Origin of the sequence: Chitinophaga oryzae (assembly GCF_012516375.2) — a bacterium.
Taxonomy (GTDB): domain Bacteria; phylum Bacteroidota; class Bacteroidia; order Chitinophagales; family Chitinophagaceae; genus Chitinophaga; species Chitinophaga oryzae.
Genome location: NZ_CP051204.2, coordinates 1037863 through 1095533, shown reverse-complemented (window position 1 = coordinate 1095533; position 57671 = coordinate 1037863). Strand labels below are relative to the sequence as shown.

General features: G+C 52.4%; 45 protein-coding genes (2 of these 45 only partly in view). 12 read left to right on the top strand and 33 right to left on the bottom strand.

What is annotated here, in order from left to right:
* On the bottom strand, positions 1–422 hold the 5' portion of the coding sequence (locus tag HF324_RS04625; RefSeq protein WP_168809979.1) for an AraC family transcriptional regulator. Its footprint begins 352 nt before the window's first position; 422 of the gene's 774 nt are visible here — the first part of the coding sequence; the start codon lies at positions 420–422; the stop codon falls past the left edge of the window.
* 95 nt (positions 423–517) lie between these two features.
* Here HF324_RS04625 and HF324_RS04620 point away from each other — a divergent pair, with 95 nt between their 5' ends.
* Both HF324_RS04620 and HF324_RS04615 read left to right on the top strand, forming a co-directional pair.
* Complete coding sequence (locus HF324_RS04620) at positions 518–1615, top strand: calcium:cation antiporter (RefSeq protein WP_168862008.1); 1098 nt, start codon at positions 518–520, stop codon at positions 1613–1615.
* A gap of 84 nt (positions 1616–1699) precedes the next feature.
* Positions 1700–2224, top strand: coding sequence for a macro domain-containing protein (locus HF324_RS04615; protein WP_258539421.1), 525 nt, complete (start codon positions 1700–1702; stop codon positions 2222–2224).
* A gap of 51 nt (positions 2225–2275) precedes the next feature.
* Here HF324_RS04615 and HF324_RS04610 read toward each other — a convergent pair whose 3' ends face one another.
* Positions 2276–2554, bottom strand: a complete 279-nt coding sequence (locus HF324_RS04610; RefSeq protein WP_168862007.1) for a hypothetical protein — start codon at positions 2552–2554, stop codon at positions 2276–2278.
* Positions 2555–2807: 253 nt separating this feature from the next.
* On the opposite strand from HF324_RS04610, the gene HF324_RS04605 reads away from it, so the two are divergent.
* Together HF324_RS04605 and HF324_RS04600 are read left to right on the top strand one after the other, a co-directional pair.
* Positions 2808–3872: an alpha/beta hydrolase family protein gene (locus HF324_RS04605; protein WP_168862006.1), complete on the top strand. Its 1065-nt coding sequence runs from the start codon at positions 2808–2810 to the stop codon at positions 3870–3872.
* Positions 3873–3892: 20 nt separating this feature from the next.
* Positions 3893–4687, top strand: coding sequence for a YXWGXW repeat-containing protein (locus HF324_RS04600; RefSeq protein WP_168862005.1), 795 nt, complete (start codon positions 3893–3895; stop codon positions 4685–4687).
* Positions 4688–4789: 102 nt separating this feature from the next.
* Here HF324_RS04600 and HF324_RS04595 read toward each other — a convergent pair whose 3' ends face one another.
* From HF324_RS04595 to HF324_RS04515, 17 genes are all read right to left on the bottom strand, one after another.
* Positions 4790–4987, bottom strand: coding sequence for a hypothetical protein (locus HF324_RS04595; RefSeq protein WP_168862004.1), 198 nt, complete (start codon positions 4985–4987; stop codon positions 4790–4792).
* Between the two features lie 74 nt (positions 4988–5061).
* Positions 5062–5697 (bottom strand): hypothetical protein, encoded by a 636-nt coding sequence (locus HF324_RS04590; protein WP_168862003.1) that lies wholly within the window; start codon positions 5695–5697, stop codon positions 5062–5064.
* An 18-nt stretch (positions 5698–5715) separates the two neighbouring features.
* The gene (locus HF324_RS04585; protein WP_168862002.1) at positions 5716–7761 is read right to left on the bottom strand and encodes a TonB-dependent receptor plug domain-containing protein; all 2046 of its coding nucleotides are present in this window, start codon (positions 7759–7761) and stop codon (positions 5716–5718) included.
* A gap of 106 nt (positions 7762–7867) precedes the next feature.
* Positions 7868–8575, bottom strand: a complete 708-nt coding sequence (locus HF324_RS04580) for a LytR/AlgR family response regulator transcription factor (protein WP_168862001.1) — start codon at positions 8573–8575, stop codon at positions 7868–7870.
* A complete protein-coding gene (locus tag HF324_RS04575) occupies positions 8572–9591 on the bottom strand; it encodes a sensor histidine kinase (protein ID WP_168862000.1) in 1020 nt (339 codons plus the stop codon). The genes HF324_RS04580 and HF324_RS04575 overlap by 4 nt, the downstream gene beginning before the upstream one ends.
* A gap of 93 nt (positions 9592–9684) precedes the next feature.
* On the bottom strand, positions 9685–10515 hold the full coding sequence (locus HF324_RS04570; RefSeq protein ID WP_168809958.1) for a hypothetical protein: 831 nt from the start codon (positions 10513–10515) through the stop codon (positions 9685–9687).
* Positions 10516–10560: 45 nt separating this feature from the next.
* Positions 10561–11394 carry a rhomboid family protein gene (locus HF324_RS04565; protein ID WP_168861999.1) on the bottom strand — a complete coding sequence of 278 codons (834 nt, stop codon included), beginning with the start codon at positions 11392–11394 and terminating at the stop codon, positions 10561–10563.
* An 87-nt stretch (positions 11395–11481) separates the two neighbouring features.
* Positions 11482–12798 (bottom strand): RagB/SusD family nutrient uptake outer membrane protein, encoded by a 1317-nt coding sequence (locus HF324_RS04560; RefSeq protein ID WP_168861998.1) that lies wholly within the window; start codon positions 12796–12798, stop codon positions 11482–11484.
* 17 nt (positions 12799–12815) lie between these two features.
* Entirely contained in the window at positions 12816–15947 is a 3132-nt protein-coding gene (locus tag HF324_RS04555) for a SusC/RagA family TonB-linked outer membrane protein (RefSeq protein WP_192023233.1), read from the bottom strand.
* Between the two features lie 255 nt (positions 15948–16202).
* Positions 16203–16949: a DeoR/GlpR family DNA-binding transcription regulator gene (locus HF324_RS04550; RefSeq protein ID WP_168809951.1), complete on the bottom strand. Its 747-nt coding sequence runs from the start codon at positions 16947–16949 to the stop codon at positions 16203–16205.
* A gap of 250 nt (positions 16950–17199) precedes the next feature.
* Positions 17200–19188, bottom strand: coding sequence for an FAD-dependent oxidoreductase (locus HF324_RS04545; protein WP_168861997.1), 1989 nt, complete (start codon positions 19186–19188; stop codon positions 17200–17202).
* Between the two features lie 10 nt (positions 19189–19198).
* Positions 19199–20647: a RagB/SusD family nutrient uptake outer membrane protein gene (locus tag HF324_RS04540; RefSeq protein ID WP_168861996.1), complete on the bottom strand. Its 1449-nt coding sequence runs from the start codon at positions 20645–20647 to the stop codon at positions 19199–19201.
* A gap of 23 nt (positions 20648–20670) precedes the next feature.
* Positions 20671–23937, bottom strand: a complete 3267-nt coding sequence (locus tag HF324_RS04535; protein WP_168812116.1) for a TonB-dependent receptor — start codon at positions 23935–23937, stop codon at positions 20671–20673.
* Between the two features lie 241 nt (positions 23938–24178).
* Positions 24179–25345, bottom strand: coding sequence for a FecR family protein (locus tag HF324_RS04530; RefSeq protein WP_168861995.1), 1167 nt, complete (start codon positions 25343–25345; stop codon positions 24179–24181).
* 74 nt (positions 25346–25419) lie between these two features.
* The gene (locus HF324_RS04525) at positions 25420–26016 is read right to left on the bottom strand and encodes an RNA polymerase sigma factor (protein ID WP_168861994.1); all 597 of its coding nucleotides are present in this window, start codon (positions 26014–26016) and stop codon (positions 25420–25422) included.
* A 55-nt stretch (positions 26017–26071) separates the two neighbouring features.
* Positions 26072–27022, bottom strand: coding sequence for a nitrilase family protein (locus tag HF324_RS04520; protein WP_168861993.1), 951 nt, complete (start codon positions 27020–27022; stop codon positions 26072–26074).
* A gap of 14 nt (positions 27023–27036) precedes the next feature.
* Positions 27037–27624 (bottom strand): YdeI/OmpD-associated family protein, encoded by a 588-nt coding sequence (locus tag HF324_RS04515; RefSeq protein WP_168861992.1) that lies wholly within the window; start codon positions 27622–27624, stop codon positions 27037–27039.
* Between the two features lie 222 nt (positions 27625–27846).
* On the opposite strand from HF324_RS04515, the gene HF324_RS04510 reads away from it, so the two are divergent.
* Positions 27847–28230 (top strand): SRPBCC domain-containing protein, encoded by a 384-nt coding sequence (locus HF324_RS04510; RefSeq protein WP_168809940.1) that lies wholly within the window; start codon positions 27847–27849, stop codon positions 28228–28230.
* 36 nt (positions 28231–28266) lie between these two features.
* Here the strand turns inward: HF324_RS04510 and HF324_RS04505 are convergent, their stop codons facing one another.
* A complete protein-coding gene (locus HF324_RS04505; RefSeq protein WP_168809938.1) occupies positions 28267–28911 on the bottom strand; it encodes an SMI1/KNR4 family protein in 645 nt (214 codons plus the stop codon).
* A 34-nt stretch (positions 28912–28945) separates the two neighbouring features.
* Positions 28946–29782 carry a metallophosphoesterase family protein gene (locus HF324_RS04500; RefSeq protein ID WP_168861991.1) on the bottom strand — a complete coding sequence of 279 codons (837 nt, stop codon included), beginning with the start codon at positions 29780–29782 and terminating at the stop codon, positions 28946–28948.
* Between the two features lie 472 nt (positions 29783–30254).
* Between HF324_RS04500 and HF324_RS04495 the strand changes: the two genes are divergently transcribed.
* Positions 30255–31778, top strand: a complete 1524-nt coding sequence (locus HF324_RS04495; protein ID WP_168809934.1) for a malate:quinone oxidoreductase — start codon at positions 30255–30257, stop codon at positions 31776–31778.
* A 79-nt stretch (positions 31779–31857) separates the two neighbouring features.
* Here HF324_RS04495 and HF324_RS04490 read toward each other — a convergent pair whose 3' ends face one another.
* Complete coding sequence (locus HF324_RS04490) at positions 31858–35004, bottom strand: PQQ-dependent sugar dehydrogenase (RefSeq protein WP_168809932.1); 3147 nt, start codon at positions 35002–35004, stop codon at positions 31858–31860.
* Positions 35005–35364: 360 nt separating this feature from the next.
* Between HF324_RS04490 and HF324_RS04485 the strand changes: the two genes are divergently transcribed.
* The 5 genes from HF324_RS04485 to HF324_RS04465 all read left to right on the top strand — a co-directional run bounded on the left by HF324_RS04485 (position 35365) and on the right by HF324_RS04465 (position 45383).
* Positions 35365–35874 carry a nucleotidyl transferase AbiEii/AbiGii toxin family protein gene (locus HF324_RS04485; RefSeq protein WP_168809930.1) on the top strand — a complete coding sequence of 170 codons (510 nt, stop codon included), beginning with the start codon at positions 35365–35367 and terminating at the stop codon, positions 35872–35874.
* A 248-nt stretch (positions 35875–36122) separates the two neighbouring features.
* Positions 36123–37493 (top strand): alpha-L-fucosidase, encoded by a 1371-nt coding sequence (locus HF324_RS04480; protein ID WP_168861990.1) that lies wholly within the window; start codon positions 36123–36125, stop codon positions 37491–37493.
* 18 nt (positions 37494–37511) lie between these two features.
* Complete coding sequence (locus tag HF324_RS04475) at positions 37512–40514, top strand: DUF4955 domain-containing protein (RefSeq protein WP_168861989.1); 3003 nt, start codon at positions 37512–37514, stop codon at positions 40512–40514.
* A gap of 35 nt (positions 40515–40549) precedes the next feature.
* Complete coding sequence (locus HF324_RS04470) at positions 40550–43654, top strand: SusC/RagA family TonB-linked outer membrane protein (RefSeq protein WP_168809924.1); 3105 nt, start codon at positions 40550–40552, stop codon at positions 43652–43654.
* A gap of 19 nt (positions 43655–43673) precedes the next feature.
* Positions 43674–45383, top strand: coding sequence for a RagB/SusD family nutrient uptake outer membrane protein (locus HF324_RS04465; RefSeq protein WP_168861988.1), 1710 nt, complete (start codon positions 43674–43676; stop codon positions 45381–45383).
* A gap of 77 nt (positions 45384–45460) precedes the next feature.
* Here the strand turns inward: HF324_RS04465 and HF324_RS04460 are convergent, their stop codons facing one another.
* Positions 45461–45862, bottom strand: coding sequence for a DUF1634 domain-containing protein (locus HF324_RS04460; protein ID WP_168809919.1), 402 nt, complete (start codon positions 45860–45862; stop codon positions 45461–45463).
* 3 nt (positions 45863–45865) lie between these two features.
* Entirely contained in the window at positions 45866–46702 is an 837-nt protein-coding gene (locus tag HF324_RS04455; RefSeq protein WP_168861987.1) for a sulfite exporter TauE/SafE family protein, read from the bottom strand.
* A 141-nt stretch (positions 46703–46843) separates the two neighbouring features.
* Here HF324_RS04455 and HF324_RS04450 point away from each other — a divergent pair, with 141 nt between their 5' ends.
* A complete protein-coding gene (locus HF324_RS04450; protein ID WP_168809915.1) occupies positions 46844–47680 on the top strand; it encodes a CvfB family protein in 837 nt (278 codons plus the stop codon).
* On the opposite strand, the gene HF324_RS04445 is transcribed toward HF324_RS04450, so the two are convergent.
* The 9 genes from HF324_RS04445 to HF324_RS04405 form a co-directional block, all read right to left on the bottom strand.
* On the bottom strand, positions 47670–49094 hold the full coding sequence (locus HF324_RS04445; RefSeq protein WP_168809913.1) for a hybrid sensor histidine kinase/response regulator: 1425 nt from the start codon (positions 49092–49094) through the stop codon (positions 47670–47672). The two genes, HF324_RS04450 and HF324_RS04445, sit on opposite strands and share 11 nt — an antisense overlap.
* Before the next feature lie 82 nt (positions 49095–49176).
* Complete coding sequence (locus HF324_RS04440) at positions 49177–50598, bottom strand: DHA2 family efflux MFS transporter permease subunit (RefSeq protein WP_168809911.1); 1422 nt, start codon at positions 50596–50598, stop codon at positions 49177–49179.
* Positions 50595–50945, bottom strand: coding sequence for a damage-inducible protein D (locus HF324_RS04435; protein WP_168809910.1), 351 nt, complete (start codon positions 50943–50945; stop codon positions 50595–50597). The genes HF324_RS04440 and HF324_RS04435 overlap by 4 nt, the downstream gene beginning before the upstream one ends.
* Entirely contained in the window at positions 50938–51876 is a 939-nt protein-coding gene (locus HF324_RS04430; protein ID WP_168809908.1) for a DnaJ C-terminal domain-containing protein, read from the bottom strand. The genes HF324_RS04435 and HF324_RS04430 overlap by 8 nt, the downstream gene beginning before the upstream one ends.
* A gap of 168 nt (positions 51877–52044) precedes the next feature.
* Entirely contained in the window at positions 52045–53088 is a 1044-nt protein-coding gene (gene glsA, locus HF324_RS04425; RefSeq protein WP_220100672.1) for a glutaminase A, read from the bottom strand.
* Between the two features lie 183 nt (positions 53089–53271).
* Positions 53272–53613: a DUF6686 family protein gene (locus HF324_RS04420; RefSeq protein WP_168861986.1), complete on the bottom strand. Its 342-nt coding sequence runs from the start codon at positions 53611–53613 to the stop codon at positions 53272–53274.
* Between the two features lie 380 nt (positions 53614–53993).
* Positions 53994–54845, bottom strand: a complete 852-nt coding sequence (locus HF324_RS04415) for a DUF4249 domain-containing protein (protein WP_168861985.1) — start codon at positions 54843–54845, stop codon at positions 53994–53996.
* Between the two features lie 11 nt (positions 54846–54856).
* Positions 54857–57409 carry a TonB-dependent receptor gene (locus HF324_RS04410; protein ID WP_168809902.1) on the bottom strand — a complete coding sequence of 851 codons (2553 nt, stop codon included), beginning with the start codon at positions 57407–57409 and terminating at the stop codon, positions 54857–54859.
* Between the two features lie 228 nt (positions 57410–57637).
* Positions 57638–57671 carry the 3' portion of a FecR domain-containing protein gene (locus tag HF324_RS04405; RefSeq protein WP_168861984.1) on the bottom strand. It continues 962 nt past the right edge of the window, so only the last 34 of its 996 coding nucleotides appear in the window; its start codon lies off the right edge, out of view — the gene reads right to left on this strand; the stop codon is at positions 57638–57640.

Below are 57671 nucleotides of genomic sequence, written 5' to 3'. Positions count from 1 at the left end.
GTCAACCGCAACAGATAATCGTTCATAAGTGTCAGCCGCTGCTCCAGCGACGGTGCATTCAGTAGCTGCTCCCTGAGGCGCATCCCCCGCGCCGGTTCAGACAGGCTGAGGTCCACACTCAGGTCTGTCAGTTCCCGGGCGCTCCAGCCAAATAACGTTTTCAGGGTATGCGGATGCAGGAAATAAGCGATAATTGTCACCGATGCCGACACCGGCAGCAACACGGGACGTATGTTCTGTCCGTATAAGACAAGATGATCGGTGTTAAGATGGCTGGCCGTCAGCTGAAAAACGATACTGGGAGAACCTTTTGCGATCAATGGCAGAAAAGTATCGACAGACAGCCGCCCGCTCTCCAGTACCATGATATGGCTTACATAATTCGCCAGCGAAGGAAGCGGTGTGATCAGTTGCGTTCTCATTTTACAGCGTCTGTTCTGTAAGTTAAACTTTCTCCGCCACCTGCGGAAGGTCATTTTTTAATGAACTAATTAAATATTTTTTTGTAATTACGTATATGCCATACAAACACATTCTATACAAACGCTGGAATATCGCTTTACCCCTCTGGACCCTCTTAAGCCCGCTGATCGGATTGTTTATCCTGATGCTGGCCGGCAGCACCGACAGCACCGTTTTTTCCCTGGTGATGGCGGTATCGCTGATCAGTATCGTACTGTCTGCGGTGCATCATGCAGAAGTGGTGGCCCACCGGGTAGGTGAACCTTATGGTACGCTGATCCTGGCGTTGGCCATCACGGTCATAGAGGTATCGCTGATTGTTTCCCTGATGCTGAGTGAGGGCGCCGAAGGCTCCACGCTGGCCCGGGACACCGTGTTTGCGGCTATCATGATCCTGTTGACCGGTATTATCGGCCTTTGCCTGCTGGTAGGCGGCTATCGGTACAAGGAGCAGGTTTTTATCAAACAAGGCACCAACGCGGCCCTGACCACTCTAACGGCCATCACTGTACTCACTTTGGTATTGCCCAACTACACCACCACCGCGCCGGGACCGGTATACTCCAACAGTCAGCTGCTGTTTGTGGCGCTTATCTCTCTCGTGTTGTATGGCGGCTTTGTCTCCGTACAAACCGGCCGTCACCGCGATTATTTCCTGCCGGAAGACGAAGCAGAAGTGCATTCCGCCCCTCCCGGCAACCTGACCACTACTTTCAGCATGTTGTTTCTGCTGGTGTCCCTTGCACTGGTGGTACTGTTGTCCAAGAAATTATCACCTGCCATTGAATCGATGGTCGTCAGCATGGGCGCTCCCAAAAGCCTGGTAGGTATTATCATTGCAGCCGTCATCCTTTTACCGGAGGGGCTGGCAGCCATACGGGCGGCGCGGCGCAACAGGTTGCAGACAAGCCTGAACCTGGCGCTGGGCTCTGCACTGGCCAGCATCGGCCTCACTATCCCTGCGGTAGCGATTGTGACCGTCTTCGCCGGTTTCAGCGTCACCCTCGGCATTGACACCAAATCCACCTTGTTGCTGATATTATCCCTGTTCACCATCAGCATCTCTTTTAACGCCGGCCGCACCAATATCCTGCAGGGAATTGTGCTGCTGGTGATCATGGCGACTTACCTGTTTACGACAATTGTACCGTAATTTTATACTACGAAATATATACTTGCCGACACTAACCCCAGGCTCATCAACGCCTGGCGGGAATTCTTCGCCGAAATACCGGAAGTGAGCATTACAGAAGGAGATATTACCCGCCTGAAAGTGGATGCCATTGTAAGTCCCGCCAACTCGTTTGGTTTTATGGACGGATCATTGGACCATGCCTTATCGGAAAGACTGGGCTGGGACCTGGAAAAGCGCCTTCAGCAACAGATCAGAGAGTTGCCGGAAGGCGAGCTGCTAATCGGTACGGCACTCACACTGGAAACCGGCGATCCGGACATTCCATGGCTGATTTCCGCGCCTACCATGCGGGTTCCGACCAACTTCAATATCGATACGTCTATCAACGCTTATCTTGCCATGAAGGCTATCCTGCTGCATGCCCACAGGCACCCGGAAATTAATTCCGTCGCCATCCCCGGGCTATGTACCGGCGTTGGCCGCATGCAGCCCATCATCTGTGCCCGGCAGATGTTCACCGCCTTTGAAGAAATTATCCTGGGGAAAAAACAGGACTTTAAAAACTTTGCAGAAGCCCAGAAGTACCACTGGAACATCAATCCCCAGGGCATGATCTGGACACACTAAATCGCGTACAACCACCGGCGCAATCATACGGCGCCGGCCATACGCAAATCTTCAGACCCGTTGACTTAACAGCAGTTTACGGAATCGCGTAAAAGCAAGGGGTAAACCGAAGGAACTGACCATAACAAAAAACAGCATTGTCTCTTCGCGCCCGAAAATCGTCAAATAAAAACTAACCGCCAGGAGCAGCGGCGCCAGGAAAAGGGTATCAGGGACAAGATAATGTTCCTCCGTTTCGAACCATAATAGTAAAATCCCGCCACTACTGATCATTGCTGAAATCCCGCACTTAAAACCATGCTTCTTAAACGATAAGCTTCCATGTAACATGGCAGATTAAAAGGTTTAAATATAATCAACCAAGATTTTCCTGATTGCGCATTATTTTTTCCCGATTCCATAAATACCGGGCAAAAGCGCGCGTTACCTTCATGCCCGGGAGATACACCACATCTCTCTTGCTTACAACGAGCAATAAATTTTCGTACGAGTAAAGGCCGGCCATTTCTGGCTGGCCCCATTCATGGCAGCGGATATTGCATTATATTGTTATCCAAAAGTATTTTCATTCTTATCCAGCTCCATGGCCCGCTACATCCGATATCTGCTGATCTGTTGCCTGGTCTCCGTTTCAGGGGCCATGCTGTATGCGCAGTCGCCGCTGCCGGACGTTTACGGCTACCGCCACCTGCAAACCATCTTCAAAGGAGATACCGTAGACATCCTCATCAAATCAAAAAAAGGAGAAGAGCACCTCAAAAAGCCGTTATTCCTGTTCTGTCAGGGCAGCTTACCGCAGCCACTTCTCACCCGGTACGAACAAAACGGGCAAACGGCAGTCACCAATGCTTTTGTATTCAACCCCGACAGCCTCACCCGGCACTATCACGTAGCGGTTATCAGTAAAGCATATGTGCCGCTGGTGGCAGACCAACGCGATCTCAACCCGGATTTTACCTATAAAGACAGCACCGGCCGGTTTCCCCGGAAGTACCTGGAGCGGTATTACCTCGATTACTACGTGGAACGCAACCTCGCTGTAATCTCCTTTCTGCTGCAACAACCATGGATCAGCCCAAGTCCCCTGGTGGTAGCCGGCCATTCAGAAGGCAGCACCATCGCTGCCAAAATGGCCAGCCGCAGCACCCGCATCTCCCACCTGATATACTCCGGCGGTAACCCACAAGGACGCATGCTTACACTGATATCACGGGAACGGGCACACGAAACGGATACAACCAGCGGCGCCGGCGCACTTTTCTCGCAATGGGAAAAAATAACGGCACAACCACAGAACATGGACTTCTCAGACGGCGATACCTATAAAGTGACCCATGACTTTTCCCAGCCTCCGGCGAACTATCTCCGAAGATTGAAAATACCGGTACTCATCACCTTCGGCACCCGCGACGCCGGCGTACCTTACCTGGACCTGTTCCGTACAGAAATGATCCGGCTGCGCAAGAAGAACTTCTACTACCGCGAATACCCCGGCACAGAACACAACTATTTCCCGCTAAAACCCAATGGCAAACCGGACTACGACGTCTTCAACTGGGACAGGGTGGCGGAAGACTGGCGCCGGTGGCTGCTCACCCAACCACCGCTGCCCGCATTAAACTTACCGGCCCCTCCGCCGTCCAAGTGAGTGAACCTAACAGACAGGTCATGAAAAAATTTGTCGTGATAACAGGCATCCTCCTGGCCATGGCAGCAGCCACGCCGCAGGCATACGCACAGATAAGCATCGGCGTATCCGTAGGCATAGCGCCACCACCGATACCGGTTTATACCCAACCGCCCTGCCCTGGCGACGGATACATGTGGGTACCCGGCTACTGGGCCTATAACACCCGCTATTACTGGGTACCGGGCATATGGGTAAGGGCCCCTTATGTGGGCGCACTCTGGACACCAGGCTACTGGGGCTTCATCGGAGGGGTATACCGCTGGCATCCCGGCTCCTGGGGGCCACACATCGGCTACTACGGCGGCATTAACTACGGCTGCGGTTATTATGGCACAGGCTTTACCGGCGGCATGTGGAGAGGTAATTCCTTCCACTACAATACAGCCATCACCCGTGTCAATACGACCGTAGTGCACAACACCTATATCAACAGAAGTGTTGTCAATAACAATGTAAACCGTACCAGCTACACCCGGAATGTGATCAACAATAACCATGAAAACATCTCCCGGACAGCGCGCAATAACAACCGCAGCAACAACTTCACGAACAACAACTCCATCCGTCCTTCCCGTGGCGCCTGGGGCGGCAACCACCAGGCAGGTATGAACAGGCCGGTGGCCATGACCCGATCACAAGGCAGCTTTATGCGCCCGTCTGCCGGACCCGGAGGCAACTTTCATCATAGCGGCGGCGGAGGACACTTCGGAGGAGGTGGACACTTTAGCGGCGGTGGAGGACACTTCGGCGGCGGCGGACATGGCCGGCACTAACGCTAACGAATATATGACATAAAAAACAGGTCTCAGCGCTTACAGGCATTTCCCGTCAGGGAGATGCCTGTACTATAAACAAAAACAAGGCTGACCAACCGGTCAGCCCTGTTTTTCGGTCTTCACCTGTTCACAACCCCGCCATCCAACGTGCCCGTCACGATGAAAAGCAGCCCGCATCAACAGGATGTTTACACCGATAAAGAGTACAACAGCAAGTATGGCAGCCACCCTGGAGATACGCGCCAGCGCGGGCCGCTTTGAAAAACCACCAAAGATGTAACCGATAATAAATACCATACTCGCCGCAAATAAAATCCTGAAAAGGATAAGAAAAGCAAATAACATAACATGATTTTTTAAATGGTGAATAATTACCTGAACTTAGCCAGCAACGCTTCGTTTTCTGCCTTGCCCCAGTGAGGCGCCGTCCCTGCCTTATCTTTCGCCAGCAGCCCCAGGCTTTTCTCCGCCAGTTCCTTCGCCAGCGGCTTGTCGCCGCCCCACATCTTAGGCGTGTAGTATTTCACCCAGGCCCGGATGTATAAAGCCCTCGGATTTTCCGGCTGCAACTGAAGCGCCTGCTGCAGGTATTTTTCGGATAACATGCCGTATTTACGGCCATACGTCATAGGATTAATAAACACTTTGATACGGTTTACCATACTGGCCACCGTCAATACTTCTGACAGCTCCTGCTGTTGCCTTGCACTGTCCAGCAGCGCCTGCGCACGGCCAATCTGTTCTTCGCCTTTCACACTGTACGGTTCTATCTTATCGCCATCTTCCTGGTAAAGGAAACCGATCTTCGCATTGCAATACGCCGCATAATACCAGGGTAGCCATGAATCAGGCTGCTGTGTGGTCAGCGTGGTAAATGTTTTTTCCAGCGCTTCGTAGTCTTTTACAGAAGCGGCGTTGTCGAGCTTATGCACTGCTTCTTCCAGCGATTGCGCCATCGCGAAAACGGAGCAGGCCAGCAGCATCAGGGAGAGAATTGTTTTTTTCATAATGAGCGGGTTTGTGGTTTATAAATTATTATTGAGAAAATCGTCGGTGCGGTCTATACCAAGACTCATAAAGAAGCCGACAAAAAATGTCCTGTTGGCCGGCAGCGATACTGCCATCTTATGCTGACCATCATAGCTGTAGTTATAGCCAAACACCTGTTTGGTGCCCAGTACGTTATTCACCCCCACGGCAAAACCGGAGAAATCTTTGTGTTTCCAGCGCGGGAACAACGTCATCAGATGGGAGATGTGCAGATTCACGATACTATAAGGCTTTGTGGTGCCCTGGTCGGCCAGCTGCCAGCCATCGCTGTAGCGGATGTTGTAATACGGCCTCCCCGCTGCCAGCGCGTATGACACGTTCACACCGGTAGACAGGTCCGGGAAAAACTTCTTCACCGCAATGGTCATCGTATGCGGCGCGGCAAAAGGCGGCCGCAGCGCCATCGGGTAATTCAGGTAATCCCGTTTGGTGTCCAGGTACGTATAGGTAATCCAGTAGTCCAGGTTCTTAAAGGTCTTTTTGTCCCGATAGAATAATTCTACACCTTTCGCATAGCCGTTACCGGTAGATACGCTCCTGGCATCGGGCGGCAGCAGCCGGACAAGGTCCTGATACTGCTTGTAATAAGCTTCCACCCGGAAAAAGCGGTTATGCGCCCTTCTCGTGTAATTCACCACATAATGGGCTGCCCGGGAGAGAGACAGATCGCGGTTACGGTACAGGAATTCATTTTGCGGCTCCTGGTAAAAGAGACCATAGGCAAAGTTGAGCTGGCTCTCATCACTCAGCCGCCATGCCAGGCTGGCCCTCGGCGCCAGCGACCACTGCGCCGGCAGTGAGGTATGCTCCAGGCGTAACCCTACCTTCGCCGCGAGGCTACTGGTCAGATAGATATCACTTTCGGCGAAGACAGCCGAGAGCTGGTCTGTCTGAGCAAGAGCACTGTCGCGGTATACGCCGGCATCTTTGGTATAAAAATGTTCGGCACCGAAACGGACCGCCTGCCCGCCGGCGAGAAAACGGGTCAACACCACACGGGCCTGCGCAAAATCAGAACGGATATCACTGGCATTATTCTTTAACGTAAGTGGTACCTCCGGCAGAGTGGCGGGCTTCTCCGCCGCATCCACCAGGCTGATGATACGTTTGTCTTTGTTATTGCTGTAGGCCAGCCCTGCCTCCATCTTCCAGTCGTTACCCAGCGCGGTGCGATAACTCATGTTGGTGTAAATATTGCCGCCCTTCACCAGGTATCCGGAACGCAGCGCCGCACTGTCAACATCCTGGTTATACATGCCCACGGCGCTTTTATTCCATACGGCGTATACCTTGAACATGCCGCTGCGACCTGTTTTTATGCGATAGTTGGCATTCCCCTCCAGGTAGGAAGGACCCTGGAAATAATCAGGTACATGAGGCACCAGCGCATTGTACAGCGTTTGGTTGGAATAGTTAAGCCCCAGTCCGAAACTGCTTCGGTTGTCTTTACCCAGGTGCTGCAGCCCCGCGCCCTGGTTGGCGGGAAACAGGTAGAAGCTGGCGGAAGATTTCTCGGGAAGGTCTACGCTTTCCAGTATCAGCGCGCTGCTCATCGCCTGTCCGTATAGTGCGGAGTAGCCACCGGAGCTGAACAGGATGCCTTTAAACAGGAAAGGGTTGATTCGGGCGCCTTGCGGAATGCCTGGCACGGAAGGATAGTTGGGATATTTGAACAGCGTGCCGTCGATAAACTGTTTGGTTTCATCGCTGGTGCCGCCCCTGACAAACAGGCCCTCTGTTTCTCCTATCTGCTGTACGCCGGGCAGGGAGCGCAGCGATTGAGTGAGGTCACCGTTGCTGCCTGCTACAGTGACGGCGTCCATCGGAGTAAGAGAGGCGCCCTTGGCTTTGTCGCTGGCTTCGAAAGCGCCCGCACTCACCGTGACCAGTTTCAGATTTTTAGGGGTACCGCGCTGAACGGTGCCGGATACGGCTTTCCCCGTGCTGTCCTTCGGCACCTGCTGAGCATGGGCGCTGCCTGTCAGGGCCGGAAAAAAAATCCATATCAGGTACTTTGTCATCGCCGGAAGTGTTATTTACTCACAAAGCTAGTGAGCAGCACGACCGGGATGTTGAGGTGTAGACGATACAGGAAAGTGTGGCGACAAGATGGCGAACCTGTTTGCATCAGTGTGCAGGGCCCTGCACCAGCCGGTTGACATTCTCTTTGAAGAAATCGCTGACAGGTATTTCCTTCTCCCCGATACAAACAAGATCGCGTTTAACGGCGGTGATCTTCTTCACCGCTACCAGGTAGGATTTATGCGTGCGTACAAAATCATCCGCAGGTAGCTTCTCCGTGACGGCTTTCATGGTCATGCGGGTGAGCACCGGTCTGGACACGGAAGAGAGGTGTATTTTGATGTAATCTTTCAGTCCTTCGATGTATTCAATATCGGCCACTACAATTTTGACCTGCACATATTCCACGTTCACGAAAAAGTCGGTGATGGCACGGGCAGGCGTTGCCGGCTGTTGCAGCCGGAACAGATCGGCAGCCCGCTGGCAGGCCTTCAGGAAACGTTCAAAGCTAAAGGGTTTCAGCAGGTAATCTACCACCTGGAGATTATAACCTTCCAGCGCATATTGCTCGTAGGCAGTCACCAGGACCACAAGGGGCGGCCGCTGCAACGATTGCAATAACTGCAGCCCGCTGAGGCGCGGCATCTGTATGTCGAGAAACATCAGATCTACCTGTTCGCGCTGCATTACTTCCATCGCTTCCATGGCATTTTTACAGGTAGCCACCAGCTGCAGAAAAGGTACCTGCCGGATACTGTCTTCCAGTAATTCACGTACCAACTGTTCGTCGTCTACTGCAATGCAACGTATCATATAAGCTTCAGCGTTAGGTGTGCAAGAAACTGGTCATTATCCGTGTTAACGGTCAGCGTATAATGACGGCGATATAATAGTTCCAGTCTGGAAGTGACATTGGACAGCCCGATGCCGGAGCTGTCGTCCTTGCTGTTGTCCTGTACCGGGTCGACATGGTTCTCCACCGTAAAGGTAAGCACATCTCCCTGAACAGACAGCTGTATGTGAATAACCGGCCTATCTACTCCCGTACCGTGCTTAAAAGCATTTTCCACGAAAGGGATCAGCAACATAGGCTCTATCATGTAATGCTCCAGGGACGCCGGATCGGGCATATCGCTGCGGATATCCACATCACTGCCGAAACGCAGCTGCTGCAGGGCGATGTAACTGTTGAGGTACGTTACTTCTTTCTGCAAAGACACCTTGCCACCGGTATTATACAACATATAACGCATCAGTTCCGACAGCATAATGAGGGAAGTCTCCAGCTGGTCCGACTTCTTCCGGGCCAGCGACACCATATTGGTGAGCACGTTGAACAAAAAATGCGGGCTGATCTGCGACCGGAGAAACTTCAGCTCGGTAGCTAATTGCTCGGCCTGTTTTTCTTTCTGACGGCGTTCTTCGTATATGCGGTCCAGTATTTTCCGGTACAGCAGGCTGACTACCAGCACGGCCGTAGAAGGTCCGAAAACGACGCCATAAGCGGCCTTGTTCCGCAGCAGCTCCGGAAACCACGCCGCCATGGCATAATACTTCAACTGAAAAGAAACAAACAGCAGCAACAAAGCGGCAGGAATATACAACCACCAGAAACGGCGGTTGAGCAACCGCGGACACAGGTAAAAAGCATTGGCATAAAAAAGGCCCATATGGATCACGCCGGCGATGGTAAAAAACGCACCGGGCATAGGGCCTATACTGTATTGGTTTTCGGGTGATGATACTATGTAAGGCAATAACAGCAGTATGCCCCAGATCAGCGCATGTAGTGCTATATTGATATTTTTGGATGTCAGGAACGCTTTCATGTGCAATATAAATATACTGCAAAGCACGCTGCTATTGGGCAGTTTGTCCACAAAGAAGCGACAACACGGCAAAATGCGCCGACAACATGGCTTTTAACGGTAGGAGATATAAGTTGTTTGCCCTGTTACGCTACCGCCGTTGGTGGTCATTTTCACCGGATACCCCTTATCATTGTATTCATAGGTGTATTGTTGCACCAGCTCAACCATATTATCGAGTTTCATCTGCATTTTAATAATATTATTGGGAGAGACGCTGGTTGCAAAACGCTGCAGCGCCGGCAGGATTAAACCGTACTTTTTATACATAGCATAAAAAGGATTAGGGTGGTTATCATACTGATAGGTCACCGTTATGACGAGGTCGGGGGCGCCGGGCCTCCCCATCAGGTTAGGCTGCCGGGTAACTGCCCTGCTAATGTTTCCCTTGCCGTCGTATTCATAGTTAATGGAAGTGTAGGCAGCAGTGGTCCATCCGCCGGGAGTGAGCGTGATAGCGTTCAGGCGGCCGGCGGGCAGGTTGTAATCATAGCTGCTGAGGATAACGCCGCTGGCGAACCGCTCATCTTTAATGCTGCCATCCATCCCTTTGGCATAGGTGTACAGGGAGTCCGCTATGCTGCCGGCACACAGGCCGTTCACCCACATAAACCTGGTTTTGTAGACATACCCGGTAATCAGGTTATTCAATGTGTCCCGGTGCGCAATTCGACTTCCTGCGATACGGCCTTTCTCATCATAGGTAAATTTTTCATTTCCCATCGCCACCAGCCGGTCACCCTCATAGATAAAGGCAGGAACATCGGAGATAGCGGCAATCTTCACATCGTTGTAGTCAGGGGCCGGGTCATTTCCGGCATCATTTTTACGGCAGGCGGCCAAAGCCAGCACTACCAGGCATAGTACAGTAACAGATGGTTTCATATGCACAGGTTTCGTTTAGGTATTGGCAAGATAAAAATTCTTCCGTCAGCGTTCTGAATAATCTTGCAGTTTCCGTTTCTCTTCGGCCGACAGGCTATTGATACCTTTCCGGTGAATTTTGTCCAGTATGGCATCTATTTCCTGTTGCTGCGCTGCCTTCTGCTGATTGTAGCGGTCTTCCACATTCAGGTAGCGTTGCGGACCGGGCGTGTTTCCGGTCAGCACCATATGTGGTTTCCGGACCAGCAGGTACATAAACACGACGCAGGGCAGTACCACCGCCAGCACCGGCAGGTAATGCTGCTTTACGGCCTGCGGCTCGAGGCACGCGGCAAAGAGCAACCCGATAAAAGCGCCACCGAGATGCGCTTCATGCCCGATGTTGTCATCATTATTCCTGATCCGGAAAATGGTAAACAACATATACAACACACCGTATATCCATGCGGGTATGTACAACGGGATACCGAAGAAGCCTATCTCCATGCCGGGAAACAGGGCTATGCAGGCGAAGATGATACCGCATACGGCGCCGGAAGCGCCGACCGCGCTGTAGTCGCCATGCTGCCGGTGGATGAACAGGGATAACAGGTTGCCTCCCACCAGGCTGCTCAGATAGATGATGACGAAGTTTTTAATCCCCAGTACCGCTTCTACGTCCGCACTGAAGAAGCAGAGTGATATCATGTTAAAAAGCAGGTGGGTCCATCCCACATGCAGGAAGCCGGAAGAAATCAGCCGGTAGTATTCTTTGTGGACCAGTATTTCGTCCACGATAAAAGCGTATTTGTAATAAAAACCAGTGTCTTTAAATCCCTTGTAAGAGACTACAAGGTTCAGGATAACGGTCACGAGGGCAACAACGCCGATTTCTGTCATGGCTATAGGACATTAAGGGTACAGGATGCAAATACTAACGGCAGCCCGGGACGCCCCGGGCTGCCGTTAGTAAAGATAAAAAACTTATTAAAAAGTTGGATCGGCCGGTGTATTCGGATTGTCATTCCTTTCCACAAAAGGATAAGGGAAATAATTCCGTTTCCTTTCGGTCGTAGGACGGGCAAAACGGCGCTGGTCTTCTATCTCCTGCCCGGACATAAACATCTCGATGCGGCGGTGCTTATAAATCTGCGTCAGCAGGTCGGGGATGGTAGCCACAGCCACCGGAGGCAGGTTGGCGCCTATGCCAAAGGGATCGTCCGCAGGCTTTTTGGTCACTATCTTGTTCAGCTCCACCAGCCCTTCCGCCAGTTTATTGGTACGGGCATAACATTCCGCTTTTATCAGCGTAATTTCTCCCGGCAGAAACACAGGGATGGACTCGATATTGGATTTAAAGAATCCGCTCACAACAAATCTTAAACCGGTAGGCGGCCTTGTGATATAGAAAGGTATCCGCCCATCTATGAGCGAGGGTTGCAGCGCCACCGGCAGCCCCATCGTGGAATCCACTACCTGATAGATATTACTGGTGGAAGCCACCAGTGTAAACATCGGGTTGGCCACCTGGGGATTGAAGTTAAAAGTGCTGACACCTGCCTTGCTAAGATCTACCTTATTGGCGGCATCCAGCGCAGCGGCATAGTCGCCGGCATATAATGCATAACGGGCTTTGAGGGCATACAGCGTATTGACTACATTAATCCCTTTGGGCAGGAACGGCGTAATCGAAGCACTGATCGGCGTGGCGGCAATGGTATTCAGTGCGTTGTCAAGCGTACGTACTGCGCGTAAATAGCCTTGTTTAGCGGGGATAAAATGTACATCGTTGGTAATGTCATCCGGTTTGGCAATGGTATCAGGCACCTGCTCCCAGAAATTAGCCTGGACGCCCAGCGCCAATGCTTTGAAAATGGAAGTATAGGCTATCAGGCCGCTGGCGTAACCTTTGTCGGTCACCACGGTATTGGTGGCACGCAGAACGTTTTCCGCGTCGAAGAGAATCTTGTTCGTGTATCCCCACATACCGGTCACGATCACATTGTTGTTCAACACTGTATTGCCACCGGTACCCAGTTGTCCTTCATCGGCATTACCCGGATTGGTGACAAACGTTTCCCCGCTCAGCAGGCTGCCGGCGGTGATGGTGGTATAAATGAGCCCGGTACGGTCCTTAACGAAATTGGCCTGTAACCCTACTGCCGTATTGGTAATGGCTTGTGGTGTGCTGAAAGCCTGCTCCTGAGAGGGCCCGGAAGGGTCCTGGTAATCTTTTTTACAGGCCGCCGCAGACAACAGGAACGTGGCCATCGTCATGTATGTATAGAAAGTAGTTCTTTTCATGGTTTGTCTTTTTAGCATTAGAATTTAGCGCGGACGGTCAGGTTATACGTGCGCGGAACAGGTACGGCGCCGAAGTCAATACCCCTTAAAAGCGTGCTTTGTCCGGCGGCATTCACTTCAGGGTCGTATCCCTTGTAGTTGTCCCATGAGATGAGGTTACGGCCTCCCAGGCTTACGGTCAGGTTGTTCAGTCCTCTGAACACCTTTCCGAAATCATAGCTGAGCGACACCTCACGCAGTTTCACGAAGCTGCCGTCGTCGATCCTGAATTCCTGGATGTTATACACACCGGCGATCCAGCCTCTGGGCAGCTGGCCCAGGTCTTCCTGCTCGGCAATCTTCCCGTTGTCAACACCCTGGCGGGTCCTGAAGTCGGCATTGAAAACATCCACGCCCTGTACGGCGTCCAGTTGTATATGCAGTCCCAGCTTTTTGTATTGCAGATCGGTGGTGAAAGTACCGGTCCAGTCCGGGTTAGGGTCACCGATTTTTTTGTTGAGCGCCGGAGCGGATGCCAGCGGCAGCCCGGTGGCGGGGTCACGCTGCGCCTGGTAGTCGAACGGCGCTTTCTGCGTACCTCTTTCTGTAACGGGAATACCGGCCGGCGTAGTAAGGATGTTGCCATTGGCGTCGCGGGCATAGAAGGTGCCGTAGAAGAAGCCAATGGGATAACCGGCGGCGATAGCCACAGGAGCGCCGCCTACGGTATTCAGCAGCACGAGCGACTGCCCTATATCTATCGCTTCGTTGCGGTTACGGTTGAAGATGGCGGTCAAACTCCAGGAGAAGTCCTTCGTTTTTACCGGTATGGCATTGAGCACCACTTCTATACCGTTATTGCGCAATGAACCGATGTTGCTTCGCATAAAGTTGTAACCGTTGGTTGGCGCCACTGCCCGGTCGATCAGCAGGTCTTCCACTTTTTTACGGTAGTAGTTCACGCTCAGCCCGATACGGTCATCCAGGAAAGACATGTCGGTACCAAACTCCAGCTCTTTCTGTTTTTCAGGTCTTACGTCAGGATCGGTGTAAGTAAGTTGTCCCTGGAACCCGGAGGCGCCTACAAACGCATTGGCGAGATAGGTATTATAGCGGGCATAAGGAGGAATACCGGTCAGGTTGCCGGATTCACCGTAGGCAGCGCGCAGCTTGAACAGCGTCCACCACTTCGCTACGGAAGATTTAGCCCAGAAATCGGTACCGGACAACACATAGCTGCCGCTCAGCTTGGTGTAAAGCTGGTTACGTTCGTTTTTACCGAATACAGAAGAACCGTCCACACGCAGGGCGCCGGTCAGGAACAACTGGTTGCGGTATTTGAAGTTCTGCTGGATATATTCACCGGAGATAGAGAACTCAGAGCGCTGGTCTGCTCCGGGAATAGCGGTGGTGGCTTTATCCGCCGTCTGCACAAAAGGCGGCAAGCCCCGTCCCTGCTGCAGCGAATAATGCTGCCGCTGATATTGTACGGAATATCCCACCTGCGTTACAGACTCCAGGTTGTCGCTGATGCGGGCATTGTAAGTGGCGTTCGCATCGTGGTTGATCAGGAAGGAGGTATTGGTACCGGAGCTGGCATAACCGTTCTGCGCGGGATCGAGCGACGTGCCTCCGCCGTAGAAGCCGGTGCTTACATTGTAGGCGTAGGGCGGAACGAAGGTAGTACCATCCTGGTAATAGTTATCGATACCTACATGATAATCCAGCGTCAGGTTTTTTATCGGGTTTGCCTTCAGGCCCAAACCAGCAATCACACGGCCTACCTGCTGTTGCTGACGAAAGTCTTCAATAATGGACACCGGGTTCACACGGCCCAGGTTACCTACTTTCATCAGGTTGCCCAGGGCATCCCTTTGCTGTATATCATAATAGTTACCAAGGATGGTCACGGAGTTCATCGGTGAATAGAAGGTGTTGCCGTCAGGTTTTTCCTTGGACTTACTATAAACATAGTTGACGGTTGCATTCATGGTGAGCCATTTGGTCACCTCCTGGTCGAGGTTCACCCGGAAGCTGAAACGGTTGAAATCCGTATTCTTGATAATCCCCTGGTTATAGAAGTAACTTGCAGAAGCGTAGTATTTGGTCTTGTCTTTTCCGCCGGCAATGGACACGTTGTTGTCGGTACCTACCCCTGTACGGAAAATATAGTCCTGGTAGTCGTAGCGCTGCACCGGGAATTTGCTCACCACCGCCGGTGTCAGGATGTTCTGGGTAGAATCGTTCGGATTCCCGCCAAACTTGGTGGGAGCGCGGTTGACATCCAGTTTTTTACGTAGCTCGTTGATGGAGATACCGGTGGAGAAGTTGATCACCGGAGCGCCGGAGCTGCCTCTTTTGGTGAAGATCTGCACCACGCCGGCGTTGGCGCGTGAACCGTAGATAGCGGCGGCAGCGGCGCCATTCAGCACTTCCACGCGTTCTATATCGTCGGGGTTGATATCGGCCATACGGTTCTGGCCCACGTTACCGACAAAGTTATTACCACCCTGGGTGCTGGCGCCGTAGTTCGGATCGGCATTGGTAACACGGGTGGAGGAGTTATCTACGATCACACCGTCTACGATATACAATGGTTCGGTAGAACCACCGATAGTACTGATACCTCTCAGTTTTACAGAGATGCCGCCGGAAGGATCTCCCGAGTTCTGGGTGATCTGCGCACCGGCCGTTTTACCCTGCAAAGCGGCCAGCACGTTGCCGGTGGCGCCTTTGGTCAGGTCTTCCGCTTTCACGGAACTAATGTAGCTGCCCAGCTGGCGGCGGGTGGTACCCTGGGAAGTACCGGTTACCACGATCTCATCCAGTTTGGATACCGATACACCCATGGTCACATCCCGTGTGATATTGGCGGTGCCTATCGTGATAGGTATTTCCTGGGAGGTAAACCCCACGCCGGTGACGGCGAGCACATAGTTGCCTGCCGGCACGTTGGCTGTAAAGCTGTAAAGCCCGTCTACGGTGGTATTGGCGCCGACTTTACTGTTTTTGAGCGTAACGGTAATTCCAGGTAAAGGGGTTCCGGTCTCGTCTGTTACCTTACCGGATATTTTCACCTGCGCACTGACGGTGGCTGCCAGGCAGGTCATCAACAGTAAAAGCAGCACACGGCCACCTCCTGTCAATCGCATAAATACACGCGTGATCATAAGTGATTTTTAAATGTTGGTTACTGTTGTTGGAAGCCCTAAAACAGTCGCATAACAACTGTTGAATGGTTGATTGCCTTATTGAATCCTCTTATTGTGCCTGTTGAAAAATTAAGACCGGAACGGTGTCATACTGCCTGCACCGGCCATTCCCGAAATTTGTTTTCCACAACGATCCCTCTGCACATTGGTTGTCTTGTAAAACAGCCCGGTTGAGCTGTTTGTTGAAACACAGCTAAATAATAAAAATGACTCCTATAAAATCTTTATTCCCTTATTACTGTATGGCTGCAACTTCTTCGATTTTGGCTGCAGCTCGGTGATTAATATATCAATGTCTTCTACATTACATACTTTCAGGTGCTCCGCGGTATTCACCTTCTCTGATATACACATGGCAACCACTTTCCTGGCAGTGGCGGCCATTGCCTTTTTTACCTGCACCACTTCCCAGTCGTTGTCCGTAAGGCCCGCCTGCACATCAATGGCGTTGACGCCCAGAAAACACAGGTCCGCCCGGATATCCCTTATTTTGGCGATCGCTTCACCACCAACGGTGATCTTCGAATTTTTCGCCAGCTTGTCACCGATCACAATGACTTCTATATTGGGATGATTGGCATATTCAAAAGCTGCCGGCAAACTCACGGTGATAAAGGTGGCCCGCAGCTCCGGCGGTAATATCCGCGCCAGCTGCAGAATAGTGGTGCCGCCGGTGGTCAGTACGAACATCCCGTCATGGATCAGCTCCACCGCCTTCTGCGCAATGATGCGTTTCTCTTCTATGGCATATACATCCTGCGCCACCGCCCCCTGGTGAAATGAGTTGGACAACCCGCCACCGTGCACTTTGAGGATCTTCCCTTCCTGCGCCAGCGCCGCCAGGTCCCGGCGGATCGTATCCTCCGAAACCCCCATCTGCTCGCTCAGATGCGACGACAATACCTTGTTATGTAGGTTGACCTGATGTAAGATATATGCCTGACGTTCCTTTTTCAGCATAGGAAGTTTTATTCTTGCCTTAAATTCGGCAAAAAAACGCATTCAAACAAATATAAAAATGCAATTTCATGCAGATTTCTGCATAAAACGTCCGGCTATCGCATAATATTTCCTCTAAAAATTATTTTCCCGGGAGATGGCCGCCAGCTGTGGAAGACCATTTTTCAAAAAAAAGACCGCCCGGTTTAACCAGGCGGTCTTCTTCCTAAGCACAACACCAAAATATCAAAATAATAAAATAACAAAATACTCATCGGGCGATGAACAGCAGCGCATCCGCTACTACCGCACCATCTGCCTGCTCGTTGCTGACCTCTACATAAGCCTTTTTCCCTTTCGGCAAACGGAAAGTACCCAGCGACACCCATTCACCGGAAGTCTGTCCTTCCACTTTAACAGCCCCGGTTTCTATCTTCACCGGCTTCAGCTCCTTTCCGTCAAAAACCTGCACATGGGTCACAGTAGCCTGGCTGGCCAGTTTGGGCAGATAACTGTAAATATGGTACTCGCCCTCCCGCTGTATTTCGGGGACAAAACGTGCAGATTTCGGCAAACCGCCCTTGCTGTCGTCCAGGTACAGGGACGGGCCATAGCTGCCGCGCGTTTCTTTTTTCCAGTCGCCTTTCAGCGTCACATGGGCCGCATCGTCATTATCCACCAGTATTTCCGGTGTGCTGTTGTCGGCCAGCGGATTGGCTGCCAGCAGCTGCTGCACCTTCTTCACGGCTACCTGCTGCACGGGCACCTTACTGTCGATGGCTACCACCGCGGCAGTAGCGGCAGATTGCGCCAGCACCATAAACACCGGCTCCATCCGGATAGAACCATAAGCAATATGAGAAGCAGACAAACAAACCGGCACCAGCAGGTTGGCGCATTCGCCGGTCTTAGGTACCAGCGACCGGTAAGATATCGGATAGGGGCCAAAGCCGCCGATCTGTACATCTCCCTCATTCTTCACCATACCGTTCACCACTACCCGCTGACAGTTATGCGAATCCATGGTATATGCCGCCATGCCCACACCATCGGTCACCGTAGCGCGCCCCTGGCAATTGGCCTGCGTCATCACATACTCACCCACCATACGGCGCACTTCGCGCACATATAACTGCGGAGACCAGTGCCCGTTATTCACATATTCATCTTTAGGATAGCCCCACTGCAGCATCTCGCGGCGCAGCTGCTCCGGCATCCGCGGATCATGGCCGATGAAATACAATAACCCCTTGTTGTACAGTTCATGCTGACGGATAATCTCTTTCCGCTTCTTTGCGTCCGCCTCCGGATAGTCATAGTTCATCCCGATCATATCGGTGGAAAAAGGACCGTTGTTGTTAATATCCGTTTTACCGTTCGGCATCAGGTCAAATTTCAGAAACCCCCACAGGCTCTTAGCCGGCGCTTTTTCCAGCACACGCAGCAACAACTCGTAACGGGAAGCGTCATAACCTTCCGGCTGTGTAATAGGAATCATATTCTCCGGACGGTTGGTAAGACAAATACGGAAATTGTACGCCTGCACGCTTTTGTCGCCGCTGCCCTGCGCTGCCAGCGGCGCAGGGCTCACGCCCCACAGCAGCCCGCTCTCCGGCTTACCCGGTGTTTTATACGGATCTATCCCGTCGGGGAACTGGTGCTTGTCTCTCAACTGTACTCCGTTATAAGTTTCCTGGTAAGTACTGTTCGCCTCACGGCCAACGGTATACGAAACACCGGCTTTCGCCATCAGGTCGCCTTCATAGGAACAATCAATAAACATGCGGGCCTTTACTACCACGGGAGAAGGACCTTCCAGTGTAATCTCCCGAATGTAGCCATTCTCTTTTTTCACGGTGGTCAGCTGGTGATCATACCATATTTCCACCTTTGCGTTTTTCAGGTAACCGTCGAATGTCTGCGAAGCTACATGCGGTTCAAAAATCCATTGTTCAAACTTACCGTAGTGCGTGCCAATACGGCGGTAAAAATCGCGGGCCAGGCCGGTGATCGCGTATTTATTGCCGATATCCGTGTAGCCCAGGCCGCCGGTGGTCAGGCCGCCGAGATGTTTGCCCGGCTCTATCAGCAATACGGTTTTATGCAGCTTCTTAGCGGTATATGCCGCCATGATACCGGCGGATGTGCCGCCATATACGCAAATATCCACTTCTTTGGGCGTGCCGGCCTGTGAGGCAGCCGGTAGTATGGTCAACGGGCAACAAATGGCCAGCAGCCACCATTTAATTTGTCTGATCATAGTCGTCATTTTAATAACCGGGATTCTGGTCTTTTATTGGATCAATTGCTTTGTTATAGTTGTATTCTGTTGTGGGGATCGGCCACAGTAAATGTCTGTCTGCCATCGTGATGCCTTTCATGGCTTTGATCACGCTCCTGGCAATGCCCAGCCGCTTCAGGTCCAGCCAGTGCTTACCCTCTCCGCAGTCTTCATAGGCGCGTTCCTGTACTACCTTGTCCACAAAGGCCTGTAAACTGCCGTAGTCCGCCATTTTAAAATCAACTGCGGCATCCGCCACCATCGGGTTCCTGCCGTACGCACGGCGGTGTATCATATTCAGTTTCTCCAGCGCATCGGTGGTAGGCCCGTTATTAACGCGGCTGTCGCACTCCGCATAAAACAGCAGCAGATCAGCGTAGCGGTACATCGGGTAATCGTTTCCTGCGGCGGTAGTAGTGGTACGGTCGCTGAATTTTTTATTGAGAATAGTGCTGGGACCGAGACCGAACGTTTGTACGTACCAGTTATAATCGTACCGCAGATCGTTTTTATCCCAGTTCTTTACGAAGGTATTGTTGACCGCATCGCTGTACAAGGTATAATAACCGCCCGGCGGATAATAACCGGCGCCGGGATAATGGGCGTATATCGGATACTGAAACCCTTGTCCGGATGGCTGCCGCGAGAACTTCAGGTAAAAGATTTCTTCCGGTGTCGTGATAATATCCGGGCCGAACAGTTTGTCAAAATCGGAAGACACTACCACGTTCACCAGCGAAAACTTACCCGACTGTATCACTTCCAGCGCCTTGTCCCGCGCTTTCTGGTAGTCGTTCAGGTTCATATATACGTCCGTCAGCACCGTCTTGGCGGCCCATTTGGAAGGGGCGCCTACCAGCCGGCCGGCGTCCGGCAGATTGGCTTCGGCAAACAGCAGGTCTTCCGTGATCAGCTGATATACCGCTTCCCTGCTGCCTCGTGGCACGCTCAGGGAATCCATGTTATGCTCCTTGCGAATGGGCACACCGGCCCAGTTGCGTACCAGGTGGAAATACAGCAACGCCCGCATAAACCGGGCTTCTGCCAGAAATTTGCTTTTCTCGGCATCCGTAAGATTTTTACCGGCAGGCGTTTTCAGTATCACAATATTGGCGTTGCGGATGGCTTCATAAAAAGCAGCCCACATATCAGCGATACGGGTAATATTGGTATTATCCAGACCGGCATAGTCATTCAGCGGCGCGTGGCTGCCACGGCCATACATATACTCGGTATAAATTTCCTGCTGCACCTGGTACAGCGCACCCATTGTACCCCCCGCGCGTATCGGTGTATAGATGGCGTTCAGGCCGGCCTGCACTTCCGCGGCGTTATTATAAAACTGTTCAGCTGCGACAGACTGCGGTTTTTCGTCCAGCAATCTTTCGCAGGAGGTAAACAGCAGCACTGACAATATGATGAGAATACTATATTTCATAAAAAAGATTGAATGTTGGAAAATCAAAAACCACATCTGATACCAAATGTCACCGATTTATTGGTGGGATAGGTAGCATAGTCAATGCCCTGGTTCACGGAACTCTGTGCGCCGGGAGCCACCAGCGAGCCAAAGGCGTTCACTTCCGGATCGTACCAGGAATAACGGGTAAAAGTGATCAGGTTTTGCCCGCTCACGTACACCTGTGCCTTTTTAAACCATTTCACGTTCATTTTCTCCAGCGGCAGGTTATACGCCAGCTGGATGTTTTTAAACCGCAGATAAGAACCATCTTCCACAAAACGGGTAGACATATTAGCCGCCAGCGTGCGGGTGATCTTCGGATACTTTGCCTGCGTATTTTGCGGGGTCCAGTGATCATAGGCTACATCGGCAGGCAGGTTCAGCCCCATACCTAAATCCAGGGTGGCGGCTTTGTTGAGATTAAAAATATCGTTCCCCTGAGAACCCTGTATGAAGACGGACAACTCAAATCCTTTATAGCTGGTCACGGAATTCAGGCCATAGGTAAAATCAGGATTCGGATTACCGATGTAGGTTTTATCAGCTGCGCTGATTTTTCCGTCTTTGTTGAGATCAGCATACTGCAGGTTCCCTTTGTCGGTATAACCGGTTTCCACATAGCCGTAGAAGATACCGAAAGGTTGTCCTTCCCGCAGCAGGTTCACATAATCATTCAGCGAACCGGTGTAAAAGGTGTTACCGAAAATATCCTGTCCGTCATACAGCTTCACAATTTTATTGCGGTTAAAGGAGATATTGGCGTTCACATTCCAGGTAACCGCTTTTTTCATCACCTCTACGTCTACAGCGAACTCCATCCCTTTATTCTCCATCTCACCCACATTTTGCAGGGTAGTGCGGTATCCCATGGAAGCGGGCAGCTGCACGGTATTCAGCAGGTTCTTTGTCCTTTTGTGATAGAAGTCGGCGGTAAGGCGCACCTTGTCCCGGAAGAATGCAGCGTCCACGCCAAAGTCGGCCTGATAGGTGGTTTCCCATTTTAGATTGCCGGGCAGTACGATATCGGGCGCCATGGAGGTGTACAGCGCGTCTCCGAAGATGGTATTGCCGGGCTTCAGTTGATTCATGGTTTGATAGGGGCTTACCGCAGCGCTGCCGGTAGCGCCATAGCTGGCCCTCACCTTCAGGTCAGATACAACGCGGGAGCCTTTCAGGAAAGGCTCGTCGATGGCTCTCCAGGCGATGGCGGCGGAAGGAAAGGTACTCCATTTGTTGCCCGGAGAATAACGGGAAGAGCCATCCCGGCGTACGCTGACAGTAAATAAATACCTGTCCATTAAAGTGTAGTTGACCCTTGCGAGGTAAGACAGCAGTACCCACTTCTGGTAGCTGCTGACCGGAACGCCGGGGGTGCCGGCGCTGCCAAGGGAACCGGTATTTGTCACATCGCTGAGGAAGCCGATACCGGAGCCGTCCATCGAGGTACGCACATAGTCCTGGTAAGTGAAGCCGGCGGTGACGTTGATACCATGCACGCCGATTTTTTTATTGTAGTACAGCACGTTCTCGTTGAGCAGGCTGGTGGACTGGACGGTCCTCACCGTAGCGGAGCCAACAGAGTTGGTGGACGGTTCAATGTTCGCGTAGTAGTCCGACCGGTCGTTCAGGTTGTCGATACCGCCGGAGATGCGGATGGACAGGTCTTTCCACGGCTTGATGGTCAGTGCGGCGTTGGAAAATACCCGGTCGCCCTTGAGGCGGTCCGATATCTCGTAGATAGGTATCATCGGGTTGATGATCGCGTTGGAGATAAAGGGATAGGCCGTAGTAAGGCGGCGGTAGCCGCCATTGGGCAGGTAGGGCGTCAGTGTTGGCGGCGCCATCAGCATAGCTGAGATGAGGTCGCTGCCGCGGTTGCCCAGGCTTGAATTCTGGCTGCGTGTATCCATGCGTGTTAACGTAGCGTTATAAGACACGCTGAATATTTTACTGATATCGTGTTCCACGCTGCCGCGGATAGAGTAGCGTTTATAATTGCTGTTGCGGACGATACCGTCCTGCAGGAACATGCCGCCGGAGAGGGAGAAGCGTGTTTTGTCGGTACCGCCGCTCACGGTGGCGCTGGTATTGTAGATGGGCGCGTTGTGCATCACGAGCGACTGCCAGTCGGTGCCCGGATGCAGGCCGAACGAATCGATCTGTCCTTTCGTGAAATACGGCGCCAGCCCGTCGTTGGCGGCTTGTTCGTTGTACAGCGTAGCGTATTGCTGCGCGTTCATCAGCTTCATCTTTTTGGAGACGGACTGAATGGTGTATCCTGCGGTGACTTCCACGTTGGTCGCTTCTTTTTTCCGGCCGCTTTTGGTGGTGATGATCACGATGCCGTTTGCTCCGCGGGAGCCGTAGATGGCCGTAGAAGACGCATCTTTAAGGATTTCCATGGAGGCGATATCGGAAGGCTGTAAAAAGGTGGGATTGCCGTTGTAAGGAAAACCGTCGATCACATACAGCGGTTCGTTGCCGCCCATGATGGAATTGATGCCGCGGATGCGCACGCTGATGGCGCCGCCGGGTGCGCCGTTGTTCTGCATGACGCGTACGCCCGGAGCGCGGCCGCTCAGGGCCTGCATGATGTTGGTATTGGGCTGTGCGGTAATGTCTGCGGATTTTATCTGGGATACGGAGCCGGTAAGGTCGCTTTTTTTAGCGGTACCGTAGCCGATCACCACTACTTCACTGGCTTTGTTGACATCGGCTTCGAGGCGTATCAGCAGCGGTTGTTTACCTGCGGCCGGCACTTCCTGTGGCTTGTAGCCGATATAGGAGATCACGAGAACGGCGGTATGAGGAGCCATCAGTTTAAAACCGCCATCGGCGTCTGTCTGGGCGCCAATCTTACTGCCTTTGACCACTACGGTGGCGCCTGGCAGCGGCTCCCCTGTGGTGGCGGTCACGCGGCCGGTGACCGGCAGCTCCTGCACCGGGGCGGCCAATGGGGTGGTCTTTTTATTATCGGCCGGTTCGATCACGATATTCTGGCCAACGATGCTCCAGGTAAGGGACTGCTGCCGGAGGCACAGCTCCAGCACTTTTTCCAGCGAAGCAGATTTCACTTCTACGGTTACACGCCGGGCGTTATCCAGCAGGCGGTGATCGAAAAAGAAGACATACCCTGTTTGTTTTTCGATGGCACGGAAGACTTTTTCGAGCGGCGCATTTTTTTCGGACAGAGAGACGTTCTGGGCGTAGCCCCTTGCGCTGACCTGTAAACAAGCTGATAGTAAGATAATGGCTGATAATTTCATGGCCAGTAGCATTTTGGCGATATACCGTGGTTGATAGGCCGGTCGCCTGCAAATAGAACTAAATTGCATACTTTTGAATTGTTTGGGTAATAAAAGCCCTGTCCCGGTATAAAAGCCGGAAGCGAGAGTCGTGGAACGATTTTCATGGGTTACCCAAACGACCGCCGGAAGTGCTGGAACACTTCCGGTTTCTTTTTGGGCCCCTGCTGTGTTAATTAATCATTTTTCATAACGGTTGTTTTCATGGTATGACGATGATCTTCTTTTTTTCTATTCTGAAATGGATCTTACTAAGCTCAAGTATCTTCAGGACTTCTTCTATGCTGCTGTTGCGGGAAATTTTGCCGCCAAATTCCCGGTCGGGGATATTGCCTTCGTAGGCGATGTCTACATCATACCAGCGGGCTATCTGCCGCATAACGCCGGGTAATTTCTCATGGTTGAACTGGAAGTAGCCGTTCTTCCACGCCACAATTTCATCCACGTCTACATTATTGACCACCGACACCTGGCCGGCCTGGTCCATGCGGAGCTGCTGTCCTGGCCGCAGCGCGGTACCGCCGCCGGCAGTATTTATTTTCACGGCGCCTTCCAGCAGGGTGGCGTGTACTGCGGCCTCCTCCGTATATGCCATTACGTTAAAATGGGTGCCCAGCACCAGCACGTCCATATTGCCGGCTTTTACATGGAAGGGTTTTTCCGGCATTTTGGCCACTTCGAAATAGGCTTCCCCCGTAAGTTCCACGGTCCTGTCGGCCCCGGGAAAGGTGGTCGGATAACGCAGCGTAGAGGCCGCGTTGATCCAGACGTTGGTGCCGTCCGGCAGGGTTACCCGGAACTGGCCGCCGCGGGGGATGGCCAGCTTATTGTATTGCACCGCTCCGGCGGTATGGTTGCCGCCGGCTTTATAAGCCAGCAGACCATTACCGACCTGTACCACCTGCACACTGCCTTGTTGTGCCAGCATGCCGTTGGCGGTACTGTCGAGCGTGATAGTACTGCCGTCTGCCAGTATGAGCACCGCTTTATTGCCGCCGGGCATCACCTGGTGCAGGGGGGCAGTGGTATGACCGGCCAGCGGCGGCGACGGACGGAAGCGCCAGAAAGCGGCCGTAGCGATGATCAGCGCCAGTACGGCGGCGGCGGCCGGATACAGCCAGCGGCGCCGGCGGGCGATGGGCGCCTCCGGCGTATCGGCAGGACGGATAGAAGCATAGATCTGTTCCATCCGTTCGGCGTCAGCCTGACCGTGCCTGGTTTTATCCTGTAACAGGGCCAGCAGGGCTTCTTCCCACGCGTCCTGACCCTGGCCTTGCCGCAGGGTTTCCCAGAGCTGTGCGGTTTCTTCTTCGCTCAGCTCTTCATTGAGATATCGTGCTATCAGCGTTGATAAAGGTGTTGGTTCCATAGCCGGTATGCGACGTTGTAACGGTAAAGACGCGTTAACGGACGAAAGGGAGGTGCTGCGGAAAAAATTTTTTTTCAGGCATGGCGGGCGAGCGTGGCGATGGCCAGCAGGAGGATGCCGGGGTAATGTTCCAGCATTTTCCGGAGGGTAGCCAGCGCCTGTACGATATAACTTTTAACGGTGATGCGGGACAGCCCCATAGCGCGGGCTATTTCTTCATGGCCCATGCCATCGAAGCGGCTCATACGGAAAACTTTCTGTTGCTGGGGAGGCAGGCGGCGGATGGCGGCATGGATGGCGTTTTCCAGTTCCCTGAATTCCGCCCTGGTTTCAGTGCCGCCGTGGGTATTTTCATGGTGGTAGTCCTGCAGGTACTGCAGGTAAGCATCCTGGGAAGCAAGTTTGCGCAGCCGGCTGTAGAGCAGGTTGCGGGCCATGATAAAGAAGTAGGCGTCCAGCTTCTCTACCTGTGCCAGCTGCGCACGTTTTTCCCAGAGGGTGACAAACACTTCCTGGGCAATATCTTCCGCGATATCAGGGGAACGGGAGAGCAGCAGGGCAGAGGAATACACCGCATCCCAGTGGCGTACGAACAGCTCGCGGTAGGCGGCCGCGTCTCCGCCGGCCAAACGCTTTAATAGTTCGGTCTCACTATGTGGAATTGGATGCATCGTTGGCCAACCCGGCTGCCTCTTGTTCTGACCGGAGTTTTAAAAATAATAAAACTTATTTATTGTCCAGCCATACCACCTTTTGTTCGGAGGTATGTTGCTGCCCGATCACGTCACGGTACAGCTCCGGGCGGCGGGCTTTGCGGTAGCGGTAACCACCCGCCTGCTGCAGCTTTTCGGGCGTCAGCGTGGCGATAGCGAAACCATCGCCCAGCTGGCGGCACTCTGCCACGATATCGCCAAACGGATCGAGGATCATGGAGCAGCCGTTTTTGAGCTGGTCGTCGTCCATACCGATGGGGTTGGAGAACACAACGTATATGCCGTTGTCGTAGGCACGGGCGGGCAACCATTTCATAAGCCAGCCGCGGCCTTTAAGGCCGTCAAACTCCAGCCGCAGGGAGGTTGGGTCGGCTTCACGGTTGTGCCACAGGGCAGGGTCCACAAAGCCGGCGCCCGGACGGGAAGAAGGTGTGCACATGGTCACATGCGGCATAAAGATGATATCGGCTCCCAGCAAAGCAGTGGCCCTGACGTTTTCGATGACGTTATTATCGTAACAGATAAGGATGCCGCATTTCCATCCCAGCAGGTCAAACACCACATATTCATCACCAGGGGTCAGGTGCGGGTTGATAAACGGATGCAGTTTGCGGTATTTGGCAACCAGCCCGTTTTTATCCACGCATACGTAGGCTTTATACAGTTTGTCGGCCGCATCTTTTTCAAAAAGGCCGGCCAGGATGGCGATATTATGTTCACGGGCGATGGCCGTCAACCGTTGGATACTGGGGCCGTCCGGAATGAATTCTGCCAGGTCCAGCATCTGCTCTTTCGAGAGATGGCGGGCAAAAGTGTACCCCGTAACTGAGCATTCATGAAATGCGATGGCCTGTGCGCCATCAGCGGCGGCCTTGGCCGCCAGGTCGTTTATCTGCCCGAGATTATACGCTTTATCTCCGCTTTTGTTCTCGAATTGTGCGGTGGCTACTTTTAATTTTTCCATGGTTTCGTATATTCTTAATAGTTATATCTTTTGATTTTTGTGCCGGCAGCGCTGTCCCGTATCAGCTCGGCCAGTCTCTTTTCCCGGGTGGCGGCCTGTTTGGCCGTCATTACCCAATGGGCTGTCTGCTTACGGTAACCGGGCGCCATTTTCTGATAAAAGGCCCAGGCTTTTTCGTTGGCGCGGAACTGTTGTTCAAACTCCTCGGAGAGCTCCTCCGACGCTTTCAGTTCGTAGGTATAAATGGCGGAACGTTCCAGTTCCCGCTTATTGAAGGCTGCAAGGCCTGCCGGCATCATCCGGCCTTCACGGGTAAGGTCTTCCACCTTCTTGATATTAATAGCGCTCCAGATGCTTTTAGGCTTGCGGGGGGTAAAGCGGATCGTGTAACTTTCTTCATCGATGGATTTACGGACCCCGTCTATCCAACCGTAACAAATGGCTTCGTCCACCGACTCCGACCACGACATACATTTTTTACCGGTACCGGTTTTATAAAATCCAACCAGCAGTTCTGCTGCTTTATGATGATTCTTATCCAGCCATTTGCGGAAGGCGGCTCCTGTCTCGAAAAATACAGGCTCATTTGGATATTTGGTCATTTGGTTATTGCGTTATTGGATTTATAGATTTTGAAATTTTGGAATTTACGGATTTACGAATTTCGGGGATTTGATCACTGCGTTTAGTTAAATTTTTGTTGAAAAAGTTAGTCAAATTATTCCACATAAATGCAATATCCCCAATCCCCGAAATTCGTAAATCCGTAAATTTCTAAATCCATAAATCAAAATGGGCTAGTTTTGGGCAAGCAGAAAACTGATATGAAAGATTTCAAGAAATATTTTAGCATCCCGGCAACGCCGGAAGAAGTATATGCAGCGCTGACCAATCCGGCCACCATTCAGCTGTGGACGGGCGAAGTAGCAGAAATGTCTACCGAGCCGGGATCGGAGTTTGCCCTGTGGGAAGAAAGTATTGTGGGTAAGAACCTCGAATTTGAACCGGGAAGGAAGATTGTGCAGCAATGGTATTTCGGGGAAGATGAAGAAGCGCCGTCTATCGTGACCATTATCCTGCACCCCGGTAAAAAGGGCACCGATGTGGAATTACGGCATACCAATATTCCGGATGAAGCTTTTGAAGACATCACTACCGGCTGGCAGGAAGCCTATTTCGGCGCGCTGATAGACTTTTATAAAGAGTAGCAGAAAGCCGGCCTTAACGGGCCGGCTTTTCACTATTTAATCATTTGTCTGATAAGGGAAGCTCCTGTCCAGCCAGTCAAAGTTGATCTCTTCTTTCAATATGTCACCCAGCTCCTTTTCGGTGATGACGCCCTTTTCGTATACGCGGGCCACGATCTCCTGCTGGCGGGGCGACAGATAAGGGGCATGTGTACGCAGGAAATTGGCGCAATTGGCGGCCTGATCGCCACTCGAGATGAGGCCGGGATATTCAGGGTCCTGTTCCAGCACTGCTTCAAGCATTCGCGCGAAAATAAAATCCTGCAGATTTTTGGCCATGATCACGGCTTCATCGGCATCGTGATACACCATTACGATCGGCACGTCGTCCCCGTCTTTCAGGTTAAAATAAAAAGCGTACCAGTCGCCGGCGCCGGTGTAGCCCAGTGGTACAAACCGGTGGCTCTTGTCGGCAAACAACATACCTTCCGCCACTTCTCCGGCAATTTCTTTCTGGTCAATGATTTCAAAATCGCTGGCAAACAGTAAAAAAGGCGGATTGTCCCTCACACGCATAAACTCCTGGGAATACCATCCCGGTCCCAGTTTCCCCCACGACAGCATCCCGTCCCTGTCCAGTTGTTTATATAATGCAGGATATTCGAATTCGTGTTCCTGCTCAATGGTCTCCAGTGTCGTCATCTTTCGCTGTTGTTTTGGCCGGGAAAGATACGGCTTATTTGTGCACGTCTGCACGTTTGAAAGTCTGTTCTCCCTGTTTCCGGTACGGGTTCATCACAAATGACAGCAGGCTGCCGTCCTGTTTGAGTTCCACCACGCGGAAACCATGGTATTCCACGCCCCAGCTGCCGCCTACGTGGCCATCCCAGAGGAACGGGATTTTTTCATCGAGCATTTTTACGCTGTCTTCCTGGTGGTCGTGCCCGTTAAACACGGCGCGGATATTAGGATATTGTTTGATGAGCGCCTGGAACTCCGGTGCGTCGATACCGTGTTTGGTCCACTTTACGGGGGTGATATGAACGAAGATGAAGATGTTGGCCGCTTTTTTATGTTGTTCCAGTTTTTCGCGGAACCAGGCCACGTCCGGACTGAGGTAAGTCCCGTTGATATCGGCGGTATCGCCCAGGAGGATCACGTTATCGCCCATCACCACATCGTGGTTGAGCGGAAAACCCCATGCCTCTTGCCATGCTTCAGGCGTCACATGGTCGTGGTTGCCGCGGGTGGCGTATACGCGGGAGTGGATCTGTTTGAACAGCGTGGCAGCCGGCGTCATGAAAGACGGATCGTTGTGGACCACATCGCCGTTGAGCACGAAGAAAGCGCAGGGATTGTCTTTTTCGTAGGCCCGGAAAGCTTTTTCCAGGTCACGGTAGTATTGTTCCCAGGCTGTTCCCGGTTCACCGTAGTGCCAGTCGGAGCCGATGGCGAAGCGGAATACGGTTTTGTTCTTAAAATCCTTGCCGGTGGCGGCGGTGACGATCTTGCCACAAGCCTGGATAACGATGGCGGCAGATACGCCGCGGAAGAATTCGCGTCTGTTCATCATACATTAAAATTAGTCGTTCCCGAAAGGAATCGTTGGCTACTCATTATATATTAACAGAAAGGTAAAAATCAATGACCACTACCGGTTATTTTCTGCAGCTGTTTTTCCGCTGGATAAGTATACCAACTTCGCTGCGTTCCCTTCTCTCCATCCATGAAAAGTACAATGGCAGATGATATAGCCCTGCCCGTTAAAAAAATACCAGGCTCACACAAGATAATATCAATCTCGCAAAAGCGATAATCATATGTAATATTTCACTATGCATAACAACGCAATTTATTGATTATCAATTAACTGCAACCAAAATAACCATCGATTGCAACCAGTTCTTTTTCCTGTATCCTGCTCAACTTTCAATTTATTCAGAAAGAATTGTAATCAGATTGTTAATATTCCTCTTAATCCTTCATTTTCTTACCCGCGCTAAATGATTTGATTGTAACTTTGCACCTCGAATAAAAATGGGGTTATGTTTAGAAGCAAGCGTACGTCTGAAACAGGTCCGGATGTGGTTTTAATCGGCGCAGGAATCATGAGCGCCACCCTGGGTACACTCCTGAAAGAGCTGCAGCCAGAATTGACCATCGAAATCTATGAGCGGCTGGATATGGCAGCTGCAGAGAGTTCCGACGCATGGAACAATGCAGGTACCGGTCACTCTGCTTTTTGTGAGCTGAACTACACGCCGCAGAAGCAGGATGGCTCTGTAGACATTAAAAAAGCCGTGAATATCGCCGAGCAGTTTGAAGTGTCCCGGCAGTTCTGGGCTTATCTGGTAGAAAACAACATTATTTCGAATCCGCAAGCGTTTATCCAGAGTATCCCTCACATGAGTTTTGTGTGGGGAGAAGAGAACGTGGACTACCTGAAGAAGCGTTACAAAGCCTTGCAACAATGCCATCTGTTTAAAAAGATGGAGTACTCCGAAGATAAAGAACAGCTGAAAGCCTGGATGCCCCTGGTGATGGAAGGCCGCGACCCGAACCAGAAGGTAGCTGCCACGCACATGGAAATAGGCACTGACGTGAACTTCGGCGCCTTGAGCCGTGCACTGTTCAATCATCTTGAACAACAGGAAGGCGTTACCATTCATTTTAATCACGATGTGCGCGACCTGAAAAAAATGGAAGACGGCAGCTGGCAGATCAAGGTGAAAAACCGCGAAACCCGCGAAAAAAATGTCGTTAAAACAGACTTCGTTTTCATCGGCGCCGGCGGCGGTTCCCTGCCCCTGCTCGAAAAATCTGATATCCCTGAAGGCAAAGGCTTCGGTGGTTTCCCGGTAAGTGGTCAGTGGCTGCGTTGCACCAACCCCGACATCATTGCCCAACATCAGGCGAAAGTATATGGCAAAGCCTCTGTAGGCGCGCCCCCCATGTCAGTGCCTCACCTCGACACCCGTATGATCGACGGTGAAAGAGCGCTGCTGTTTGGCCCTTACGCCGGCTTCTCCACCAAATTCCTGAAAAACGGTTCCTTCCTCGACCTGCCTAAATCCATCAGCCTGGACAATATCCACCCGATGGTATCTGCCGGCCTCGATAACATTCCGCTGACCAAATACCTCATTGCGCAGGTACGTCAGAAGCCGGAAGACAGGCTGGAAGCACTTCGCGAATACTTCCCCGAAGCGCGCATGGAAGACTGGAAACTGGAAATTGCCGGTCAGCGTGTACAGGTGATCAAAAAAGACCCTGAACATGGCGGTATCCTCGAATTCGGCACTGAAGTTGTCAGCGCAGCCGACGGCTCCATCGCCGCCCTGCTCGGCGCTTCCCCCGGGGCTTCCACCGCAGTGTCTATCATGCTCAACCTGCTGAAACGTTGCTTTAAAGACTACGTGGAAACGGAAGCATGGCAGCTGAAACTGAAAAAAATGATCCCTTCTTACGGCCAGTCGTTGCTCAACAACCCGCAACTGTGTGAAGAGCTGCGTAACTGGACCACCGAAGTACTGGAACTGAAAGCCATGGAGGCGGTAGACCAGGACTAATCAGCGATTAACCTGTATATATAAGGAAGCCCCTGCGAAAACGCGGGGGCTTTTCTGTTAAGCGTTATGGATTTATCTGTTATCTGTCGGCAGGCATACCATTACTACCCACTATCACCCGTTTCACCATCACTTTTCCATTGTGCACAAGCTTGAGGAAATACATCCCTGCCGGCAGTCCTGATACGGAGATGGTCCTCGTATGGGCGCCTTCGGCCAACTGGCCGTTCACCGGCAGCTGCACCAGTTTACCGCCCAGGTCATACACGCCCAGCGTGGTGCGTCCGTCAGACGGCAGTCTGAAGGTCACTGTCACCACGGAGCTGGCCGGGTTGGGGTAAGCGTTCATCACCGCCAGGGCTGTTTCTTTGGCAGCAGGGGCCGTGCCGGTTTTAAACTTCACTTCCGAATAGCTGTTCCACGCATTAACGTTATTTCCATGTCCCAGGATTCGTACGTGCCTGGCCGTTACAGCCGGAAAAACAAACGATTCGAAGCCGGTAGAGGTACCGCTGCTTTGCAGGCCTGTCGCCACGCTGGTCCAGCTGGTACCGTCGGTGCTCACCTGTATATCGAACGAAGCGCGGCGGGTATCGCCTTTATAGAAAGCGATGTCTACGCCATTGATCGTGGTGGTACCAGTGCCGAGGCAGAACCAGATGGACTGTTCCCCGGATGCTGACCAGCGTGTGTTCAGGTCATTGTCGATGGCGTTGGCGGCCACGTTACCATCGTCGGCGCTTGCCTGTGCCGGGATGCATACAGGGCCGGGACCACTGCTGTCGCCGATAACGGCCAGCTGCGGCGGGTTGGCGGCGGCTTCTTTCGAATTGAGGAAGATACGCGGGTCATGTGCCTGCTGGCTCTTCATGACGAACGCTATTTTCTTTCTGCCGGCCGCGAGTTCGCTCTGTACGTAGCTGGTCACGTCCCAGGTGTAGTAGCGCGCCGTGTCGTTCGTGAGCACGGTAGACGCCAGCAAGGTGCTGCCTGATGCCGGTTTGTTATTCCAGGTGATGGTTTTCTCCGTCCAGGTGGTATTGCTCAGCGGGTAAGCGCCTACCGGCACGCTGGTGGCTACGGTGCCGTCTACACGTCCGTACAGTCGCAGCACCACAGAAGAAACGCTGCTGGCCGCACTGGTGAGGTCGAAGGTAAGATAGGTCTCCCGCGCATTGTTGAGCTGACCGGCAGGCGCCACTTTGGTGATGAGGAAGGTAGAGTCGCTTACGCCCCAGGTGGTGCCGGCATTGGTACCATCGCGTACGTAGGCGTCCTGTGTGGGTTTCAGCAGTGTGGCAGCAGGAGCGGCTTTAAACACGGCCGTATAGGTGGTATCCTTGTCTGTGATGGTAATGTTCTGTACCCGGTTGCCTCCGTGTGCCCAATGGTCGAAGATATAGGTGACACCATTGAGCACTTGCGGAGATGGGGCTTCCATAGGCCGCACCATGCCCGATAAAGCAGGGGTACTATACGGCGTGGTAAACGGAATGTCATTGAGCCTGATTTGCAGGCCTGCGGGTTGTGTCTGCAGGGAGAGGCTGGAAGTGACAGGAAACAGTTCCACGTAGGTGGTGTCCTGTTCACCGCGGCTGTCTCTAACGGAGAGGTATATACGATACCAGATGTCTGTTTCGGTGTGTCCTTCGGCGGAGATGACGAATTTGCCGTTTTTCACGCTGTCCGGCGTCTGTGGACCGGGATGCACGTGGTTAGCATGATGGAAGTCGACCCACCAGTGGAAAGCGCTGGCAGGAAGGGTACCGTCTTCCGCGTCGGTACCGGTACCGGCAAAGCTAACGGTGTCGCCTGCACGGAATTTTGCGTTGTTCAGCGGCGCGGTGATGGTTGCTACCGGGAGGGTATTCGGTGCGGAGACCGTCAGCCTGGCATTGTTGCTGGTAACGCTGCCGGCGCTGTTGGTGACCACTACGCTGTAGAGGCCCGTATCCGCAGGCTGCACATTTGCGATAGCATAGGAAGCTGCTGTAGCTCCGCTGATGCTGGCGCCGTTTTTACGCCACTGGTAAGCGGGCGCAGGATTGGCGACTGCAGTCACGTTGAAGACGGCGGTCTGCCCCTGCGGTACGGTGACGGGCTGCGGTTGTGTGGTGATCACCGGCGCCTGTGTGCCGGTATACACGATTTTATACAGCGCGTTATTGTCGCGGCTCAGGTAGTACAGGTTGCCGTCGGGACCTTGTTTGAGGTAGGTCATGCCGCCGCCCAGGCCGGTAGCGAAAGCGGTGCGGGTGGGGGAAGCGGGGTTGATATAGTTGATCCAGCCGCCGCAGTAGTCGAGGAAAAAGTATTTGCCGTTGTAGGTGGCAGGATAGTTGCTGATAGCGCCGTTGAAGAAAGTGCCGCCGTTGATGGCGCAGCCCTGGCCGTCCGGCGGGGAGCCATCGCGGTTGGTGCTGTAGCGGTACAGCGGATTGGTGAAGCCGGAGCAGCCGCTGGTGCAGTTACCTTCCTGGGTGGGCCATCCGAAGTTACGGCCGCCGGTGGTGCCGTCATTGATTTCTTCCCAGGTGGATTCCCCAACATCGTTAATGAAGATCTTGCCCGTCACCGGATCTATGGAGTTGGTGAAAGGGTTACGTAACCCGTACGCCCATACGCGGCTGCGTTGGGCGCCGCCGCTGAAAGGGTTGCCTGACGGTACCGAACCGTCGGTGTTGATGCGCAGCACTTTACCCATGTAGCTGTCGAGATTGCTGGCGTTGTTGCCTACTTTGTTATCGCCTACGGAGACGTACAGTTTGCCGTCGTTGCCGAAAGAGAGGCCGCCGCCGTTGTGGTAGATGGCGCTGAGGGTAGGCAGGTCCAGGATAGCCGTTTCAGATCCTGCTATGTCACCGTTCATGGTAAAGCGGCTGACGCGGTTATGTGGGCCGGAGGTATGTGTGTAATACAGGTAGATGTAGTGGTTCGTGGCGAAGGCAGGGTCAACCGCGATGCCGATCAGGCCGCGTTCCCCGCTGCTGTTGACCGACAGGGAGACTGCCGGTGTTGACAGGAGCGCACCGTTTTTTATTACCCGCAGCTGTCCTGTTTCCTGGCAAACCAGTATGCGGCCGTCGGGCAGGAAGGCGAGAGAGGTGGGGCTGCTGATGCCGTTCACCACCTGCACCCGCTGGAAATTGGCCGGCAGGGTTTGCGACCGGACGGTTATAACGGATAACAGCAATAACAAGAGTATCGCGTATCTTTTTTTCATCATCAAAAAACTTTAAAGGTGGATAATGAGGGTTTGAGTAAACATAGGTCGCCCGTAAGCGTATAACCGTTACTGTTATACACCTTAAAAAATGATTTCCGGGAACAGGCGGGCGTAGTCCTGCTCATGACGGCAATGGCATTAAGAGGATGTCATAAAGCGTTCGTTTTTTTATGATCAATAAAAGGGTACGGTGGAAACGGGTTTTCAACAACACTTGGCTACAGGGTAGTTTCCGGGATTATCTCAGGTACGAGGCTGCAAATGGTCTATGGTTTCCAAAGTGATTTTGGTGGTTCAGATCCTGGCTGTGGTTGTAAGTTATGCAAACGATTGCAGATTTCAAAATAGTTTTTTGTTGCAATGGATAAAAAAGGAGGCGCTCCTGAAGCAGGAAGGCCCCAGGAAATTAAAACACGACCTCTCCTTCCCAGAGTGACACTTCTCGAAAAGGCACTTTTGGTAAATGAAGTATTTATAAAGAGCAGGACGATCAGCGTAAAACGGAAGTCAAGGCATTTTTACGACATGCTAAAAATGGACCGTGCAGGAGTCGTCGATGAAGCGCTTGCCGATAATGTACTATATACGACCATTCAAAAACATCGTAAGCATTACAGTCGATTGAAATACATGGGCACCTATACTTCTCTTGATAGAAATGAGATTTCTTTCATCCCTCCGGCACACATGCTGGATATGTACCAGCATGATTATCAATATATGACAACACATATGCTTCATGGAGAAATACCTGATTTTGCAGTAGTACCTGACGGGCTCGCAACAATATTGGAAAAGTTTAGAAATACAACCTGGTTCTATTCTTTTCCAGCCCCGCCAACATTGCGAAAAAACCATAACAAAATGTGAAAATCAGCTTACTCGCCGGATGATTTATTTCCGACCTTTATAAAGCGTAAAATACACACCATAAAACAACCAGGCGCTCTGCGCTTATTTTTTGCAATATTAATGCAAACGATTGCAACAAAACGGAGGGGAAAAGATATATTGTCAGTAGTTGTAAGCCTGTAAGAAAACATTCATCCGGTATCACACGTCCGGCCATTTCACCAAAATCGATCATTTTCATCACCTATAACAACCAACATCACGTAATGAAAAAACTATTCCTCTCCTTGCTGGCGATCTGCTGCGCTGCACAATCGATCTTCGCACAAACAGCGCACGATGAACATATGAAATGGTGGCGGGAAGCCCGTTTCGGCATGTTTATCCACTGGGGCGTATATGCGCAGCTGGCAGGCAACTGGCAGGGGCATCAGATAGGCCGCGGCGGTGAATGGATCATGAACCGCGGCAAAATATCAGTGGCCGACTACCAGCAGGTGGCCAAATCCTTCAATCCGGTAAAATATGACGCGGACGCATGGGTAAAAGCCGCAAAAGACGCCGGCATGACATACATCGTCATCACCGCCAAACATCACGATGGCTTCGCGATGTTCAAATCTGCCGCCAGCAAATGGAACATCGCCGACGCTACACCCTACGGTAAAGACGTGCTCCGGCCACTGGCGGCCGCCTGTAAAAAATACGGCCTTAAACTGGGCTTCTATTACTCCCAGGCGCAGGACTGGAACAACCCCGGCGGCGCTGCCGCCCGCAAAGTAACCTCCGAAGGCTGGGCCAATCCCGACTCCGCTAAAATAGACGCCTATACAAAAGATAACACCGGCCACTGGGACCCGGCGCAAACCAGCGCCACCATGGGTGAATACATCGATAAAGTAGCGGTACCACAGGTGAAAGAACTGCTCACCAACTACGGCGATGTAGCGGTATTATGGTGGGACACGCCGACCAACATGACCGACGAATATGCGAAGAAACTGCAGGCGGTACTGTCACTACAGCCCAATATCATCACCAATGACAGGCTTAAAAGACCCAACTTTCCGGGCGACTATAAAACACCGGAACAGAAAATTCCCACACAGGCCGAGCTGGATGGCCGCGACTGGGAAACCTGCATGACCATGAACGGCACCTGGGGCTACAAAAGTTATGACCACAAATGGAAAAGCACGGAGACACTGATCAGGAACCTGGTAGATATCGCCTCTAAAAACGGTAACTATCTCCTGAACGTGGGACCGGACGCACTGGGGCAGTTTCCGCAGCCCAGCATCGACGGACTGAAAGGCATCGGCCAGTGGATGAAAGTCAACGGGGAAGCTATCTACGCTACCAACGGCAGCCCCTTCGGCGCATTCCCCTGGGGACGCTGCACCAAAAAAGTTAAAGGCGGCAAAACCACCCTCTACTTCCATGTCTTTAACTGGCCCGCTGACGGCAAACTGGTCATCCCCGGTCTGAAAAACAACATCACCAGCACCCGGCTGCTTGCCGGCGGCAAAAAACTCAACACCTCCGCCACGGAGGAAGGACTCGTTATTAACGTACCAGCGCAGGCTCCTGACACCATCGCCACTGTCATCAAAGTAGAAACAACCGGAACTTTTTAAAAAAACAGGCGGCAACCGATGAGAACCGTATGCCGCCCGTCTCTCTATTTCCACAGCGTTATGAAAAATTCCCTGTTACTACAGCTTTTCTGTTGGCTGTTGATAGCCTCCATGGGTACTGCCATGGATAAAGAAACCGTTGTTGACATCACCCGCTTCGGCGCGGTGGGCGACGGTAAAACATTGAACACAGCCGCTATTCAGCAGGCCATTGACACCTGCTCCGCCAACGGTGGCGGGAAGGTGCGCGTGCCCGCGGGAACCTGGCTTACCGGTACCCTGCTACTAAAAAACAACGTACTGCTGCTTGTGGAAGAAAACGCCACCCTGCTCGGCAGCCCGGATATTAAAGATTATCAGATCGTAGACGGCTTTAAGGACGGTCTCGGCCAACAAATGGGCTATGCCCTCATCGGCGCCGTGGACGCAAGCAATACCGGCATCACCGGCAAAGGCACCATCGATGGCCAGGGTAAGCTGGTAAGGGCGTCCGGCGGCCACGAAAGACGCCCCTTCCTGGTACGCTTTGTCCGTTGCCGGCAGGTGCAGGTATCTGACATACGCCTGCAAAGTCCCACCGCCTGGACCATGCATTTTTTCCATTGCACGAACGTATTAACGGAAAAAGTCACCATCAGAAGCCGCGGTCTGGGCAATAACGACGGCATCGATATCGACTGCTGCGAAAAAGTAGTGATCCGCCACTGCGATATCGACAGCGGCGACGACGCCATCTGCTTTAAAACCACCAGCCCCTATCCCTGCCGCGAGGTGACCGTCAGCCATATTAAAATCAATACAGGCGAAGGCGCCATTAAATTCGGGACGGAATCGGCAGGCAACTTCGAAAATATAAACGTCAGCCATATCGACGTGGCATTCGCCCGCGAAGGCGGTATCAAGCTTTTTTCGGTGGATGGCGCACACCTCCGCAACATCAGCATCAGTGATGTAAAAATGGACAGGGTGAATATGCCCATCATTATCCGCCTCGGCTCCCGGTTGAAGACTTTCCGCGAAGGTGACGCTCAACAGGAGGTCGGCAGTATCAGCAACGTCAGTATTAAAAACGTAACGGTTAAACACGGTACCTGGACCGGCATGCTTATCAGCGGCATCCCCGGCCATTATATCGACGACATCACGCTCGACAATATTCACATCAACATCCCCGGTGAAGGGACCGCAGCAGATGCACAGGTCAACCTCGAAGAGCGGGAACGCGATTACCCCGAAATAAAAATGTTTGGCAAACAGATACCGGCCTACGCCCTGTATATCCGTCACGCTAAAAATATCCGGTTCCATCGTATCACCTATACCAGCGATCTGCCCGAAGCGCGACCGGCGGTAATTGCCCGTGACATTGACCAGGTACAGCTCACCCGCTGGGCCCTCCCTGGCAACACCGGTAAAGAGCCGCTGGTGCGCATTGCAGACTCCAAAAGCGTGGAAATGAAAGCTATCAGACATCCCGCATCCGGACAGTTCCTGAAACTGGAAGGCGTTGCCCGGAACATCACTGTCGACGGTACCGTAGCCGCTGCACCGCCCATTGCCCCGCTATGGAAAGAATTTGTAGCCGCCCGGAAAAATAATACCATCCCCATATTACCCGATTTCTCCTACGCCGGCTATCATTTTTCAGAACAACCACTGCCCGAACTAACCGGTAAGAAAAAGTTTGATGTGACACAATTTGGCGCCATTCCCAACGACGACCAATATGACGATGAAGCCATCCAACGCACCGTAGATGCTGCAGCAGCCAACCCTGGCGGAGGCATCGTCTTTTTCCCAAAAGGGAAATACCTGCTGGCGCCCGATGAAGACAACAAAAAACAGATCCTTATCACCGGTAGTAACATCGTCCTGCAAGGCAGCGGCAGCCAGGATGGCGGTACCGAAATCTACCAGGATAAAAAAAGAATCAACAGCCGGCAATTTCTTTTCCGTCCGGCGCAAAACCAGCAACAACGGCTGACCACCATTACCGCCAACGCCTCCCGTGAAACCTTCTCGGTAGAAGTAGCCGACGCATCACTGCTCCGGCCCGGGCAGGATGTCGTCATCAGGCACCGCAGTGAAGCCTATACGAAATGGTATTTCGATCCGCTGCCATTGAAACCCCGGTGGACACGCCTGTTCGGCGATAACGGCGGTATGCAGGTCCAGGAAATACACACCATCGAAAAAATAAATGGTCATACCGTCACCTTCAAAAATCCGCTGCACCTGGATATTCACCTCGTGGATGATAAACCATTTGAACTGGTCACCTATAACAGCCTCGAAGAATGCGGCATCACCGGTATACGCTTTTCCAGCAACTGGAAAAGTTATCCGGAAGATTTCGTCCATCACAAAAATGAGGTCCACGACTACGCCTGGGAGGCCATAGGAATGGAATATGTAAAAAACAGCTGGATACGCGACTGCGTGTTTTCCGACTGGAATGAAGGTATCAACATCCGCGCCGGCTACCAGGTCACCGTTCAGAATGTGACTTTCCTCGGAAAAAAAGGTCACGCTTCCGTACATGCCCGCACCGGTTATGGCGTGCTGATCAAACAATGTTATTTCAACGGCGCCCAGCATCACGGCCCCGGCACCGGCTACAGCGCCGCGGGGACCGTCATCACCCAGTGTGCGCTGGGCACCGACCAGAATTTTGACAGCCACTCCGGACAACCTTATGCCACTTTGTTCGATGATATCCGCGGCGGCGTATGCTACAACCTCGGCGGGCCCGAACCCGGTCATCCGCACCACGGCAAACAACTTGTGCTGTGGAACTTCCGTCATAGCTCCGCCAAAGACCAGCATTACAATTTCTGGGACATGGAACGCCGCCGGAACTATACCATCGCAGCACCTATACTGGAAGGCTTTCAGGCCGATTCAAAAGTAACTGTTGAACATACCGGCATCAATGAACTGCCCGGACAATCCGTCGCACCTGCATCCCTTTTTGAAGCGCAACTGGCATTAAGACTTTACAGCAAGGACATTACCAACTAACATATAATCCATTTTATCAACAAAAACTAAGCGTTATGAAATTCCCGATCCCAGGATGGCAGGGCAAACCCCTGCGCCTGTTTTCTCTCATGATGTGCTGGTTATTGTCTGTATGCGTATATACCTCACCGTTATCCGCACAGAGCAAAACCGTCACCATCAAAGGCCGTGTAACCTCCCAAACAGGGGAACCACTGCCCGGCGCCAATATCGTGGTAAAAGGTTCCACCCGCGGCGTTACCACCAATACAGACGGTACTTTTAAGTTAGAGGTGCCTGCAAACGTTTCCATAAAAATCACCTACACCGGCTTCATCTCCCGGGAACTGAAAGTGGAAAATGCAGACATGAACAACGTCAGCATCTCCCTTGCGACCGACAAAGGAGAGCTCAATGAAGTAGTAGTGGTCGGTTATGGTACGCAGAAACGTTCCGACGTTACCGGCTCCATCACCTCCATCAACGCACAGGCACTCCGCGATATCCCGGCCGCTAACCTCACCTCCATCCTCAAAGGACAAGGCGCCGGCATCGATATCCAAAAAAGCGGCGGCAACAGCAAACCCGGAGCCAAACCCACCATCCTCATCCGCGGTACCCGTTCCCTCAAGGCGGGTAACTCACCCCTGTTTGTGGTAGACGGTATCCCGTTCAACGGCGACATCAACGACCTGAACCCGGACGATATCACCTCGGTAGACGTGCTGAAAGACGCTTCCTCCACCGCTATCTATGGCTCCCGCGGCGCCAACGGCGTCATCCTCGTCACCACCAAACGTGGCAAAAGCGGTAAAGCAGTAGTCACCTACAGCGGCTACGCCGGCTTCGTAAAACCCGCCGGAAAATACGACCTCATGAACGCCCAACAATACGCCGATCTGAAAAAATGGGCCTACTGGAACGGCACACAGGACCCGCCACTGAAATACAGTGGCCCCGATGATCCGCAAATCCTCATCGACGGCTTCGACGCTGAAGAAAGAAGGCAGCTGGCTAAAGGCATCAGCACCGACTGGCAGGACCTGATCTATAAAACAGGTATCATGACCAACCACCAGGTCGGCATCTCCGGTGGCAACGAAAAAACACAATTCGCCGCCTCTGCCGGCTACTACAAGGAAACAGGCGTTTATCCCGGTCAGGCCTTCGAACGCTTCACCGTGAAAGTAAGCGTAGACCATCAGATCAATAACATCTTCAAAATAGGCGTCAGCTCACTCAACAACTTCTCCACCACCACCGGTGAAGGCGTCAACCCGATGGGACAAGCCCTGAGAGCCAGCCCCATGGCGCCTGCATACGACAGCAACGGCGCCGTGATCAACGACTTCCTCGCCGGCAGCCAGAAACAGATCTGGAACCCGCTGGCCGACTTCCTCCCCGGCGCCACCGTGGAGAAAAGAAAACGGAACGGCACTTTCACCACCGCCTACCTGGACGTGAATATCCTGCCGGGACTGAAATACCGCTTCAACGGCGGCGCTGAAATCAAAAGCGATAACTACGGCAATTTCTACGGCAGCAAAACCACCAATAACCTCGGCAGCCTTAATACCAGCGAAAACAAATACGGCTCCGATGTCAACTACACCCTGGAAAACCTGCTGACCTACGACAAACGCTTCGGCAAACATCATGTAAATTTCACCGGATTATACAGCTTACAGGAATCCCGCAGCCAGTCCAACAGCTATAACAACAACACCCTGCTGTCTGATGAACTGCAATACTTCAACGCTACCTATGGCCTCAACCTCGCCGGCAGCGGCTCCGAAAGCAAGTGGGACATCGTGTCCTACATGGGACGCCTCAACTACAGCTTTAAAGACCGTTACCTGCTCACCCTCACCGCCCGCAGCGACGGCAGTTCCCGCCTCGCGCCCGGCAACAAGTTCAAGGGTTTTCCCTCCGCCGCGGCAGGCTGGATCATGAGCAATGAAGATTTCATGCGCGACTCCCGCGTATTCTCCAACCTGAAGCTCCGCGCCAGCTACGGCCGCACCGGCAATACCGCCATCAACCCTTACCAGACGCTCGGCGCACTGAAAGGCATCAACTACAACTACGGTTCCACCAACGTTACCGGCGTGTTCATCAATACGGCGCCCAATGCGGCGTTACAGTGGGAATACACCACCACCGCCAACTTCGCGGTGGATTTCGGACTGTTCAACAACCGCATCACCGGTAGCGCGGAAGTGTATTCCGCTCAAACCAGCAACCTGCTGCTCCCGCTCCACCTGCCCGGTACCTCCGGCATCCCCGGCGATGTGCTGGTCAACGTAGGCAAAACACAAAACAAAGGGATCGATATACATCTCTCTACGGTCAACATACAAGGTAAAGGCAACGGTGATTTCACCTGGACGTCTGACCTGAATTTCTTCATCAACAGAGGCAAAATCACAGAGCTGTACAACGGTATCCAGCAGGACATCTCCAATGGCTGGTTCGTTGGTCAGCCCATCGGCGCCATCTACGACTATCAGCGCATCGGCATCTGGCAGAATAACAAATCCGATTCACTCCTGGCACAACGCTACGGACAGAAAGTCACCGGCAACTCCTCCGTGATCGGCACCATCCGCGTGAAAGATGTCAACAACGACAGCACTTTCAGCGATGCCGACAAAACTATTGTTGGCTCTCCGCAAGCCAGATGGGAAGGAGGCATGACCAACCGCTTCAGCTACAAAGGCTTCGATCTCACCGTAGTGATGTATGCGCGCATCGGCAGCACGCTCAACAGCAAACTGTATGGCGGCGGCTTTGCCAACACTTTCCAGGGTAACTACAACAACCTGAACGTGCCCTACTGGACGCCTTACAACGGAGAAAATCATTTTCCCAAACCCAACCAGTCCAGAACACAGACGCAATACAATTCCACACTGGGTTACTTCGACGGCAGCTATCTGAAGATCAGGACGCTGAGCCTGGGCTACAACGTTCCGGGCGCTTTTGTACAAAAACTGAAAGCCCGGTCCCTGCGGGTGTACGTGACTGCGCAGGACCCGTTCATCTTCTTCTCCGATTACCGCAACAAGTACCACGGCGTAGACCCGGAATCTGCCGGCAATATCAATGCAGACACACCGGCCACCTGGTCCATGCTCTTCGGTGTAAACCTTACTTTATAAACCTTCAAAATTGTGTGTGATGAAAAAGATATGGTTCGCTGCCGGCATATTCACCGCCGCCTCTCTGTTGGGAAGTTGCAGCAAAATGTTGAACGAAACACCCCGGGCCGTACTGGTACCGGATTTCTATAAAACGTCACAGGGCGTAAACGCCGCACTGGACGCCTCTTACGCAGGCACCCGCACCATCTGGGGCTGCGAAGACTATTTCTCTATGACCACGCCCGGCACAGACGAATTCAAAAGGGGCAATGACGGCAACCAGAACTTCATGACCTACGATCCGGGCCTCCTGCCCAGCGATGGTAAGTTCAAGGCACAATGGAACAACATCTACACGTATATCAACACCTGTAATGCAGTGATCCAGTATGCTCCTGAAGCCACCGGCATTTCAGAAGATATCCGCAAGAAAGCCATCGCAGAAGCGAAGTTCCTGCGGGCTAATTATTACTTTGTGCTGGTGCAGCTTTGGGGAGATGTGACCCTCACCACTTCCTTCATCTCCGGACCCGTAACGTCAGCCGACCGGCACCCGCTGGCCAAAGTATACGACGCCATCATCACCGATCTGAAAGAAGCCATTCCCAACCTGGCGCCCGGCCCTAAAGGCATAGACCCCGGCCGCGCCAATGCCGCCGCTGCCAGACACGTGCTGGCCAAAGTTTACCTGACCCGCGCCGGCAGCAAAGCCGCCAAACCTACAGACTACCAGGACGCAGCCGCAACGGCGATAGACCTGCTTACCAATGCACCATCGCTCGGCCTGAACCTGTTGCCCGATTTCGGCAGCGTATTCGCCGAAGGCAACGAAAACAACGCGGAAGTGCTGTGGACCGTACAACATACTGCCAGCCTGGCCTACAACGGTTCGCCCAACCAGGACAACCGCACGCCGGACAATATGCTGGTACATCTTTTTGTACCGCAATACGAGAAAATCGACGGCATGAGCCGCAACATCAAAGACGGGCGTCCCTATATCCGCACTGTGCCCACCAGATGGCTGACAGATACCGTTTTCGCAGAACGGAAAAATGATACCCGCTTCAACAAAAGCTTCCAGACGGTATGGTTCTGCAACAACGCCGGCAGCATCCCCGTATGGCCTAACCCGCTGCCACCGGGCGCTCCGGCCGGCGCCGCTCCCGGCAAGCCCAAAATGAAACTTGGCGACACCTGTATCTATATGCCACAGGGCACTTTCTCCAATGCACAGATAGCTGCGGCGCCCTACACGCTGATACCGTCCAACAAATACTCTATCAAAATGTCGCCGGCCCTATCCAAATATGTGGACACCAAACGTTCCGACATGAACGCGCCTTCCATCCGCCCCCTGATCGCTTACCGCCTTGCGGAAACATACCTGGTAGCGGCCGAAGCGCTGATGCAGAGCGGACGTACCGCCGAAGCAGTACAATATGTGAACGCAGTGAGAGAAAGAGCTGCGTTCCCTACCGGCGACAAAACCAAAATGAGTATTACCGCCGCCGATCTCAACATTGACTTCATCCTGGACGAACGTTCCCGGGAACTGGCCGGCGAAAACGTGCGCTGGCTGGACCTCGTAAGGACCGGCACCCTGCTGACCCGCTTACAGAAACACTGCGACGACAACGCCAGGATTAACTTCAAATCACCGAAACACTGGCTGCGCCCCATTCCGCAGGACCAGATAGACGCCACCACCACCGGCACGCCTTATCCGCAGAATCCCGGATGGTAACAGGCACTAAAGGTTGTATTCACAAATACAGGGTTAGTGCGTTGCACTAACCCTGTCACTTATACGAAAATGGCCTTTTACAATCGTTCCAGTCCGCCTACCATGCTGAAAGTGATCACGCCCAGTACAATAAGGGTAATCACCACATAGAGATAATCTTTCTCCAGTAAAAAAGCAAAAACGGAAAGGCCTATACGGATAATAGGCGTGGCTATCAGCAGTACGACCCCTAGCTGGATCACGTTCATGCCCTTGCCTTCCATAATCCCCCGGAAGATGCCCGGCAGGTTGTCAAGCCCCTGCCGCACCCCGGCAAAAGTGCCGTAGTCGGGCGCTTCATGTCCGTGGCGGTACAGGTATATCATCCCGCCCAGAAATACGATGATGCTGGAAGTGATAACACCCACCCGGAGCTGTTTGCCGATCAGCTGCTGTACATCTTTGTCAGCCCAGTAATGTTTCGAGAATAGACGCTTCATGTACTACAGTTTTCCGTTGAGACCATTATAAATCATCTGAAGCGCCAGGAAAGTGATTACTACGCCAAAGACTATACGCAACCACTTTGCATTGGCTTTCACCAGCAGGCGGGAACCGCCGAAGGCGCCCAGCAATACGCCCAGCACGACCGGCATACAGAGGCCGGGGCTGATGTAGCCGCGTTGCAGGTATACCACAGCGCTGGCGGCGGCTGTCACGCCGATCATGAAGTTGCTGGTAGTGGTGGACACTTTAAACGGGATCCGCATAATATTGTCCATCGCCAGCACTTTCAGTGCGCCGGAACCAATGCCCAGCAAGCCCGACATCACACCGGCGAAGGTCATCATAAAATAACCGCCCGGCACATGCCTTACTTTGTAGGATACCACTTCGCCGCCGGAAGGATAGGTCCCGTTCAGCTTCAGGTCGCGCGCCAGTTTACTGACATCTTCGTCAGAAACAGCTTCCGATTTTTTACGGAAAGACATCAGCGCGGAAAAAATCAGCACGCAGCCAAAGATAATGGCCACCACATTGGTAGGGATAAAAACCGCTATCAGCGCCCCCACTACAGCGCCCGTGGTAGTGGCGATCTCCAGGAACATGCCCAGCCGGATGTTGGTGATCCCTTCTTTTACATAAGCGGAGGCAGAACCGGAAGAGGTGGCAATAGACGCGATCAGGGCGGTACCAATCGCATAGCGGATGTCAACGTGGAAAACGAGCGTCAGCAGCGGGATAATCACCACACCGCCTCCCAGCCCGGTGAGCGACCCCAATAGCCCCGCCAGAAAGGCCCCGGCGAGCAGGACCAATGTAAATGATAAAATCGTCATAAGATGGTTGGTTGGTTTAGATCGACAATTACAGGCAATAAAAGAAGCCTTCAATGGCCAATGATGCAAAAGTAAGCAGAATATGATTCCCACAATCCGTAATCTATAAGTAACTTGCAGCCGGATACTTAATTTCTCTATATGATAAAGGTGGGTGAGTATAACCTGTTAAGGGTTAAAAAAGAAGCCGATTTCGGCGTATACCTGGAAGGTGTGGACCAGGAAATACTGCTGCCGACGCGGTTTGTGCCTAAAGGCACCAAAATAGGCGATGAACTGGAAGTTTTCCTGTACCATGATTCTGAAAACAGGCTGATCGCCACTACCCAGAAGCCTTATGGCGTCGCCGGCGATATCGTGAACCTGAAAGCCGTCAGCACCACCAAACAGGGCGCTTTCCTGGACTGGGGCCTGATGAAAGACCTTTTTGTGCCGCAGTCGCAACAGTTGACCCGCATGGTGCCCGGACAGGAATACCTCGTTAAAATATACATCGACGAACTGACGGGCCGCCTCGCCGCCACCGAGAAGATAGACCGCTTCCTCAGCAACGAAAACCTGACTGTAAAGGAAATGGACCCGGTCACCCTGGTGGTATACCGCCGTACCGACATCGGGTACGTGGTGATCATCAATAACCGGCATACCGGTATTCTTCATCACAACGAACTGTTCCGCACCGTGGAAGTCGGTGATAAGCTCAAAGGCTTCATCCGCAGCATCCGGGAAGATAAAATAGACGTAGTGCTGGGCCAGCCGGGCTACAAACGCGTGGAAGACGAAGGAGAGAAAATACTCCGCCTGCTGCAGGAAAACAACGGCTACCTGCCGTATCACGATAAATCCACCCCGGAAGAAATACAGGAGTTCTTCGGCATGAGCAAAAAAACGTTCAAAATGACGATCGGTAACCTGTACAAACAGCGGAAAATCATCTTCACACAAACAGGTATTAAAGAAGCGGATACTACGGAGTAACCGCTTTCACGATCGGGAAACTGATCATGAACTGTGTACCTTCCCCCGGACGGCTATCTACTTGTATCGTTCCTTTATGATTAAGGATGATATTCTGGGTAGCCGTCAGCCCAAGGCCGGTACCCTTGGTCTTACTGGTAAAAAACGGCTCAAATAGTTTTGCCAGGTTCTCCTGCGGGATGCCACTACCGGTATCGCTTATACGAACAAATACCTTGTCCGGCTCATGCCAGGTCTCCACTTCCAGCGTACCGTCACCCGCTTTCATTGCTTCAATGCCGTTGATAATGATATTCAGCAGGGCGATGATCAGCTTATCTTCATCGGCCATCACCTGCTGATCGGGCTCCCGTAGTTTTTTGATCACCCGGATATCATTCAGCTGCATACGGTCCGCCGCCAGATGAATCGTCTTTTCCACCAGCACATTGAGGCCCTGCGGCAACATATTCAGTTCAGACATACGGGTAGACTCCAATAATTCTGTCACCAGCTGGTTGATACGGTGGCAGTTGCGCTCCATAATATCGAGATATAGCTGGGAATCGGCCGTCTGCGGCAATTCAGACGTCTTTAATTCAGACACGGCCAGCAGGATGTTTGTCAGCGGATTACGCACCTCATGCGCAATCAGGCGGGCTATTCTCCCGGTAATAGCAAACTTCTCCTGTTGCTGCTTTTCCTGTTCCTTTCTTTTACGCTCCGTGATATCCTGGATAATACAGAGATACAACTGCTTTTTCTCATCGAGCAACGAAGCGTTTACCAATACGTCCAGTTGCTGTCCCTGGCAGGTACGGAACCTGAACTCCTGCCGTACCACGCCATCCTCATTGCACAGCTGGTCCACAAAGGCTTTGATCTGGCTCTCGTCCGCAAAAAGAGAATCGAGGTGACTGTTGTACAGCGACATTTCCTCGTAGCGCAACAACCGGATGGCTGCCGGATTGGCCGCTACAATGCGATGTTCACAATCTGCCAGCAGAATCGCATCATTTGATTTCTCGAAAATGCTGAAATATCTTTTTTCGCTTTTCTCAATAACATTGAGATGTGTGAATTTATCCAGTGTATAACGGATGGCGCGTTCCAGTCCTACTGCGGTAATTTCGCTCTTTACGAGATAATCCGCGGCGCCGGCCTCCATCGCCTCTTTATCGATGTGATAATCTCCTTTACCGGTAAAAAGAATAACCGGGGCTTTATAACCCAGGTTGCGGAAATGATGCAACACATCAATACCGGTATGCGCGCCTAAACGATAGTCGACCAGGTACAAATCGTGCACCCTGGTTTCAATAATACTCAGTGCTTCGCTGTAGGAAGACACCCACTGTAAAACATATTCGTCGGGCGAAATATCCTGCAGTAAAGCATTCACCAGGAAAAAATCATCCTCGTCATCATCGATCATTAAAATGTGTTTTTTACTGTTGATAGCCATAGGCGATGGTATAGTTCCACTTTTTCCTTCAGAAATTATGTGCCAATATACATCAGGTATCAATATGCGCGTCCACATCTTTAAGCACTATGTTCCTGCGGGGAAGGAACCAGGCAGGTACCAGGGTTACCAGGAGGATGATCAGGGAAATATGAAACCCTTGCCGCAGCGCCAGGTGGTGTGCCTGCATGGTAGTAGCGCCGGCCAGCACATGATTATTATATGCAGTCTGCGTAATGATAGCAAGCACAGCAATTCCGATGGCCCCGCCTACCTGTTGCATCAGCGTACTTACTGAAGAGGCCATCGTTACCTCCGATGGGCGTACCGAACTGAGGGTAGCCGCATTGAGCGGCGCCAGCAACAAGCCCATGCCAAGGCCCCTTACCGTCATGGCAAGAATGACCGACCAGATATCACTGCCGCGGTCCAGTACGGCGAAGAGGTACATGGAAGCCGCCAGCAGCATAATTCCCAACATGGATATTTCACGGGAGCCGTGTTTATCCGACCATTTGCCGGCAAAGGGCATCAGGGCCGCCATAAAAACAGAATTGGGCAGTATCAGCAGTCCGGAAGCACCTTCCGAATAGCCCATCTGTTCCTGTAACAGGAAAGGCATCAGAAACAGGCCGCCAAACAAGGCAGCCGCCCGGGAAATGGTGACCAGTATACAACTGACAAAGGAATAGTTTTTAAACAATTGCAGGTCGATAATCGGCGCCTGCTGCCGGCGGTCCAGCAGGATAAAAAAGAGCAGCGCCACCACCGCGATACCCAGGGTGACCAGTATTTCGGGGGATGTGATACCCAGCACTTCCGCACGGGCCACCCCATACTGCAGGCACACCAGGAAGACAGTCAGGGTGGTAAAACCCGTGAGGTCGAAAGGGAGTTTTAACTTAGGCTGACTGCGTAACACATTCAGGTATTTGAAAGACAGCAATACCGTGATAACGCCTATCGGCAGATTGATATAGAAAATAGAAGGCCATCCGAACTGTTCTGTCAGGATACCGCCCAGGGTGGGCCCGATAGCCGGCCCTACCAGGTTGCCCAGTCCCCACCAGCCTAAAACGGCGCCGCGTACCCTGGCCGGGAACACATAAGAGATAATAGCCATAGATGTAGGCGCCATGGCGCCGCCGCCCAGCGCCTGTACCACGCGGCCTACCAGCAAAGACGGCAGGGTGGTGGACAGTGCGCACAATAACGATCCGAAAGTAAACAGGGAAATAGCGCCGATATAGAGATTAAAAAAGCCAATGCGGTTTTTCAGCCAGTTGGTAAGAGGCATGAGCACCGAAAAACTCAGCATATATACGGTGATCACCCATTCTATTTCGCTGAGCGTACAATTGAATTGTTTGCTCATAACGGGCAGGGATATATTGACAATGCTGGAATCTATCCCCGCCATGGTGGTACCCATGATGATCACAATCAGAATACCGGTCCTGTTGACATCTCTCATACACGGTCTTTCATCATAAAGATAAGCTGCGCTTTGGCGACCAGCGGGTTTAGCGGGTTGCAGTTGATCATCAGCAGGTAGGTGGCCAGTTCCGACAACTGCCAGTCTGTTTCCATTTCACCGCCGTCTTTAAAACAATATATTTTGTGGAAGTTATAGTTGACAGGTATCTGCAGGGATGCGCAGGCATGCATGGCCCTGTCCAGCGGTTCCTGTATCATGGAAGGGTCCTTATACCCGAGCTCCTGCATGATTTCGCTGGCAGTATACAGCAGGGGCGGGTTTCTTAGCTGTGAAATTCTCTCAGTGGCAATCACTTCTTCCAGGTAGTCAAAAAGTTTAAGCATGACCATTCTCATTTAGTTGTGAAAGTTGCTGAAACAGTTCTTTTTCCTTGTCGGAAAGATTCTTGGGAATATGCACGATCGCTTTAATGTACAGATCGCCGGCTGTGCCTTTATTGTCATATGCCGGCATACCTTTACCTTTTAAACGGAACACTTTGCCGCTGTCTGTACCGGCTGGGATGTTCATGCTCAGCGAAGCGGCGGGCGTAGGTACGGTCAGCTTACCGCCTAAAATAGCCGTATACAGGGGCAGCGGCACTTCGGTATGAATATCCTGTCCTTTCAGTTCGTATTGCGGGTGCGCGCCCAGCTGGATGGTGATCAGCAGATCTCCGGGCTGGCCCCCCTGGCGCCCGGGAGAACCTTTTCCCTTGAGGCGTATCACCTGGCCTTCCTGCAGCCCCGGCTTCAGTTTGATGTTCAGCCGGCTCCCATTCACTTCCACCTGCCTGGTGGCGCCGTTGTAGGCATCTTCCAGCGACACCTCCATAGTGGCCTGCACATCCCTTCCGCGGCCAGGACCCTGCTGCTGCCGACGGCCGCCGGAAAAACGGTTGCCGAACAGCTGTTCAAAGAAATCGGAAAATCCACCCTCTCCGCCAAACATGTCCTCCATATTGCCGGAATAGGTGTAACCACCACCTTGTCTGCCACCGCCGTATTGCGACCAGTCGAAATCTTCCGGCCTGCCGCCGTGCTGCTCGTAATACTTGTAGTTTTCCCCGAACTGATCGTATTTTTTGCGCTTTTCTTCGTCGCTTAATACTTCGTACGCTTCGTTTATCTCCTTGAATTTGTCCTCAGCGGCCTTATCCCCCTGGTTCTTATCGGGATGGTATTTTACCGCCAGTTTCCTGTACGCCTTTTTGATCTGTTCCGCTGTCGCTGTTTTCTCTACACCTAGTATCTTGTAGTAATCTTTTACGTCCATAAGTATACAACATGTGATGATTGAAACTTGTTCAGGAGTTAAGAATGGCCACAAGAAATATACCGGAAAAAAATGACATTTTACAGGAAAATACCGGCTTTTGCCGCCACGCCCCCCGCCCTGTGCCCGCCCCGTGCGGGCGCCACGGTAACGGCAATACGCAGGGCTTCAACCCTGGGGCAACAGCAAATTCAGCTTCAGTTCATCGATAATGTATTGCAGTGTTTTCTGCGCCTTTACACTGTTTCCCGATCTGTCCAGCGGCGGGGCAAACACCGCAATAGCCATCTTACCGGGGGCCACGGCGATCATACCGCCGCCTACGCCGCTCTTGGCAGGCAGACCGGTATGGTATACCCATGAACCGGTGTTGTCATACAACCCTTCCGTGAGCATGGTAGCCAGGATGCGCGGACAGAGCGCAGCATCGATTACTTTTTCACGGGTAACGGGGTTCACGCCGTTATTGGCGAGCGTACCGGCCATAATAGCCAGGTCGCGGGTACTGGAGCCGTAGGAACAGGCCCGGGTGTAGAGGTCTACCGCCTCGCTGACATCGTCATAAAAACGGCCGTAGGAATACAACAACCAGGCAATAGCCCTGTTATGCAGGTTAGTGGCTGTTTCGGAAGCATACAGCTGCTGGATGACCGACAGGCGCCGGGAGGCAAACCTGGCCATCATATCATCGATCATTGTCCATTTAGCGGCACTGTTAGGCGCCCTGATAAAACTGTTGGTCGCCATAGCGCCGGCATTCACGAGCGGGTTGACTGCCCGCTGCGGGTCCAGCTCTACCGCCATCACAGAATTAAAAGGCATCCCCGTGGCATTAACGCCGATACTGTCTTCCACCGCCCTGGCGCCCCGCTGTTGCAGGGCCAGCGCCAGCACAAATACCTTGGAGATAGACTCTATCCCGAACTCATATTTGCTGTCTCCCAGCTCCAGCACTTTTCCGTCGGCCGTGCAGACAGCAATGCCATACAGTTCAGGATCCACATTTGCCAGATAGGGAATGTAGCTGGCATTAGCGCCGCCACTGCTGTTTTTGAACTGGTGATAGGCCTGCTGCATGACTTCGCGGATGCGCTTTTCGGAAGGCATCGTCTTTTTCTGCGCATCGCTGTATCCCCGGCAGCACAACATGACTGCCAGCAAGCATAATAATTTTCTTTGGGTGAAATGTGTCAGGACTTCACGTAGCGGCATGATAACGGATTTTGGGTTTGCGGCGTACCTGTATCAGCCAGGATAGCTGATCTGCGCGCTATTAGAACATCCCCCAAACGGATAAAGTTCAAACACGGCCGTTATTTTTATGCAGTGGCGCCATAGCAGGGCGCCCGGCAACAAGAAGGACCAGGGTCAACACAGGAAAATAAAGGGAAACGATCAATCCTCTGAAGAACAGGGAGAAGCCGCGTCCAGTATAGCATAAGCCTCCAGCAACGCCTGCACTTCCAGCACCATCCTGGCCAGGCTTTTCACCTCTGCCGGCGTCAGCAGCATCATCACATGGTCCGCAGGCAAAGGCAAACAGATACTTTTCTCATGCTCCTGGCAGAGCGGGTCGCTGTTATCGGACAAATGGACAACCATGTCGGCGAAACAAAAAAATTCTTCCGGGGCCAGGTTAACAACGCTGGTACCAAAGGCCATCTGTATGCCTTTGCAATGCGCGCAACGAATGACATATCCGTTGCTGCTGTGGTATAAAGTCTGATAATTACACATAAGCTTTTTGCGGTTAGTGCCTCCAGCGGCCGGAGAACCGGCCGCTGTCAGGGCTTTTATTCATCACTCGTTATGGAAAATGAGGTTACAAACAACAGATACCTTTCTCTTCTCTATTATGTATAGCAAATACGCCGAAGCATCTTGTCATATCAAAAGTACGCCGGCGTGCACAACTGCCGTTGACGGATCAGGAAAACGATTTACGCAAAAAGGAAAGTTTCATTAACATTTTTTTAGCATCCGAAAAAAAAGCGCCCGCTGTAAACACAGCGGGCGCAGGGGTTTCATAGGGTGTAATATTGAAAACTATTGCAGGACAAACCTACATTATAAAATAAGAATACATTTATCGGATCAGGAAAAAAATGAGTTTCCCATTATTCTGTCGTAAATACGATCCTCTTTGCATTGATGCCGGCCACAATGCCATAACCGTTCACCACATTGGTATATACCGTCGCCGGCTCAGTGATCAGCACGCCGCCGTTCCCGATCTGCGCATCCGATGTGCGGAAATACTTGTAGCCGCCGCAGGTAAGCTCACTGACTTCCACCATCATGCGCGTGGCGTTAACAGGATATTCCGTCTCCAGTACAAAGTTGACCGTTTTACCGTCAAAGCGCGCATCATCCATGATCAGGCTGGCATAGTGGGCATTGGTGATAACGTCTATCAGGTTGTTGTTGAAAGCCGGGTCCAGCCGGAAGTTACGCATCGTATCGGGCCGGTCGCCGGGACCGCATGTAAATACGCGCACTTTGTAATAATCCCTAGCCCCGGGGCGGTCTTTCAACGTGAAAACAACCCGGGTGCTGTACCGCTTTGCAGCCGCGCCGGAAACTTCCGGCACAGGCGGCAGCGTATCTTTTGCCGTAACCGGCGTTAGTCCCGGCGCCGACACATTTATCGTATAGGTATTACCGTTTGCTATCTTTTCTTTGGATACAAAGTAAGTCCGTCCTTTAATCGTTTGCTGTTGCACCGCACCCATATCGATGCCGTTCTGCAGCAGCGTCACCTGTGCATCGCGGATTTCCGTGAAACCGCTTTCATCGTACACATTGGCCGGCACACTGCGTGTAATACGGATATACGCCACACTGTCCGGCTGCAGGAGACTGTTGACCACAATCCTGTCGCCCTCATACTTCAGCTGTATATTCACCCGCTCCTCACAGGCAGACAGCAGGATCATTAACAGTATACCATATACGAAAAAAGATTTCATACGCTGCGTTTTTAGAATTTGATCGAATAGGTAATGCTGGGCAGGATAGGCATCACCGTTACCTTCGACAGGTAACGCTGCTTCTCCTCCGGGTCCCGTTTCATATAATAGAGAAAAGGATTCTTCTGGTTGTACACATTATACACGCTCAGGTTCCAGCTCTTACGCCACCGCTTTTTCTGTTTGGAGTAAGTGATCCCCACGTCCAGGCGGTGCACGTCTGCAGCGCGGTAGTTGTAACGCCCGTCATACCGGTCCAGCGACACGTCCCCACCGTTGCCCGGGTCCCAGGGCGACGGGGTGCCTGCGCCCTGGTAACTGGATACCGGCAGCGTCAGCGGCGCGCCGGTGGTATAGTGCCAGGAAGCAGAAGCTTCCCACCGCCTGCCGATCCGTTGCGTTAATACAATTTCCACATCGTGGCGGTGATCGTATTTATAAGGGAAAATGTGTCCTCTGTTGATATCGGGGAACTGCCGCGTACTCCAGGCCAGCGTATAACCCACCCAGCCGGTGGTGGAGCCTTTTTGTTTTTTGATCATCGCCTCGCCGCCGTAACTCCAGCCTTTACCGATCACCACGTTTTCATCCCAACGTTCCAGGTTCTCGGTGATCGCCGTGTTATTATTCGAATATTCGATCATGTTGTACATGGTCTTATAATATCCTTCGAGCGTGAATTCAAAAGCGTTGTTCATACTGGTTTTGGCGATACCCGCCGCCACCTGCCGGGAGTACATGGGCGCCACCCGCTGGGTGGAAGGCACCCAAACGTCTGTCGGCAACGAAGTCCCCGCGCTGGACAACAGGTGGATATACTGGTTCATATGCGTATAGGAGGCTTTCACCGCCCAGTTGCGCGGCAACATATACCGTAATCCTATCCGTGGCTGCAGGGAATAATAAAAACGGCCTTCCACCAGGAAGCCGGAAGTATGCACCCCCAGGTTGGCATACAGGTTTTCCGTCAGCCGCCAGTCGTCTTCCACGTATAATAACATCTCGGTGCCGCGTATGTCCAGCCCGTACTTACCGGTATCCAGCGGGGTGACAGGCGTAGCCCCTTTGTCGGACATATCCATCAACCCGGGTTTAAAATAATGTGCGGTAACCGCCGCACCAAAACGGAACGAGTGGTCGGGCGAGGGGCGGAAATCAAAATCGGCTTTCAGTCCCAGGTTTTTCATCCGCGAGAAATATTTCCCGTACAGGTCAGAAGCCTGTCCGGTGGCGGGCATTTTGGATTTGAAATTATATTCCGTCCGGAAAGCGTACTGGGAGTAGTTGACGCTCACATTGGAGAAAAGGCGGGTATTATAAATATGGTTCCATCGCAGACCGCCAATGGTGTTACCCCATCCCAGCTGGAAACGGCTGCTCTCTGTAACACGCCCTGCGGCATCCGGAAGCGCGGTATCCGGTACCGATCTTACCATCAGGTTATCTTCACCCTTATAGATGCTCAGGTAGATGCGGTCTTTCGCAGAAAAAATATGATTGATTTTCGCATTCACATCGTAGAAGTAAGCATAGAGGGAGCCGGCCCGCCCAAAGTCGCCGTCTGTCCGGAGCGTGGCGTTGTACAGCAGATCGGGATAAGACCGGCGGGCCGAAACGATGAAGGAGGTTTTATCTTTTATGATCGGCCCTTCCACGTTGAACTTGGCAGAGATCATGCCGATGGCCACGTCGCCATGGTAGTGCCGCATGTCGCCGTCTTTCAGTGAAATATCCACGACGGACGAGAGGCGTCCGCCAAAGCGCGCCGGGAAAGCGCCTTTGTAGAGGTCTGCTGATTTTACCACTTCCGCGTTGAGCAGGGAATATACCCCGAAGAAATGGGAGAAGTTGAACACGGGTGTGCCGTCCATGAGAATGAGGTTCTGATCGGGGCTGCCGCCTCTAACATGCAGTCCGCCGGCACCGTCCATGCCACCGCCTACGCCGGGCATGGATTGCAGGGTACGCATTACGTCCGCTTCTCCCAGTAGTTTGGGCATCGACTGTACCGCCGCCAGCGGCAGGTGTACCCGGCTCATTTGGGTCTGGTCCTGCAGTTTTGTTTTATCGGTGGCGCTCACCACCACTTCCTGCAGGCTGGCCAGGGGTTCCAGCGGCACCAGCAGTATCCTGTTGGCCTGTCCTTCCACCGGCAACAGTGCCGGCTCATAGCCGACATAAGATACAATCAGGCTGTTGGTGTCCTTTACCGTCGTGAGGCTGAAAAAACCATATTGATTGGTGGTGGTGCCCTGTTTGAGTGTGGGGGCATAGATAGTGGCGCCGGGAAGCTTTTCGCCGCTGACCGCATCCTGTACGTAACCACTGATAGTGCGGGTGGTGCGTTTCACCTGCTGCAGTACCAGCTGATCTCCCACGCGGGTAAAGCGGATATCATCAGGCGCAAACAGCTGCTCCAGCAGGCTTTTAAGCCGCTGTTGATATGCTGTGACGGTAACTTTCCGGGACAAGTCTACAAGTTCCCTGCTATATGAAAAGTGGATGCCATATTCTTTCTCCAGTATTTCACACACCGCCTTCAAAGGCTGGTCCTTTACTACCACTGTGATCCTTGTTTGCCAATCCCACCCTGAAACTTTTAACGGGGAACATAACAATAAACATAAGATCCCCGTCAGCAGTTTGCCGGCTAACGACATAATTTTAATGAATGACTTTGTTATCGGGATATAAGGAAGACATCACCTGCAACAAATGATGAATAGCGAGCCCACAGGGAGATCCGCTACAGAAAATCTCCCGGCAAGTTCGCTAAATGCCATAGGTAGTGCCTACTTTAATTTATATTGTCTTTCACCTGTTTTC

Bases quoted from the DNA above. Each gene is read 5' to 3' on its own strand.
- HF324_RS04620 (WP_168862008.1), top strand. From the start codon at position 518: ATGCCATACAAACACATTCTATACAAACGCTGGAATATCGCTTTACCC.
- HF324_RS04610 (WP_168862007.1), bottom strand. From the start codon at position 2,554: ATGTTACATGGAAGCTTATCGTTTAAGAAGCATGGTTTTAAGTGCGGG.
- HF324_RS04605 (WP_168862006.1), top strand. From the start codon at position 2,808: ATGGCCCGCTACATCCGATATCTGCTGATCTGTTGCCTGGTCTCCGTT.
- HF324_RS04600 (WP_168862005.1), top strand. From the start codon at position 3,893: ATGAAAAAATTTGTCGTGATAACAGGCATCCTCCTGGCCATGGCAGCA.
- HF324_RS04595 (WP_168862004.1), bottom strand. From the start codon at position 4,987: ATGGTATTTATTATCGGTTACATCTTTGGTGGTTTTTCAAAGCGGCCC.
- HF324_RS04590 (WP_168862003.1), bottom strand. From the start codon at position 5,697: ATGAAAAAAACAATTCTCTCCCTGATGCTGCTGGCCTGCTCCGTTTTC.
- HF324_RS04585 (WP_168862002.1), bottom strand. From the start codon at position 7,761: ATGACAAAGTACCTGATATGGATTTTTTTTCCGGCCCTGACAGGCAGC.
- HF324_RS04580 (WP_168862001.1), bottom strand. From the start codon at position 8,575: ATGATACGTTGCATTGCAGTAGACGACGAACAGTTGGTACGTGAATTA.
- HF324_RS04575 (WP_168862000.1), bottom strand. From the start codon at position 9,591: ATGAAAGCGTTCCTGACATCCAAAAATATCAATATAGCACTACATGCG.
- HF324_RS04570 (WP_168809958.1), bottom strand. From the start codon at position 10,515: ATGAAACCATCTGTTACTGTACTATGCCTGGTAGTGCTGGCTTTGGCC.
- HF324_RS04565 (WP_168861999.1), bottom strand. From the start codon at position 11,394: ATGACAGAAATCGGCGTTGTTGCCCTCGTGACCGTTATCCTGAACCTT.
- HF324_RS04560 (WP_168861998.1), bottom strand. From the start codon at position 12,798: ATGAAAAGAACTACTTTCTATACATACATGACGATGGCCACGTTCCTG.
- HF324_RS04555 (WP_192023233.1), bottom strand. From the start codon at position 15,947: ATGATCACGCGTGTATTTATGCGATTGACAGGAGGTGGCCGTGTGCTG.
- HF324_RS04550 (WP_168809951.1), bottom strand. From the start codon at position 16,949: ATGCTGAAAAAGGAACGTCAGGCATATATCTTACATCAGGTCAACCTA.
- HF324_RS04545 (WP_168861997.1), bottom strand. From the start codon at position 19,188: ATGATCAGACAAATTAAATGGTGGCTGCTGGCCATTTGTTGCCCGTTG.
- HF324_RS04540 (WP_168861996.1), bottom strand. From the start codon at position 20,647: ATGAAATATAGTATTCTCATCATATTGTCAGTGCTGCTGTTTACCTCC.
- HF324_RS04535 (WP_168812116.1), bottom strand. From the start codon at position 23,937: ATGAAATTATCAGCCATTATCTTACTATCAGCTTGTTTACAGGTCAGC.
- HF324_RS04530 (WP_168861995.1), bottom strand. From the start codon at position 25,345: ATGGAACCAACACCTTTATCAACGCTGATAGCACGATATCTCAATGAA.
- HF324_RS04525 (WP_168861994.1), bottom strand. From the start codon at position 26,016: ATGCATCCAATTCCACATAGTGAGACCGAACTATTAAAGCGTTTGGCC.
- HF324_RS04520 (WP_168861993.1), bottom strand. From the start codon at position 27,022: ATGGAAAAATTAAAAGTAGCCACCGCACAATTCGAGAACAAAAGCGGA.
- HF324_RS04515 (WP_168861992.1), bottom strand. From the start codon at position 27,624: ATGACCAAATATCCAAATGAGCCTGTATTTTTCGAGACAGGAGCCGCC.
- HF324_RS04510 (WP_168809940.1), top strand. From the start codon at position 27,847: ATGAAAGATTTCAAGAAATATTTTAGCATCCCGGCAACGCCGGAAGAA.
- HF324_RS04505 (WP_168809938.1), bottom strand. From the start codon at position 28,911: ATGACGACACTGGAGACCATTGAGCAGGAACACGAATTCGAATATCCT.
- HF324_RS04500 (WP_168861991.1), bottom strand. From the start codon at position 29,782: ATGATGAACAGACGCGAATTCTTCCGCGGCGTATCTGCCGCCATCGTT.
- HF324_RS04495 (WP_168809934.1), top strand. From the start codon at position 30,255: ATGTTTAGAAGCAAGCGTACGTCTGAAACAGGTCCGGATGTGGTTTTA.
- HF324_RS04490 (WP_168809932.1), bottom strand. From the start codon at position 35,004: ATGATGAAAAAAAGATACGCGATACTCTTGTTATTGCTGTTATCCGTT.
- HF324_RS04485 (WP_168809930.1), top strand. From the start codon at position 35,365: ATGGATAAAAAAGGAGGCGCTCCTGAAGCAGGAAGGCCCCAGGAAATT.
- HF324_RS04480 (WP_168861990.1), top strand. From the start codon at position 36,123: ATGAAAAAACTATTCCTCTCCTTGCTGGCGATCTGCTGCGCTGCACAA.
- HF324_RS04475 (WP_168861989.1), top strand. From the start codon at position 37,512: ATGAGAACCGTATGCCGCCCGTCTCTCTATTTCCACAGCGTTATGAAA.
- HF324_RS04470 (WP_168809924.1), top strand. From the start codon at position 40,550: ATGAAATTCCCGATCCCAGGATGGCAGGGCAAACCCCTGCGCCTGTTT.
- HF324_RS04465 (WP_168861988.1), top strand. From the start codon at position 43,674: ATGAAAAAGATATGGTTCGCTGCCGGCATATTCACCGCCGCCTCTCTG.
- HF324_RS04460 (WP_168809919.1), bottom strand. From the start codon at position 45,862: ATGAAGCGTCTATTCTCGAAACATTACTGGGCTGACAAAGATGTACAG.
- HF324_RS04455 (WP_168861987.1), bottom strand. From the start codon at position 46,702: ATGACGATTTTATCATTTACATTGGTCCTGCTCGCCGGGGCCTTTCTG.
- HF324_RS04450 (WP_168809915.1), top strand. From the start codon at position 46,844: ATGATAAAGGTGGGTGAGTATAACCTGTTAAGGGTTAAAAAAGAAGCC.
- HF324_RS04445 (WP_168809913.1), bottom strand. From the start codon at position 49,094: ATGATCGATGATGACGAGGATGATTTTTTCCTGGTGAATGCTTTACTG.
- HF324_RS04440 (WP_168809911.1), bottom strand. From the start codon at position 50,598: ATGAGAGATGTCAACAGGACCGGTATTCTGATTGTGATCATCATGGGT.
- HF324_RS04435 (WP_168809910.1), bottom strand. From the start codon at position 50,945: ATGCTTAAACTTTTTGACTACCTGGAAGAAGTGATTGCCACTGAGAGA.
- HF324_RS04430 (WP_168809908.1), bottom strand. From the start codon at position 51,876: ATGGACGTAAAAGATTACTACAAGATACTAGGTGTAGAGAAAACAGCG.
- glsA (WP_220100672.1), bottom strand. From the start codon at position 53,088: ATGCCGCTACGTGAAGTCCTGACACATTTCACCCAAAGAAAATTATTA.
- HF324_RS04420 (WP_168861986.1), bottom strand. From the start codon at position 53,613: ATGTGTAATTATCAGACTTTATACCACAGCAGCAACGGATATGTCATT.
- HF324_RS04415 (WP_168861985.1), bottom strand. From the start codon at position 54,845: ATGAAATCTTTTTTCGTATATGGTATACTGTTAATGATCCTGCTGTCT.